This window comes from Pseudonocardia lutea, assembly GCF_042658055.1.
GTDB lineage: Bacteria > Actinomycetota > Actinomycetes > Mycobacteriales > Pseudonocardiaceae > Pseudonocardia > Pseudonocardia lutea.
Window position 1 is genome coordinate 91,366 of the sequence record NZ_JBHSQK010000008.1, and the last position, 57,671, is coordinate 149,036.

45 protein-coding genes, 3 tRNA genes and 1 pseudogene (1 of these 49 running past the window's edge) are annotated in these 57,671 nt (G+C 73.6%); 31 read left to right on the plus strand and 18 right to left on the minus strand.

Annotated elements, in window-relative coordinates:
- Positions 1–25: 25 nt before the first annotated feature.
- Positions 26–1,390 (minus strand): MFS transporter, encoded by a 1,365-nt coding sequence (locus ACFQH9_RS05140; RefSeq protein WP_379564720.1) that lies wholly within the window; start codon positions 1,388–1,390, stop codon positions 26–28.
- Between the two features lie 110 nt (positions 1,391–1,500).
- Positions 1,501–2,124, minus strand: a complete 624-nt coding sequence (locus ACFQH9_RS05145; RefSeq protein ID WP_379564721.1) for a TetR/AcrR family transcriptional regulator — start codon at positions 2,122–2,124, stop codon at positions 1,501–1,503.
- A 122-nt stretch (positions 2,125–2,246) separates the two neighbouring features.
- On the opposite strand from ACFQH9_RS05145, the gene ACFQH9_RS05150 reads away from it, so the two are divergent.
- From ACFQH9_RS05150 to ACFQH9_RS05180, 7 genes are all read left to right on the plus strand, one after another.
- A complete protein-coding gene (locus ACFQH9_RS05150; protein ID WP_379564722.1) occupies positions 2,247–3,083 on the plus strand; it encodes a MaoC/PaaZ C-terminal domain-containing protein in 837 nt (278 codons plus the stop codon).
- Positions 3,080–3,889: an alpha/beta fold hydrolase gene (locus ACFQH9_RS05155; protein WP_379564723.1), complete on the plus strand. Its 810-nt coding sequence runs from the start codon at positions 3,080–3,082 to the stop codon at positions 3,887–3,889. Before ACFQH9_RS05150 ends, ACFQH9_RS05155 begins: the two co-directional genes overlap by 4 nt.
- Entirely contained in the window at positions 3,886–5,571 is a 1,686-nt protein-coding gene (locus ACFQH9_RS05160) for an AMP-binding protein (RefSeq protein ID WP_379564724.1), read from the plus strand. The genes ACFQH9_RS05155 and ACFQH9_RS05160 overlap by 4 nt, the downstream gene beginning before the upstream one ends.
- Positions 5,572–5,613: 42 nt before the next feature.
- On the plus strand, positions 5,614–7,977 hold the full coding sequence (gene ligA, locus ACFQH9_RS05165) for an NAD-dependent DNA ligase LigA (protein WP_379564725.1): 2,364 nt from the start codon (positions 5,614–5,616) through the stop codon (positions 7,975–7,977).
- Positions 7,978–8,139: 162 nt separating this feature from the next.
- Complete coding sequence (locus ACFQH9_RS05170) at positions 8,140–8,862, plus strand: 3-keto-5-aminohexanoate cleavage protein (protein WP_379564726.1); 723 nt, start codon at positions 8,140–8,142, stop codon at positions 8,860–8,862.
- 166 nt (positions 8,863–9,028) lie between these two features.
- Positions 9,029–10,117, plus strand: a complete 1,089-nt coding sequence (locus ACFQH9_RS05175) for a ferredoxin reductase (RefSeq protein WP_379564727.1) — start codon at positions 9,029–9,031, stop codon at positions 10,115–10,117.
- A gap of 62 nt (positions 10,118–10,179) precedes the next feature.
- Positions 10,180–11,397, plus strand: a complete 1,218-nt coding sequence (locus ACFQH9_RS05180; RefSeq protein WP_379564728.1) for a fatty acid desaturase family protein — start codon at positions 10,180–10,182, stop codon at positions 11,395–11,397.
- Between the two features lie 189 nt (positions 11,398–11,586).
- Here the strand turns inward: ACFQH9_RS05180 and ACFQH9_RS05185 are convergent, their stop codons facing one another.
- A complete protein-coding gene (locus ACFQH9_RS05185; RefSeq protein WP_379564729.1) occupies positions 11,587–12,744 on the minus strand; it encodes a PucR family transcriptional regulator in 1,158 nt (385 codons plus the stop codon).
- Between the two features lie 5 nt (positions 12,745–12,749).
- Positions 12,750–13,409, minus strand: a complete 660-nt coding sequence (locus ACFQH9_RS05190) for an ACT domain-containing protein (RefSeq protein WP_379564730.1) — start codon at positions 13,407–13,409, stop codon at positions 12,750–12,752.
- Between the two features lie 279 nt (positions 13,410–13,688).
- Between ACFQH9_RS05190 and gatC the strand changes: the two genes are divergently transcribed.
- From gatC to gatB, 3 genes are read left to right on the plus strand one after another with little or no spacing between them, the layout of a single operon-like run.
- Complete coding sequence (gene gatC, locus ACFQH9_RS05195) at positions 13,689–14,000, plus strand: Asp-tRNA(Asn)/Glu-tRNA(Gln) amidotransferase subunit GatC (protein ID WP_379564731.1); 312 nt, start codon at positions 13,689–13,691, stop codon at positions 13,998–14,000.
- On the plus strand, positions 13,997–15,502 hold the full coding sequence (gene gatA / locus ACFQH9_RS05200) for an Asp-tRNA(Asn)/Glu-tRNA(Gln) amidotransferase subunit GatA (RefSeq protein ID WP_379564732.1): 1,506 nt from the start codon (positions 13,997–13,999) through the stop codon (positions 15,500–15,502). Before gatC ends, gatA begins: the two co-directional genes overlap by 4 nt.
- Positions 15,499–17,004 (plus strand): Asp-tRNA(Asn)/Glu-tRNA(Gln) amidotransferase subunit GatB, encoded by a 1,506-nt coding sequence (gene gatB, locus ACFQH9_RS05205; protein WP_379564733.1) that lies wholly within the window; start codon positions 15,499–15,501, stop codon positions 17,002–17,004. Before gatA ends, gatB begins: the two co-directional genes overlap by 4 nt.
- A 298-nt stretch (positions 17,005–17,302) precedes the next feature.
- Here gatB and ACFQH9_RS05210 read toward each other — a convergent pair whose 3' ends face one another.
- On the minus strand, positions 17,303–18,469 hold the full coding sequence (locus tag ACFQH9_RS05210; protein ID WP_379564734.1) for a PQQ-dependent sugar dehydrogenase: 1,167 nt from the start codon (positions 18,467–18,469) through the stop codon (positions 17,303–17,305).
- A 53-nt stretch (positions 18,470–18,522) separates the two neighbouring features.
- Here ACFQH9_RS05210 and ACFQH9_RS05215 point away from each other — a divergent pair, with 53 nt between their 5' ends.
- Positions 18,523–19,434: a 2-hydroxyacid dehydrogenase gene (locus ACFQH9_RS05215; protein ID WP_379564735.1), complete on the plus strand. Its 912-nt coding sequence runs from the start codon at positions 18,523–18,525 to the stop codon at positions 19,432–19,434.
- A gap of 16 nt (positions 19,435–19,450) precedes the next feature.
- Here ACFQH9_RS05215 and ACFQH9_RS05220 read toward each other — a convergent pair whose 3' ends face one another.
- On the minus strand, positions 19,451–19,891 hold the full coding sequence (locus tag ACFQH9_RS05220; protein WP_379564736.1) for a PPOX class F420-dependent oxidoreductase: 441 nt from the start codon (positions 19,889–19,891) through the stop codon (positions 19,451–19,453).
- 94 nt (positions 19,892–19,985) lie between these two features.
- Here ACFQH9_RS05220 and ACFQH9_RS05225 point away from each other — a divergent pair, with 94 nt between their 5' ends.
- A complete protein-coding gene (locus tag ACFQH9_RS05225) occupies positions 19,986–20,567 on the plus strand; it encodes a DoxX family protein (protein WP_379564737.1) in 582 nt (193 codons plus the stop codon).
- The gene (locus ACFQH9_RS05230; protein ID WP_379564738.1) at positions 20,564–21,439 is read left to right on the plus strand and encodes a phosphotransferase; all 876 of its coding nucleotides are present in this window, start codon (positions 20,564–20,566) and stop codon (positions 21,437–21,439) included. Before ACFQH9_RS05225 ends, ACFQH9_RS05230 begins: the two co-directional genes overlap by 4 nt.
- A gap of 119 nt (positions 21,440–21,558) precedes the next feature.
- Here ACFQH9_RS05230 and ACFQH9_RS05235 read toward each other — a convergent pair whose 3' ends face one another.
- From ACFQH9_RS05235 to ACFQH9_RS05245, 3 genes and pseudogenes are all read right to left on the minus strand, one after another.
- Positions 21,559–22,536 carry an aldo/keto reductase gene (locus ACFQH9_RS05235; RefSeq protein WP_379564739.1) on the minus strand — a complete coding sequence of 326 codons (978 nt, stop codon included), beginning with the start codon at positions 22,534–22,536 and terminating at the stop codon, positions 21,559–21,561.
- Positions 22,537–22,660: 124 nt separating this feature from the next.
- The gene (gene ilvD, locus ACFQH9_RS05240; protein ID WP_379564772.1) at positions 22,661–24,502 is read right to left on the minus strand and encodes a dihydroxy-acid dehydratase; all 1,842 of its coding nucleotides are present in this window, start codon (positions 24,500–24,502) and stop codon (positions 22,661–22,663) included.
- 72 nt (positions 24,503–24,574) lie between these two features.
- Positions 24,575–25,009, minus strand: a pseudogene (locus ACFQH9_RS05245) (PH domain-containing protein); the annotation flags it as partial.
- 300 nt (positions 25,010–25,309) lie between these two features.
- On the opposite strand from ACFQH9_RS05245, the gene ACFQH9_RS05250 reads away from it, so the two are divergent.
- From ACFQH9_RS05250 to ACFQH9_RS05280, 7 genes are all read left to right on the plus strand, one after another.
- The gene (locus ACFQH9_RS05250; protein ID WP_379564740.1) at positions 25,310–27,259 is read left to right on the plus strand and encodes an acetolactate synthase large subunit; all 1,950 of its coding nucleotides are present in this window, start codon (positions 25,310–25,312) and stop codon (positions 27,257–27,259) included.
- Positions 27,252–27,761: an acetolactate synthase small subunit gene (ilvN, locus tag ACFQH9_RS05255; protein ID WP_037044872.1), complete on the plus strand. Its 510-nt coding sequence runs from the start codon at positions 27,252–27,254 to the stop codon at positions 27,759–27,761. Before ACFQH9_RS05250 ends, ilvN begins: the two co-directional genes overlap by 8 nt.
- A gap of 74 nt (positions 27,762–27,835) precedes the next feature.
- Positions 27,836–28,840 (plus strand): ketol-acid reductoisomerase, encoded by a 1,005-nt coding sequence (ilvC, locus tag ACFQH9_RS05260; RefSeq protein WP_379564741.1) that lies wholly within the window; start codon positions 27,836–27,838, stop codon positions 28,838–28,840.
- A gap of 191 nt (positions 28,841–29,031) precedes the next feature.
- Complete coding sequence (locus ACFQH9_RS05265; RefSeq protein ID WP_379564742.1) at positions 29,032–30,027, plus strand: LLM class flavin-dependent oxidoreductase; 996 nt, start codon at positions 29,032–29,034, stop codon at positions 30,025–30,027.
- Positions 30,028–30,188: 161 nt separating this feature from the next.
- Complete coding sequence (serA, locus tag ACFQH9_RS05270; RefSeq protein WP_379564743.1) at positions 30,189–31,796, plus strand: phosphoglycerate dehydrogenase; 1,608 nt, start codon at positions 30,189–30,191, stop codon at positions 31,794–31,796.
- 222 nt (positions 31,797–32,018) lie between these two features.
- Entirely contained in the window at positions 32,019–35,180 is a 3,162-nt protein-coding gene (locus tag ACFQH9_RS05275; protein ID WP_379564744.1) for a S8 family peptidase, read from the plus strand.
- Between the two features lie 236 nt (positions 35,181–35,416).
- Positions 35,417–36,469 (plus strand): 3-isopropylmalate dehydrogenase, encoded by a 1,053-nt coding sequence (locus tag ACFQH9_RS05280; protein ID WP_379564745.1) that lies wholly within the window; start codon positions 35,417–35,419, stop codon positions 36,467–36,469.
- Positions 36,470–36,544: 75 nt separating this feature from the next.
- On the opposite strand, the gene ACFQH9_RS05285 is transcribed toward ACFQH9_RS05280, so the two are convergent.
- Entirely contained in the window at positions 36,545–36,859 is a 315-nt protein-coding gene (locus ACFQH9_RS05285) for an EthD family reductase (protein ID WP_379564746.1), read from the minus strand.
- A 273-nt stretch (positions 36,860–37,132) separates the two neighbouring features.
- On the opposite strand from ACFQH9_RS05285, the gene cimA reads away from it, so the two are divergent.
- Entirely contained in the window at positions 37,133–38,758 is a 1,626-nt protein-coding gene (gene cimA, locus ACFQH9_RS05290) for a citramalate synthase (protein WP_379564747.1), read from the plus strand.
- Between the two features lie 244 nt (positions 38,759–39,002).
- Here the strand turns inward: cimA and ACFQH9_RS05295 are convergent, their stop codons facing one another.
- Positions 39,003–40,280: an FAD-dependent oxidoreductase gene (locus ACFQH9_RS05295; RefSeq protein WP_379564748.1), complete on the minus strand. Its 1,278-nt coding sequence runs from the start codon at positions 40,278–40,280 to the stop codon at positions 39,003–39,005.
- Positions 40,281–40,335: 55 nt separating this feature from the next.
- On the opposite strand from ACFQH9_RS05295, the gene gltX reads away from it, so the two are divergent.
- From gltX to ACFQH9_RS05315, 4 genes are all read left to right on the plus strand, one after another.
- Positions 40,336–41,808, plus strand: a complete 1,473-nt coding sequence (gene gltX / locus ACFQH9_RS05300; protein ID WP_379564749.1) for a glutamate--tRNA ligase — start codon at positions 40,336–40,338, stop codon at positions 41,806–41,808.
- Positions 41,809–41,874: 66 nt separating this feature from the next.
- Positions 41,875–41,946, plus strand: a tRNA-Gln gene (locus tag ACFQH9_RS05305).
- 40 nt (positions 41,947–41,986) lie between these two features.
- Positions 41,987–42,059 (plus strand) — tRNA-Glu (locus tag ACFQH9_RS05310).
- Positions 42,060–42,132: 73 nt separating this feature from the next.
- Positions 42,133–42,205, plus strand: a tRNA-Glu gene (locus ACFQH9_RS05315).
- Positions 42,206–43,109: 904 nt separating this feature from the next.
- Here the strand turns inward: ACFQH9_RS05315 and ACFQH9_RS05320 are convergent.
- Together ACFQH9_RS05320 and ACFQH9_RS05325 are read right to left on the minus strand one after the other, a co-directional pair.
- On the minus strand, positions 43,110–45,038 hold the full coding sequence (locus ACFQH9_RS05320) for an Hsp70 family protein (protein WP_379564773.1): 1,929 nt from the start codon (positions 45,036–45,038) through the stop codon (positions 43,110–43,112).
- A 157-nt stretch (positions 45,039–45,195) separates the two neighbouring features.
- Positions 45,196–45,897 carry an IclR family transcriptional regulator gene (locus ACFQH9_RS05325; protein ID WP_379564750.1) on the minus strand — a complete coding sequence of 234 codons (702 nt, stop codon included), beginning with the start codon at positions 45,895–45,897 and terminating at the stop codon, positions 45,196–45,198.
- 76 nt (positions 45,898–45,973) lie between these two features.
- Here ACFQH9_RS05325 and leuC point away from each other — a divergent pair, with 76 nt between their 5' ends.
- The 3 genes from leuC to ACFQH9_RS05340 all read left to right on the plus strand — a co-directional run bounded on the left by leuC (position 45,974) and on the right by ACFQH9_RS05340 (position 48,740).
- Positions 45,974–47,398 carry a 3-isopropylmalate dehydratase large subunit gene (leuC, locus tag ACFQH9_RS05330; protein WP_379564751.1) on the plus strand — a complete coding sequence of 475 codons (1,425 nt, stop codon included), beginning with the start codon at positions 45,974–45,976 and terminating at the stop codon, positions 47,396–47,398.
- The gene (leuD, locus tag ACFQH9_RS05335) at positions 47,398–47,988 is read left to right on the plus strand and encodes a 3-isopropylmalate dehydratase small subunit (RefSeq protein ID WP_379564752.1); all 591 of its coding nucleotides are present in this window, start codon (positions 47,398–47,400) and stop codon (positions 47,986–47,988) included. Before leuC ends, leuD begins: the two co-directional genes overlap by 1 nt.
- A gap of 149 nt (positions 47,989–48,137) precedes the next feature.
- Complete coding sequence (locus ACFQH9_RS05340; RefSeq protein ID WP_379564753.1) at positions 48,138–48,740, plus strand: HU family DNA-binding protein; 603 nt, start codon at positions 48,138–48,140, stop codon at positions 48,738–48,740.
- 117 nt (positions 48,741–48,857) lie between these two features.
- On the opposite strand, the gene ACFQH9_RS05345 is transcribed toward ACFQH9_RS05340, so the two are convergent.
- Positions 48,858–49,778, minus strand: coding sequence for an NUDIX hydrolase (locus ACFQH9_RS05345; RefSeq protein WP_379564754.1), 921 nt, complete (start codon positions 49,776–49,778; stop codon positions 48,858–48,860).
- A gap of 15 nt (positions 49,779–49,793) precedes the next feature.
- Positions 49,794–52,154, minus strand: coding sequence for an RNA degradosome polyphosphate kinase (locus tag ACFQH9_RS05350; protein ID WP_379564774.1), 2,361 nt, complete (start codon positions 52,152–52,154; stop codon positions 49,794–49,796).
- A gap of 222 nt (positions 52,155–52,376) precedes the next feature.
- On the opposite strand from ACFQH9_RS05350, the gene ACFQH9_RS05355 reads away from it, so the two are divergent.
- Entirely contained in the window at positions 52,377–53,591 is a 1,215-nt protein-coding gene (locus ACFQH9_RS05355; protein WP_379564755.1) for an FAD-dependent monooxygenase, read from the plus strand.
- A 6-nt stretch (positions 53,592–53,597) separates the two neighbouring features.
- Here the strand turns inward: ACFQH9_RS05355 and ACFQH9_RS05360 are convergent, their stop codons facing one another.
- From ACFQH9_RS05360 to cofC, 3 genes are all read right to left on the minus strand, one after another.
- Positions 53,598–54,812: a GNAT family N-acetyltransferase gene (locus ACFQH9_RS05360; protein WP_379564756.1), complete on the minus strand. Its 1,215-nt coding sequence runs from the start codon at positions 54,810–54,812 to the stop codon at positions 53,598–53,600.
- Positions 54,813–54,979: 167 nt separating this feature from the next.
- Positions 54,980–56,017: a slipin family protein gene (locus tag ACFQH9_RS05365; protein ID WP_379564757.1), complete on the minus strand. Its 1,038-nt coding sequence runs from the start codon at positions 56,015–56,017 to the stop codon at positions 54,980–54,982.
- A gap of 56 nt (positions 56,018–56,073) precedes the next feature.
- Positions 56,074–56,703, minus strand: a complete 630-nt coding sequence (gene cofC, locus ACFQH9_RS05370) for a 2-phospho-L-lactate guanylyltransferase (RefSeq protein WP_379564758.1) — start codon at positions 56,701–56,703, stop codon at positions 56,074–56,076.
- Between the two features lie 95 nt (positions 56,704–56,798).
- Between cofC and ACFQH9_RS05375 the strand changes: the two genes are divergently transcribed.
- Together ACFQH9_RS05375 and ACFQH9_RS05380 are read left to right on the plus strand one after the other, a co-directional pair.
- Positions 56,799–57,557: a lysophospholipid acyltransferase family protein gene (locus ACFQH9_RS05375; RefSeq protein WP_379564759.1), complete on the plus strand. Its 759-nt coding sequence runs from the start codon at positions 56,799–56,801 to the stop codon at positions 57,555–57,557.
- Positions 57,554–57,671, plus strand: partial view of an NAD(P)H-dependent glycerol-3-phosphate dehydrogenase gene (locus ACFQH9_RS05380; RefSeq protein ID WP_379564760.1) — the 5' end (the start) only. The gene runs 890 nt beyond the window's last position; 118 of the gene's 1,008 nt are visible here — the first part of the coding sequence; its start codon is at positions 57,554–57,556; its stop codon lies off the right edge, out of view. The genes ACFQH9_RS05375 and ACFQH9_RS05380 overlap by 4 nt, the downstream gene beginning before the upstream one ends.

Genomic DNA, 57,671 nt, shown 5'->3' on the forward strand with positions numbered 1-57,671 from the left:
GGGAGCGCCGTTCGGGTGCCGGGGGTCAGGAGGCGTGCGCGGGCACCGGCGCGTCGGAGGTCTCGTAGAGGTCCCGGCGGAACCGCTCCTTGATCGTCGCGACGGCGACGAAGGTGACCGCCGCCCCCGCGACGATGTAGAGCGACACCGACCACGAGGACCCGGTCGCGGCCAGCAGCGCGGTCATGACGAACGGCGCGAGCCCACCGGCGAACACGGACGCGAACTGGTAGCCGAGCGAGGCGCCGGAGTAGCGGACGTCGGCCGGGAACATCTCGGCGTAGAGCGTGGCCTGCGGGCCGTACATCGTGGCGTGGATCGTGAAGCCGATCAGCAGCGCCAGGAAGACCAGCGGCACGGAGCCCGTGTTCACCATCCAGAACATCGGGAAGGCGAACAGCGCCATCAGCACGGTGCCGGTCAGGTACAGCTTCTTGCGGGTGCCCATCCGGTCGGTGAGCGCGCCGAAGAAGGGCATCGTGACGACCTGGGTCAGCCCGGCGGCCATCACGCACCACAGGATCGAGGTGCGGGACATGCCGACGGTCTTGGTCGCGTAGTCGAGCATGCCGCTGATCAGGATGTAGAAGGTCGCGTTGACCACGAAGAACGCGCCGGCGGCCTGCAGGATCTCCCGCCAGTAGCGGCGGATCGCCTCGAGCAGCGGCGCCTTGCGCAGCCCGGCCTCGCGCTTCGACTCCGCCGAGCGGTGCTGCAGCTCGCGGAACACCGGGGTGTCCTCGATCTTGAGCTGCACGTAGATGCCGATCAGCACGAGCAGCAGGCCGGACAGGAACGGGACCCGCCAGCCCCAGGCGTCGAACTGCTCCGGGGTGAGCGCGGCGGTGAGGACCAGGAAGAAGATGTTGCCGGCCACGGCGCCGAAGATCGCGCCGGTCTGCACCAGGCTGCCGTAGAAGCCGCGGCGCTCCACCGGCGCGTGCTCGGTGAGCAGCAGCGCGGCGCCGCCCCACTGCGCGCCGACGCCCAGGCCCTGCACCAGCCGGGCGACGACGAGCAGGATCGGCGCCCAGACGCCGATGGTCGCGTAGCCCGGCAGCACGCCGATCGCGGTGGTCGCGAGACCCATCACGAGCATGGCGACGACGAGCGGGGGCTTGCGGCCGAACCGGTCGCCCACGTGCCCGGCGATGATCCCGCCCAGCGGCCGCGCCACGAACCCGACGGCGAAGGTGGCGAACGAGGCGAGCGTGCCGGCGACCGGGCTGGCCGAGGGGAAGAACTGGTGGCCGAGCACCAGCGCGGCGGCCGTCGCGTAGATCAGGAAGTCGAACCACTCGAGGGTGGTCGCGAAGACCGCGGCCGCGGCGAGCCTTCCCATGCGCGGCGGAGCGGTGTGCTCCGTCCGGTCCTGCTTGTCGGGGGACATTGTCGGCAACCTCCGCCACGGTGCGGTGCGTCGTCCGCGGGAGTACGGACGCCGATACGAACGATCGTTCTTACCGTAGCCGCGGCGTCCTCGTGCGACAAGGGGAGGGGTCAGGCGCGGGGCAGGGGGGCCTCGAGCAGGGCCAGCGCGTAGCGGGCGTGCTGCTCGGCGAGCTGCCCGCGGGAGAGCCGGCCGTCCGGCCGGTACCAGGTGGCGACGGCGTTGACCATGGACAGGACGGCCCGCGCGGCGTCCGCGGCGTGCGGCGTGCGGAACTCCCCGCTCGCCACGCCCTGCTCCACGATGTCGGCGAAGATCGCCTGCGTGCGGTCGCGGTCGGCCACCAGCCGAGCCCGGTCCTCGCCCTGCAGGTAGCGCACCTCCGCGGTCGAGACCAGCATCGCGAGCTGCTGGTCCACCACGAACCCGACGTAGGCGCGCACCGCCTCGCGCATCCGGGAGGCGGCGTCGTCCCCCGCGTCGGCGACCGCCCGCCGCACCCGGGTCTCGAGCTCGGCGTTGGCCCGCCGCAGCACCTCGGCGAGCAGGTGGGACTTCGAGGGGAAGTAGTTGTAGAGGTTCGACAGGCTGGTGCCCGCGCCCTTCGCGACCTCGCGCATCGAGGCGCCGTTGAACCCCTGGGCGCCGAACGCGGCCAGTGCCGCATTGAGGATCGCGGCCTCGTTCCCGCGCCCCGTGTCGGCGACCAGGAGCGCCGGGGAACGATCGTTCATGCTGCCCAGGCTAGTGCAGCCCGCGCTCTTGACGACGGGTACGGACGGGTGGTTGTGTCGAGAACGCAAGAACGTTCGTTCGTGCAGTCGTTCGCACACCGTCGTCGACGAAGGGGGGCCGCGTGCCGACCGAGCAGGTCCTGCGACCCGACACCGACACCCGGACCGGGCCCGGCCGCCGGTTCGAGGAGTTCACGGTCGGGGAGCGCTTCACCAGCGCGCCCCGGACCGTCACGGCCACCGACCTGGCGGAGTTCACCCGGCTCTCCGGCGACGACCACCCGCTGCACGCGGGGCCGGACGGGATCCTGCAGGGCCCGTTCGGCCTCGCCGTCGCGATGGGCCTGCTGCAGGGCCTGGGCCTGCACGGCTCCGCGGTCCGCGGGCTGCTCGACACCCACTGGAGCTACCGGTTGCCGCTGCGGGTCGGCGACACGGTGCGCCTGCAGATGACGGTCGTGAGGTGCCGGCGCACCCGCAAGGGCGACGCCGGCGTGGTCACCCGGCACATGCGGCTGCTCGACGAGCAGGGCCGCACCGTGCAGGAGGGCACCACCTCCGCGCTGGTCGACGCCGCGGGCCCGGGCCCCGACCCGGTCGGGCGTGCCTTCGGGACCGTCGCGTGGGGCGAGGCGCTGGTCGCCGCGCTCGCCCCGGAGTTCGCCGAGTCCCTGGCCACCTGGGACGGCGCGATCGGGCTGCGCGCCGGCGAGCACGAGGTCAGCCTGCGGGTCTACCGCGGCAAGGTCATCGAGGTGGCCGGCCGCGCGGCGCTGGGCCCCACCTTCACCGTCGAGGCGGACGAGCTCACCTGGACCGAGCTCGTCACGGCCCCGGCCAACGAGTTCACCCGCTTCGCCATGTCCGGCCGGTTCGGCATGCGGGGCAACGGCTACGAGTACCTGCGTCTGACGAAGGCCCTGCACCTGATCGTCGACGCGGCCCGGGGGATCGCATGAGGTACATCGACATCGGCGGGGCGCTGGCGTTCGTCGAGGAGCACGGCCCGGGCGACGGAGTTCCGGTTCTCTGCCTGCACACCGCGGGGCAGAGCGGGGTGCAGTGGCGCCACGTCGCCCCGGCGCTGGCCGCGCGCGGCTTCCGGGTCGTGGTACCGGACCTGCCCGGGCACGGCCGCTCCGAGCCCGCCCCCGGCGGCCCGGTGACCGACCTGGGCGTCTACGCCGACTGGTGCCTCGAGCTGATCGACGCCCTCGGGCTGGCGCGCCCGTACGTCGTCGGCTGCTCGATCGGCGGGAAGATCACCCTGGATCTGGCCGCGCGGGCGTCGGACCGGGTGGCGGGGATCGTCGCGATGGCCGCGAACGCCTGGACCGGGGGCACGCCCTCCGAGCGGGGGCTGCGCCGCGAGCTGTCCGACGTGGCCGCCCCGAGCCGGACGGACCGGACGTACCTGGGGACGCTCGCCGTCGTCGGGCGGTCGGTGCCGGCGGAGCGGGCCGAGCTGATCGCGACCATGCACCGGCGCGAGGACCCGGCGATCTCGAACTCGGACCTGATCGGCTGGACGACCCACGACCTGCGCGATCAGCTGGGCGGGGTCACCTGCCCGGCGCACCTCGTCGTCGGCGCGGACGACCTGTGGGTCCCGGCCGCCGGCACACGCGCGGCGGCCGCCCTCATCCCGGGTGCGCGGTGCACCGTGCTCGAGGGGATCGGGCACTATCCGATGGAGGAGATCGAGGGCTTCGACGGCGTGCTCGCGGGCTGGCTGGCGGAGCTCGGGAGCGAGGTGGCGGCATGAGCGGGACCCCGTCCGACCAGGCGGAGGAGCGCGCGCCGCTCGTCGCCCCGCACGCCGTCTCCCCGCACCCGGCCTCCGGTCCGGTGCCGCACGACCTGCCCGACCTGCTCGGCCGGATCGCCGCGCGGGACCCCGGGGCCGTCGTCGTCCTGGACAAGGGCCCGGCCGGCGAGCGGATCGCGGTCACCCGCGGCGAGCTGTGGCGGCGCACCGGCGCGCTCGCCGAGGAGCTGCGCGCCCACGGGATCGGCGCCGGGGACTGCGTCGCGGTGTGGATGCCCAACTGGAGCGACGCGCTGGCCTGGCAGTTCGCCGTGGCGGCGCGCGGGGCGCACGTCATCGGGATCAACACCCGGTACAACGTCGAGGAGGTCCGGCACGTCCTCGACCGCGCCCGTCCGAAGCTGGTCGCCCTGGCCCACGACTTCCACGGCCTGGACCTGCTCGCCCGGCTGAAGGAGGCGGTCGGCGACGGGCCCGCCCCGCCGGTCGCGGTCGTCGCGGGGCCGGGCCGCGAGGCGCCGGACCCGGCGGTCGCGGACCTCGGCGGCGGCGCCTGGGTGCCCACCGCGACGGCGGGCCCGGCCGACGACACCGTGCCCCGCTCGGACCCCGCGGACCTCGCGGTGGCGTTCACGACCTCCGGCTCGACCGGCATGCCCAAGCTCGCGGCGCACTCCGCGGCGGGCGTGCTCGCGCACGCGGCCGCCGACGCCGCGACGATCGGGATCGCCGAGGGCGAGCACGTGCTGTGCGCCCTGCCGCTGTCCGGGGTGTTCGGCTACCAGACCGCGATGGCCGCGCTCGCCGCCGGCGGGGTCTGCGTTTTCGCCCCCGTCTTCTCGGCCGACGCCGTGCTCGCGGACATGGAGTCGCTCGGCGTCACCCACGTCGTCGGCGGGGACGACCTGGTCCTGCGGCTCGCCGAGGCGTGGCGCGAGCACCCGCGGGACCTGTCGGCCTGGCGCTGGTGGGGGGTGGCGGACTTCCAGGGCCGCTCCCGCGAGCTGGCCGCCTGGGCGCGCGACGAGTTCGGCACCCTCACCTCGGGGGTCTACGGCTCCTCCGAGCTGTTCGCGCTCACCGCCCACTGGCCGCACGACGAGCCGGAGCCGGCCCGCTGGGTCGGCGGCGGGCGCGTCGTGCACCCCAGCATCGAGGTGCGGGTGGCCGACCCGGTCACCGGCGAGGTGTTGGCCCCCGGACACGAGGGCGAGCTGCAGTTCCGCGGGCCCAACGTCGTCGACGCCTACCTGGGTGCCGAGGTCCCCGACGCGTTCACCCGGGACGGCTGGTTCCACTCCGGCGACCTGGGCACGATCGTCGACGACGGGGTGTTCGCCTACGTCTGCCGGATGGGCGACGCGCTGCGGCTGCACGGCTTCCTCGTCGACCCCGCGGAGATCGAGGTGCGGCTGGCCGCGCACCCGGACGTGCACACGGCGAAGGTCGTCGGCGTCCCGGACGCCTCCGGAGCCACGGTCGCGATCGGCTTCGTGGTGCCCGAGGAGGGGCGCGCGCCGGAGCCGGCCGCGCTGCGGGCCTGGTGCGCCGAGGGCCTGGCCAAGTTCAAGGTGCCCGAGACCGTGCACGTCATCGAGGCCATGCCGACCACCTCGGGCACCAACGGCACCAAGATCCGCGCCGCCGCGCTGCGGGAGTGGGCCGCCGCCGCACGCTGAGTTCCCCCGGGTCTGTCGGTGCGGGCCACTAACCTGCATCCCGTGAGCCCGGACAGCGTCCCCACCAGCACCGTTCCCGACGACGTGCGGGAGCGGCACGCCGCGCTCGCGACCGAGGTCGCGGACCACCAGTTCCGCTACTACGTGCTCGACGCGCCGGTGGTCTCGGACGGCCAGTTCGACGAGCTGTGGCGTGCGCTGATCGCGCTGGAGGAGGAGTACCCCGAGCTCCGCACCCCGGACTCGCCCACCCAGAAGGTCGGCGGGAGGTTCTCCACCGAGTTCACCGCGTACGACCACCTCGAGCGGATGCTCAGCCTGGACAACGCGTTCAGCGAGGAGGACCTGCGGGCCTGGGCGGAGCGCACCGTCCGGGAGGTCGGCGCGGACCTGCACTACCTGTGCGAGCTGAAGATCGACGGGCTCGCGGTGAACCTGCTCTACGAGAACGGGGTGCTCACCCGCGCGCTGACCCGGGGGGACGGGCGCACGGGCGAGGACATCACGCTCAACATGCGCACCCTCGAGGAGGTGCCCGAGAAGCTGACCGGCAGCGAGGAGTTCCCGGTGCCCGAGCTCGTCGAGGTGCGCGGCGAGGTGTACTTCCGGCTCGAGGACTTCCAGCGGCTCAACGCCGCGCTGGTCGAGGCGGGCAAGCCGCCCTTCGCCAACCCGCGCAACACCGCGGCCGGCTCGCTGCGCCAGAAGGACCCGCGGGTCACCGCGTCGCGCAACCTGCGGCTGATCTGCCACGGGCTGGGCAGGCGCAAGGGCTTCACCCCGGTCACCCAGTCGCACTCCTACGAGGCGCTGCAGGCGTGGGGGCTGCCGGTCTCCACCCGCACCGTCGTGTTCACCTCGATCGACGAGGTGGTGGCGCACGTCGCCTACTGGGGCGAGCACCGGCACGACATCGAGCACGAGATCGACGGCGTGGTCGTCAAGGTCGACGAGGTGGCCCTGCAGCGCCGCCTCGGCGCCACCTCGCGCGCGCCCCGCTGGGCGATCGCCTACAAGTACCCGCCGGAGGAGGCCACCACCACGCTGCTGGACATCCAGGTCAACGTGGGCCGGACCGGGCGGGTCACCCCGTTCGCGGTCATGGAGCCCGTGCTGGTCGCCGGGTCCACGGTGTCGATGGCCACCCTGCACAACGAGGACGAGGTGCGCCGCAAGGGCGTGCTGATCGGCGACCGGGTCGTCATCCGCAAGGCGGGCGACGTGATCCCCGAGGTGCTGGGCCCGGTCACGGACGTGCGCACGGGCGAGGAGCGGGCGTTCGTCATGCCCACGCACTGCCCCGAGTGCGGCACCGAGCTGGTGCGGCAGAAGGCGGGCGACGTCGACCAGCGCTGCCCCAACGCCCGCTCCTGCCCCGCGCAGCTGCGCGAGCGGCTGTTCCACGTGGCCGGCCGCGGGGCGTTCGACATCGAGGGCCTGGGCTACGAGGCCGCCACGGCGCTGCTGAGGTCCGGGGTGGTGCACGACGAGGGCGACGTCTTCGCCCTCACCGAGGAGGACCTGCTGCAGGTCGACCTCTTCCGCACCAAGGCGGGCGCGCTGTCGGCCAACGGCCGGAAGCTGCTGCAGAACCTGGAGGCGGCGAAGGACCGGCCGCTGTGGCGGGTGCTCGTCGGCCTGTCCATCCGGCACGTCGGGCCCACGGCGGCGCAGGCGCTGGCCCGCGAGTTCCACTCGCTCGAGGCGATCGAGGCCGCGGCCGCGCGCGCCCGGGAGGAGACCGAACGGGCCGGGGTGGAGATCACCTCGGACGGTTCGGCGGCCGAGGAGCCGGAGGGCGAGCCCACCGAGGAGCCGGAGGGCGAGCCCACCGCGGAGCCGGGTCCCGAGCCGACCGACGGGGCGGACGCGGCGGCGAGCGACGGGGCCGGGGACGCCGATCCCGAGGTCCTCGTCGCCGAGGCCGAGAAGGCGCAGAAGGCCGCCACCCGCGCCCAGGCCAAGGCGGTGGCCGCCGCGCTGGCGCCGATCGCCGGCGTCGAGGGCGTGGGCCCCACGATCGCCGCCGCGGTGCGGGACTGGTTCACGGTGGACTGGCACCGCGAGGTCGTCGCGAAGTGGCGGGCCGCGGGGGTGCGGATGGTCGACGAGGTCGACGAGTCCGTCCCGCGCACGCTGGAGGGCCTGTCGATCGTGATCACCGGCTCGATGGAGAACTTCTCCCGGGACGAGGCCAAGGAGGCGATCATGGCCCGGGGCGGCCGGGCCGCCGGCTCGGTCTCGAAGAAGACCGCGTTCCTGGTGGCGGGCGACGCGCCCGGGTCCAAGTACGACAAGGCCGTCGAGCTCGGCGTCCCGGTGCTCGACGAGGAGGGCTTCCGTGTCCTGCTGGACCGCGGCCCGGAGGAGGCCACCCGACACGCCGAGGCCGCATCGGGAGCGTGACACGCGTCAGCAGTTGGAGGGACCTCCCGGGCCGGTCGCGCGGCCCCGCGGTCCGGGCGCACTAGGCTCGCGGCTTCCGCTCCCCGCAGGGACCGGACCGGTGGTCGCGCCGGCCGGCCCCGCCGTGGGCGCGGCGCGGATCCTGGTGAAGGAGGAGGCACGGTGCTGCAGGCGGTTCTGAACGGTTCGCGTCCGGAGGACGCGCACCCGGCGCTGCCAGTCCTCGCCCGGCACCTCGCGCGGGACGCCCGCGCCGTCGCCCGCCTCGGCGTCCAGTCCGTCCACGTCCACCCGCGGGACCCGCTAGGGCACGAGACCATCGACCCGGTCCACGTCGGGGACGCGGTCGCGCTCATCCGGCAGGAGGCGCCGGGCGTCGAGATCGGCGTGACCACCGGGCGGTGGATCCAGCCGGACCCGAACCTGCGCATCGAGGCCGTGCTCAGCTGGGGCCGGCTCGGCGTGGGCAAGCCCGACGTGTGTTCGGTCAACGTGCACGAGAAGGGCTGGGTCGAGGTCTGCCGGGCGGCGGCGTCGGTGAACATCGGCGTCGAGCTCGGCGTCTGGACCAGCGGCGACGCCGTCACCCTCCGGCAGAGCGGTGTCCCGCCGCGGACCGTCCGCGTGCTGGCCGAGTCGACCGTGGTGTCGGACCCGGAGACCGCCGTCGCGGAGGCGGTCCGGATCGTGCGCGCGCTGGGCCAGCTGCCCGTGCCGGTGCTGCTGCACGGCGAGGAGGACGGCGCCTGGCCGGTGCTGGAGTACGCGCTGCGGATGGGCGTCGACACCCGGATCGGCTTCGAGGACGTGCTCGTCCGGCCGGACGGCTGGCTCGCCACGGGCAACGACGACCTCGTCCGCGCCGCCCTCGGCATCCGGGTCTGACCCACGCTCAGGACGACACCGGAACGACACCGAAACCCCCAGGGTTCCCGCTCCGACCGATCGTCACGCCCCGATCTCGAGCTTGTTGGTCCGGCAACAGAATGCGGCGGCAGCGCGTGGCCGTCGTCGTGGTCGTGACCGATCCGTGATCCCTACCGTGGGGTTCATGAGCTCCGCAAGCCGGTTCCGGGACAGCCGTACTGCCCGGCGTGTCCGGGCCGCCGCCGGGCTGCTGATCACGCCCCTGGTGCCCGACGACGTCCTCGGCACCCTGAACCCGATGTGGTCCCGGTCCGCGCCGCGGGCCCGCGTGGTGCGGGTGGTCCGCGAGACCCCCGACACCACCACGCTCGTGCTGCGGCCGGGGACGCGGTTCGCGCGGCACGTGCCGGGCCAGTACCTCGGGATCGGGCTGCAGGTCGACGGCGTCTGGCACTGGCGGACCTACTCGGTCACCTCGCGGCCGGGGGACCCGCTGCTGTCGGTCGCGGTCACCGCGGTCCCCGGCGGGATCCTCTCCGGGAGGCTCGCGCACGACACCCCCGTGGGCACCGTCGTCGGGCTCGGGCCGGCGGCGGGGGAGTTCACGCTCCCCGAGCCGACGCCGGAGAAGCTGCTCTTCGTCACCGCGGGCAGTGGTGTCACGCCGGTGATGGGGATGCTGCGCTCGCTCGACCCGGCCGCGCTGTCCGGCGCGGTCCTGGTCCACTGCGACCGCACCCCGGACGAGGTCGTGTTCGGGCCGGAGCTGCGCGCGCTCGCCGCGCGCACCGGCCTGCGGCTCGTCGAGCGGCACACCGCCGGGGAGGGCCGGCTCACGCCGGACGCCCTCGCCGACGCGGTGCCGGACTGGGCGGTCCGGGAGACGTGGGCCTGCGGGCCCGCCGGCCTGCTCGACACGCTCGCCGAGCACTGGGAGCGCGCGGGCGTTCCGGAGCTGCTGCACGTCGAGCGGTTCGCGCCGAAGCGCGCGGCGAGCGCGGCGGGCACCGGCGGCCGGATCACGTTCGCCGCCAGCGGCCTCGTCGCCGACGCCGCGCCCGACACCCCGGTCCTGCTCGCCGGCGAGGTGGCCGGTGCCCTGCTCCCCAACGGCTGCCGGATGGGCATCTGCCACACCTGCGTCGGGAAGCTGCAGGCCGGCGCGGTCCGCGACCTGCAGTCCGGCGAGCTGGTCGACGCCGCCGACCAGCCCGGCCGCCCCGTCCGCACCTGCGTCTCGGCCCCGGCCGGCGACATCACCCTCGACCTCTAGACCCCGTGAGCGGCCACCGCCCCCCGTCCCTCACGACCCCCACCGAGCTGGAGAGACACCGCATGTTCCGTCGCGACCCGCAGGCCCCCGCCAGGACCGCCCCCGAGACCGCTCCCGGGACCGTCCGCGAGGTGGTCTCCGCCGCCGCGCACCTCACCGACGAGCAGGTCGAGGCGCTCGGCGCGGAGCTCGACGCGATCCGCGAGGAGGTCGAGGCCTCCCGCGGCGAGCGGGACGCCCGCTACATCCACGCCGTGATCCGCGCCCAGCGCGGGCTGGAGTTCGGTGGCCGCGGGCTGCTGCTCCTCTCGAAGTTCCCGCCGGCCTGGATCCTCGGGACCGCGGCGCTGTCGGTCGCGAAGATCCTCGAGAACATGGAGCTCGGGCACAACATCCTGCACGGCCAGTGGGACTGGATGCGGGACCCGAAGATCCACTCGACGACCTGGGACTGGGACCACGTCGACCCGGCCGAGTTCTGGAAGCGCTCGCACAACTACGAGCACCACACCTTCACCAACATCCGGGGCAAGGACCGCGACCTCGGCTACACGGTCATGCGGATCATGCCCGAGGAGGAGTGGCGGCCGGCGCACCTGCTGCAGCCGCTCACGAACGTCGGCCTGTCGCTGATCTTCGAGTACGGCATCGCGCTGTACGACATCGAGACCGACAAGATCCGCAGCGGCGAGAAGTCCTGGGCCGAGGCGAAGCCGCAGATCGCCGCGACCCTGCGGAAGATCGGCAAGCAGGCGGCGAAGGACTACGTGCTGTTCCCGCTGCTGTCCGGCCCGTCGGCGCTCTCGACGCTGACCGCGAACCTCACCGCGAACCTCGTGCGCAACGTGTGGTCGCACGCGGTGATCTTCTGCGGGCACTTCCCCGACGGCACCGAGACCTTCGAGGAGGAGCGGCTCGACGGCGAGACCCAGGGTCAGTGGTACATCCGCCAGATGCTGGGCTCGGCCAACCTGACCGGCAGCAAGGCCATGCACCTCATGACCGGCAACCTGTCGCACCAGATCGAGCACCACCTCTTCCCCGACCTGCCCAGCAACCGCTACGCCGAGATCGCGCCGAAGGTGCGGGACATCTGCGAGCGCTACGGCCTGCCGTACAACGCCGGCCCGCTGCCGACGCAGTACGCGAAGGTCTGGCGCAAGATCCTCCGGCTGGCCTTCCCCGGCGGCCACGAGCGCTACGGCGCCCCGAAGCCCACGCCCCGCAGCAGGATCGGCCGCGCCGTCCGCCGCGCCGCCCCCGCCCGCCTCGCCGCGTAGGACCGCACCAGGGAACCATGACGCGAGTCTCGAGCCGCATTTCCCGCGTCATGGTTCCACAACGCGGCTCCGGAGCCTGGAATCGCGCGGTATGGTTCCACGCTGCGGGATTCGGGGGCTGAAACTCGCGTCATGGTTTCCTGACGCGGCTCCGACGGCCCTGATCGCGCAGTATGGTTCCAGAGTGCGTCACGGTTTCGCGTCGAGGGCGCGCAGGCCGACCGTCAGCTCGAGCCGCTGGGCAGGGTCGTCGAGGGCCTCGCCGTAGGTCTCCCGCAGGCTCGCCAGGCGGTAGCGCACCGTCTGCGGGTGCACGTGCAGGGCCGCGGCCGCGGTGCTGACGTCGCCGTGGGCGTCGAGCCAGGCCCGCAGCGTCTCCACTGCGCGGGCCGCCGCCCCGGAGGGCATGTCCTGCAGCGGCCCCGTGACCCGTTCCCGCAGGTCGGCAGCCAGGTCGGGGGCGCCGACCAGCAGCAGCTCGACGAGATGGGTGTCGGCCCGCAGCAGCGGGTCGCCGTCCCGGGCGAGCAGCCCCGCCGCGTGCGCCGGCCAGGCGGACCGCGCCCGCGCCGCCGACCGGTGCGCCTCCGCGGCGGGCACCACCGGGCCCAGGACCGCCGACCGGTCCTTGAGGGCGGCGCGCACCAGCTCGTCGAGCCCGTCGCGCACCGCGGGCACGAACGCGATCCCGGCCGGGTCGAGGTTCGCCGCGACCGCGCCGGGGATCCGCGCGGCGACCTCCACGGCGTCGTCGACGACCAGGGCGGCCAGCCGGGCGGGGACCGTCCAGCCCGCCGCCGACGCCAGCTTCTCGATCTCCGCCGGCTCGGTGGGCGGCCGCACGACCAGCGCCTCGACCAGGGCGTTGCGCCGGGTCTGCAGCGACCCGGCCTGCATCGCCTCCTCCTGAGCCCACCCGGCGACCGACGCCGCGGACAGCTGCTCCACGTAGGAGAACAGCGCCTCGGCCAGCGCGAAGATCACGTCGGGCGGCAGCGCCCGGGCGACGGGGCTCTCGCCGACCGCCCGCCAGACCGTGCGCGTGCCGACCTGGTAGGCGCTCTGCAGCGCGGCCAGCGTGCGGCCCTCGCGGTGCTCGACGCGGCCCAGCTCGGCGTAGATCCGGGTGTCCGGCAGCTCCGTGTCCGAGCCGAGCAGCCCGACGAACTGGTCGAGCGCGACCGTGACGCCCTGCGTGATCCGGTTGCCGAAGTTGCCCTTCAGCGGCCGTGAGTACTCCGCGACCTGCGCCCGGACCTCGGCGATGATCTCGTCCGTCGCACCCACGACGTACGGGCGCAGCGCCTTCCCGGCGGCGGCGGGGACGCGGACCCAGGGGCGGTCCACCGGGCTCAGGCCCCGAGGACCGCGGCCACGATCCCGGCCAGGTGGGTCAGCCGAGCCAGCTCCGAGGGCCGGAACGCCGGCCCGCCCGGCCGCCCGACGACCAGCGCCTTGGCCGGCAGCGAGGTGCCGAACGGCGCCGCGGCCAGCTCGGTGTCCAGCGCGCTCCACGGCTCGGGCACCCAGTGCACCTCGGGATCCACGATCAACGCCTTGTCCAGCGGCAGCCACGGCAGGTCGCCCGCCCGCGTCTCGGGCGCGGCCGAGGAGTCGGCCAGCCGGTAGGAGCGGCCCTCCTCCCGGGCGGCGACGATCGCCCAGCCCGCGCGGAACAGCCGCGGGACCTCCTCGGCGAGCCGCTTCAGCCCGTGCTCCGGGTCGGAGGCGATCGCGTCGACCAGCTCCAGCTCGCGGTGGGTGTCCAGACGGCCGCTGTAGGGCCGCACCGACTCCACCTGCACGCCGGGCACCGACTCGGCCGCCGTGATCAGGACGTCCGGCGGGCGGCCCGAGGGCAGCTCGACGGCCAGGTCGTCGACCGCCTGCCCGTCCGTGCGCTCGACGACGTCGACACCCAGGATGTCCGCCCCGGCGGCACCGAGGGCCGTGGCGACCGCGCCCAGGATGCCCGGTTTGTCCGGCAGGACCACCCGGAGCAGGAACGACACTCCGCCACGCCTCCTCGAACTCGCGGTAGGGACCGACCGCACGACACGACGACGCCCACCCGCCGAGGGCCGGGGGCGTCGTCGTCGATTACCTCGCCGATCCTGCCAAACCCGCGGCGGCCCGGGACAGCCGCAGGGGGTTGACAGCGCGGGCGAAACCCGTCGGCGGAGTGTCGGCCGGCGCGAATAGACTCGACGACGGCCCGGCCGCCCGTGCCCGCGAGGACGCGAGTGACCCGGTCGCGTCCGCCCCCAGAGCCCAACGCCGAAGGAACCCTCATGTCCCCCGACTCCGGGGCCATCTCCCGGGACGAGGTCGCGCACCTCGCCCGGCTGGCCCGGTTGGCCGTCACGGACGCCGAGCTCGACGTCTTCGCCGGCCAGCTCGACGTCATCCTCGGCGCCGTCGCCCGCGTGGGCGAGGTGGCCGCCGAGGACATCCCGCCGACGTCGCACGCGGTGCCGCTGCAGAACGTCTTCCGGCCGGACGTCCGGCGGCCCGGGCTGAGCCAGGAGCAGGCCCTCGCCGGCGCGCCCGCCGCCGAGGACGGCCGTTTCCGCGTGCCCCGGATCCTGGGGGAGGAGCAGTGAGCGACCTGATCCACCTCACCGCCGCCGAGCTGGCCGGGAGGATCCACTCGGGTGAGGTCTCGGCCGTCGAGGCCGCCCAGGCCCACCTGGACCGCATCGCCGAGGTCGACGGCGAGGTGCACGCCTTCCTGCACGTCGGGACCGAGGCCGCGCTGGCCAACGCCGCCCTCGTCGACGAGGCGGTCCGGGCCGGCACCGCGCCCGCCTCCCCGCTCGCCGGGGTGCCGCTGGCGCTCAAGGACGTGTTCACCACCGTGGACATGCCCACGACCTGCGGGTCGAAGATCCTCGAGGGCTGGCGCCCGCCGTACGACGCCACGCTCACCGCGCGGCTGCGCGCCGCGGGGATCACGATCCTGGGCAAGACCAACATGGACGAGTTCGCCATGGGCTCCTCCACCGAGCACTCGGCCTACGGACCCACCCGCAACCCGTGGGACCTCTCCCGGATCCCCGGCGGGTCCGGCGGCGGGTCCGCGGCCGCGCTCGCCGCGTTCGAGGCGCCGCTGGCGATCGGTACCGACACGGGCGGCTCGATCCGCCAGCCCGCCGCCGTCACCGGCACCGTGGGCGTCAAGCCGACCTACGGCGGGGTGTCCCGCTACGGCCTCGTGGCCTGCGCGTCCTCGCTCGACCAGGGCGGCCCGTGCGCCCGCACGGTGCTCGACGCCGCGCTGCTGCACGAGGTGATCGCCGGGCACGACCCGCTCGACTCCACCTCGATCGACGCGCCGGTGCCGGCCGTCGTCGAGGCCGCGCGGATCGGCGCACAGGGCGACCTGTCGGGTGTCCGGATCGGCGTGGTGCGCGAGCTGGGCGGCGAGGGCTACCAGCCCGGCGTGCGGGCCTCGTTCGACGGCGCGCTGCGCCGGCTGGAGAAGCTCGGCGCCGAGGTCGTCGAGGTGTCCTGCCCGCACTTCGAGTACGGGCTGGCGGCCTACTACCTGATCCTGCCGAGCGAGGTGTCGTCGAACCTCGCCCGGTTCGACGCGATGCGCTACGGCCTGCGCGTCGACAAGGGCGCGTCGGCCGAGGAGGTCATGGCGGCCACCCGCGAGGCCGGGTTCGGCCCCGAGGTCAAGCGCCGGATCATCCTGGGCACCTACGCGCTGTCGTCGGGCTACTACGACGCCTACTACGGGCAGGCGCAGAAGGTCCGCACGCTGATCAGCCGGGACTTCGCCGCCGCGTTCGAGCAGGCGGACGTGCTGGTCAGCCCGACCACGCCGACCACGGCCTTCCCGATCGGGGAGAAGGTCGACGACCCGCTGGCCATGTACCTCAACGACCTCGCCACCATCCCGACCAACCTGGCCGGTGTGGCCGGCATGTCGGTGCCGTCGGGCCTGGCGGAGGAGGACGGCCTGCCGGTCGGGCTGCAGATCATGGCGCCCGCGCTCGGCGAGGCCATGATGTACCGCGTCGGCGCGGCCTTCGAGGCCGCGCGCGACGCCGACGAGGGCGGGCCGCTGATCGCCCGCGTCCCGGAGGTCGCGCAGTGACAACCACCGCTCCCGCACTGGTCGACTTCGACGACGTCGTGGCCCGCTACGAGCCCACCCTCGGGCTCGAGGTGCACGTCGAGCTGTCGACCAGCACGAAGATGTTCTGCGGCTGCCCCACCGACTTCGGCGCCGAGCCGAACACCCAGGTCTGCCCGACCTGTCTGGGGCTGCCCGGCTCGCTGCCGGTGGTGAACCGGGCCGCGGTGGAGGCCGCGATCCGGATCGGGCTGGCGCTGAACTGCTCGATCGCGCCGTGGGGCCGGTTCGCGCGGAAGAACTACTTCTACCCGGACATGCCCAAGAACTTCCAGACCTCGCAGTACGACGAGCCGATCGCCGTCGACGGCTGGATGGACGTCACGCTGGAGGACGGCGAGGTCGTGCGCGTGGGCATCGAGCGCGCGCACATGGAGGAGGACACCGGCAAGTCGCTGCACGTCGGCGGCGCGGACGGGCGGATCCACGGCGCAGAGTACTCGCTGCTGGACTACAACCGGGCCGGCGTTCCGCTGATCGAGATCGTCACGAAGATGATCCCGGGCACCGGCGCCCGCGCACCGGAGGTGGCGCGGGCCTACGTCACGCAGCTGCGGGACCTGATCAAGTCGCTGGGCGTCTCGGACGTGCGGATGGACCAGGGCTCCATGCGGTGCGACGTGAACCTGTCGCTCTCGCCCGCGGGCTCCGGCGTGCTCGGCACCCGCACCGAGACCAAGAACGTCAACTCGCTGCGCTCGGTCGAGCGGGCCGTCCGGCACGAGATGCAGCGCCAGGCCGGCGTGCTCGACGGCGGCGGCGCGATCGTCCAGGAGACCCGGCACTTCGAGGAGCAGTCCGGCACCACCCGGCCGGGCCGGCGCAAGGAGACCTCGGAGGACTACCGGTACTTCCCGGAGCCCGACCTGGTGCCGATCGCGCCGAGCCCGGAGTGGGTCGAGGAGCTGCGCGGTACCCTGCCCGAGCTGCCCTGGGAGCACCGCAAGCGGATCCAGGAGGCCTGGGGCCTGTCGGACGAGGAGCTGCGCGACCTGGTCAACGCCGGGGCGCTCGAGCTCATCGAGGCCACGGTCGCCGAGGGCGCGCCGGCCGGTGAGGCCCGCTCGTGGTGGGTCGCCTACCTCGCTCAACAGGCCAACACGCGCGGCGTGGAGCTGGCCGAGCTGCCGATCACCCCGGCGCAGGTCGCCCGCGTCGTCGCGCTGGTGGCCTCCGGCGACCTCAACAACAAGCTGGCCCGCCAGGTGGTCGACGGTGTGCTGGCCGGCGAGGGCGAACCGGACGAGGTCGTCGGGAAGCGCGGCCTCGAGGTCGTGTCGGACGACTCGGCCCTCGTCGCCGCGGTCGACGAGGCCCTCGCGGCCCAGCCGGACGTCGTCGAGAAGATCAAGGGCGGCAAGGTCCAGGCCGCCGGCGCGATCGTCGGCGCGGTCATGAAGGCCACCAGGGGCCAGGCCGACGCCAAGCGGGTCCGGGAGCTGATCCTCGAACGCTGCAGCTGACGCTGCTTGTGTGCCGTCGGTGGTGCTCGAGCACCACCGACCGCTCACGACCCACAGCGTCGTCACACGGCCCCGTCCACCGGCCCGGTCGCCGGAGGGCGGGGCCGTGGCCGTCCCTCACCGACGTCCGACGACCATGATCGTCCGTCGTGGAGCGGAAGGGTCGGAAATCGACCCCTCGCGGCCACATGACGTGATCATGGGCCCGGGTGGTCCGTCGTGATCATGGACCCCGAGGGGTCCGTCGCCACGGTCCTCCACCGGCTCGGCCGGTGCGGTGAGCCCCATGGGCCGCCCGTCAGGCGCGGCTCGCACCGCCCCCGCTGGGCGGCTGGATGCGGATGACGCGGTCGTCGCTGGCGACCGGCTTGCCGCCGGAGGACTTGTTGACCGTGCCGAGCCAGAGCAGCCCGTCCGAGCCGAGGGTGGCGGCGGCGAGGCGGCCGTAGACGTTGGCGAGGAGGGTCTCGGGGGCGCCGGAGAAGCTGCCGTCGTCGGCGGGGCGCAGCACCGAGAGCGCCGCGCCGCCGGTCAACGCCACCGCCACCACGCCGGGCTGGGCCATGCAGCCCGCGACGCCGGGGCGGTCCGGCCAGGTCCACGCGGCGGGGCCGAGCGGGCCGGGGGCGACCCGGTAGAGCACGTCGCGCGAGACCGCGCGGTCGGTGACCCACACCGACTCGCTGGTCGGGTCCATGCAGATCCCCCCGGGCTGCGCCAGCCCCGTGCTCAGCACCGGCGAGCCCGGGTTCGGGTTGGCCGCGGCGGGCCGGCCGAGGGTGTCGATGCGCAGCACCTTGCCGTTGAGCGCGGTGGGGGCGGGGGCGGGATCGCCGGCGTTGCCGGTGGCGACGAGCAGGGTGTTGTCCGCGTCCGTGCCGAGGGCGCCGCCGTTGCCGGAGGGGCCCTTCGGGATCCCGGTCAGCACCGGCTTGGGCGGCTCGTTCGGCGCCAGCCGGAGCACCCGGTTGTCCTCGCGGGTGGTCGCGTAGGCGTAGACGAGCTGGTCCTCCTGATAGGTGGGGGAGAGCACCAGCCCGGTCAGGCCCCCGCCGCCCACCGCGTCGACCGGCACCGTGGTGATCAGCACGGGCTCCTTGCCGCGCTCCACGCGCAGCACCCGGCCGGTCGCGCGCTCGCCGACCAGCGCCGACACGCCGCTGGGCAGCACGGCGACGGCTCCGACGGGGTCCAGGCAGGTGGCGACGACCTGGGGGTCCGGGTCGTCGCAGCCGACCGGGGTCTGCGGGGCGCCCGGCGCCGGGGAACCGTCCCCGTCCTCGCCGGGCTCGCCGCCGGGTTCCTGCTGCACGGACGGGGGGCCGCCCAGCTCGCCCTGCCCCTCGGTCTTCTCCTGCCAGTCCCGCGGGCCCTCGTCGGGGAAGGTCGCGCAGCCCGCGAGCAGCGCGAGCAGGCCGACCAGGGCGACCAGCGCGAGCCGCAGACGGGGAGGGCGGTGGCGCACGGTGATCAGGCTAGGCGCGGTGAGGTGAGCGGCCGGTGAGTAGCGTCGGTCCCATGACCGTGGTCCTGGTCCCGCACCCGCGCGGTGCCGACGCCCTCGCCGACCTGCCGAACCTCCGCCCCCTGGTCTACGACCCGACGAAGCCGCTGCCCGCGGGCGCCGAGGAGGCCGAGGTCCTCGTCCCGCCCTTCCTCGCCACGGGCAAGGTCGTGGAGCTCGCCGAGGGCCTGCCGAACCTCAAGCTCGTGCAGCTGCTCACCGCGGGCGCGGAGGCGTGGATCGGGAAGCTGCCCGAGGGCGTGCTGCTCTCGGACGGCAAGGGCGCGCACGGCGGCGCGACGGCGGAGTGGATCGTCGCGGTGCTCCTCGCGGTGTACCGGGAGCTGCCGGGCTTCGTCCGGGCGCAGGAGCGCGGCGAGTGGTCCCAGCACGTCACCGACGAGCTCGGTGGCAAGCGGGTGCTGGTCGTCGGGGCGGGCGACGTCGCGGAGAACCTGGTGCGCCGGCTCGAGCCCTTCGAGGTGGAGATCACGCTGGTGGGCCGGCGCGGGCGCGAGGGCGTGCACGGCATCGACGAGGTGCACGACCTGCTGCCGCACCACGACGCCTGCGTGGTGATCGTCCCGTTGACCGACGAGACCCGCGGCCTGGTCGACAAGGACTTCCTGGCCGCGATGCCCGACGGCGCGCTGCTGGTCAACGGCGCGCGGGGCCCGGTCGCCGACACGGACGCCCTGCTCGCGGAGCTGCGCAGCGGTCGGCTCCGGGCGGCCGTCGACGTCACCGACCCCGAACCGCTGCCCGCCGGCCACCCGCTGTGGGAGGCGCCGGGCCTGCTGCTGACCCCGCACGTCGGCGGCAGCGTCCCCGCCGCGATGCGCCGCGCCTTCCGCGTGATGCGCGAGCAGCTCGCGTACTACGCGCGCGGCGAGGAGCCGCCCAACGTCGTGCGCGACGGCTACTGACCCGGAGCCGAGGGGCTCAGTCCTCGGTGCCGACGTCGTTGCGCTGGTCGATCAGCGTCTGCCGCTCCGGCGTGATCCAGAGGATCACCCGCTCGGACTTGATCATGTCCGGCGGGTAGTCCTCGCCGTTGTACTTCCGCGAGAGCTCGTCGATGTGGGTGCGGGCCTCGTCGCCGGTCGTCGTGTCGGTGACGCGCCCGCGGACCTCGGCGTAGCGGTACGGGTTGTCCTCGTCGCGGATCAGGACCGTGATCCGCGCGTCCCGCCCGACGTTGCGCGCCTTCGCCCGGTGCGTCTCGGTGTTGAGCACCAGCCTCCCGTCCTTGATCCCGCACCAGATCATGTGGTTCTGGATCCGCCCGCTGGGGAAGACGGTCGCGACCGCGGCGAAGTTCGCCCCCTCGGCCAGCTTGACGGTGTCGGGGTGCAGCTCGGGTCCGTCCAGGGTGTCGGCCATGGTCGTCGCATGCCCCGACCCCCCGGGGCGAAACCTGGTGAACACGCTGGTCGGGGAGCCCCCGGGCGGGTCGGGCACGGATAGTCTCGGCGCCATGACCGATCCCACCCGGCAGTTCGACATCGGCACGCTCGGCGGGACCCGGCCCCCGGCCGAGGACACCGACCGCCGACCGGTGGCGTGGAGCGGGGGTGCCGACGTCGGCATGCTGCTGCTGCGCCTCGGCGTCGGCGGGATCTTCGTGGCCCACGGCCTGCAGAAGGTCTTCGGGATGTGGGGCGGCCGGGGGATCGGCGAGACCACCACCATCCTGACCGATCTCGGCTTCCGGCAGGCCTCGACGCTGGCCTGGGCGCTCGGCTTCGGCGAGCTGATCCTCGGCGCGATGCTGGTCGTCGGGCTGTTCACCCCGCTCGCGGCGGCGGGGCTGCTCGCCGTCAAGATCTGCGCGGTCGTGGTGAAGTGGGGCAGCCCGTTCTTCGTCGCCGTCTCGCCGAACGCCCTCGAGCTCGACGTCGCGCTCGGCGCCGGGGTCGCCGCGCTGCTGTTCGTCGGGGCCGGGCGGATCTCGCTGGACAGCGGCCGGACCTGGCAGCGCCGGCCGGTGCCCTGGACGGTGCTGTTCCTGGTCCTCGGGGTCGCGGTCGCCGTGGCCGTGCTCTTCGGCCTGCGGTGACGAACTGGCCGGACGCCGTCGCCCGGCGGCTCGGCGGTCCCGTGGAGATCGTCTCCCGCCGGCCGCTGAGCGGCGGGTACGTGGCGGCCGGGGTCGAGCGCGTCGACCTGCGGCTGGACGACCGGGTGCTCCCGGTCGTGGTCAAGCCCACGGCGCCGGTGGAGGTCGCCGCGATGCGGGCGGTCGCCGTGGTCGAGGGTGTCCGGGCGCCGCGGATGCTGCACCCCGATCCGCTCGTGCTGAGCTGGGTCGAGGGCGAGCCGGCGCGGGAGGGCGATCCCGTGCCGGACGACGTCTGGCGGACCCTCGCGCGCGTGCACCGGCACTGGTTCCGCAAGCGGGCCCGCGGCGTCCCGGTCGTCGACGCCGCGTGGTGGGCCGCCCTGTGCGAGCGGACCCTCGTGGCGCTGCGGGGCGGCGCGGCCCGCACCGGCGAGCCCGCGTACTCCCGCGCCGCCGGCCTGGTGGCGCAGTGGGCCGGCGACCCGCGGATCCGCGCCGCGCTCGCCCTGCTGCCCCGCACGCTCTGCCACGGCGACCCGCACCGCGGCAACGTCCTGGGCCGCTCGCTGATCGACTGGGGCAACGCCCGGATGGCGCCGGCGGGCCTGGACCTCGCGGTGCTGCGCGCGCAGGGCGAGGTCGACGAGTCCGCCTACCGCGTCGAGGCCCCCGCCCTGCCCGGCCCGCTCGCCGCCGTCGAGCGGGAGTGGGCGCGGGCCCACGTGCACGTGCAGTACCTGGGCTTCGCCGCCGACCACCTCGGCGCGGCCCGCGTCACCGAGATGATCGACACCGCCGCGCAGGCCCTGGACCGCCTCGGCCCCGCCCTCAACGCATGCACGAACGGCACTCCCGCTCACCAGGTCTGAGCGAACGGCACTCCCGCTCACGAGGAACGAGCGAAGGTGCCGCACGTGCAACCCGGTTCCCGAGCGCGCCAACGGCGCTTTCGCTCACCAGGAATGAGCGAAATCGCCGTTCGTGCGGATCAGCGGCCGACGGTGCGCTGCAGGTGCTCCGGGTAGCGGGCGCCGGCCACACCTTCGCCGACGGCGTCGAGCTCGCTGATCTCCTCGGGCGTGAGCTCCAGGGTCGCCGCCCCGACGTTCTGCTCCAGGTAGGTGCGCCGCTTGGTGCCGGGGATCGGCACGACGTGCTCGCCCTTGGCCTGCACCCAGGCCAGCGCCAGCTGCCCGGCGGTCACGCCGCGCTTCTCCGCCAACGCCTTCACGGTGTCGACGATCGCGAGGTTGGCGGAGAGGTTCTCCTCGCTGAAGCGGGGCAGCCCGGCCCGCATGTCCTTCTCGCCGAGCTGCGACGCCGAGGTGATCGAGCCCGTCAGGAAGCCGCGGCCGAGCGGGGAGAACGGCACGATCCCGATGCCCAGCTCCGCGCACGTCGGCGCGATCTCCGCCTCGATGTCGCGGGTCCACAGCGACCACTCGCTCTGCAGCGCGGTGACCGGGTGCACGGCGTGCGCACGCCGGATGGTGGCCGCGCCCGCCTCGGAGAGGCCGGCGTACCGGATCTTGCCGGCCTCGACGAGCTCGGCGAGCGCGCCCCAGGTCTCCTCGATCGGGGTGTCCGGGTCGACCCGGTGCTGGTAGTAGAGGTCGATGTGGTCCACGCCGAGCCGGGCGAGGGACTCGTCGCAGCACTGCTTCACGTAGGCGGCGTCGCCGCGCGCGGCCTGGTGGCCCTCGGCGTCCCGGACGATCCCGAACTTGGTGGCGAGCACGACCTCCTCCCGCCGGTCCCGGATCGCCCGGCCGACGAGCTCCTCGTTGGCCCCGGCGCCGTAGACGTTCGCGGTGTCGAGCAGCGTGACGCCCAGGTCGAGCGCGCGGTGGATGGTCGCGACCGACTCGGTCTCGTCGCCGGTGCCGTAGCTCTGGCTCATGCCCATGCAACCGAGGCCCTGGGCGGAGACGGTCAGCGCACCGAGCGTGCGGGTGGGAAGGGTCATGCCCTCAACCTACGCCCGCATTATGGAACCATAACGCGCGCAGCCGGCCCGATTTCCGCACTATGGTTCCATAACGCGCTCGAAACGGGCCGGAATGCGCGTCATGGAACCATACTGCGAGCTGTTACGGCACGTGGCGGACGGCGCCGGTGTCGGCGCTGGTGGCCATGGCGGCGTAGGCGCGCAGGGCCTTGCTCACCGGGCGGTCGCGGTCCTTCGGGGTCCACGGCCGCTCGGAGGCCTCCGTCTTGGCGCGGCGCTCGGCGAGCACCTCGTCGTCGACGAGGACCTGCAGGGTGCGCTCGCGGACGTCGATGAGGATCCGGTCCCCGTCCTCGACCAGCCCGATCGCGCCGCCGGCCGCGGCCTCGGGGGCGACGTGCCCGACCGAGATGCCGCTCGAACCGCCGGAGAACCGGCCGTCCGTGACCAGCGCGCACTTCGCGCCCAGGCCCGCGCCCTTGAGGAACGCGGTCGGGTGCAGCATCTCCTGCATGCCCGGCCCGCCGGCGGGCCCCTCGTAGCGGACCACCAGGACGTCGCCGGGCTGGATCTGCTTGGTGAGGATGACCGACACGGCCTCCTCCTGGCTCTCGACGACCCGCGCCGGGCCCTCGAACCGCCAGATGTCCTCCGGGATCCCGGCGGTCTTGATCACCGCGCCGTTCTCCGCGAGGTTGCCGCGCAGCACGGCGAGCCCGCCGTCGGCGGTGTAGGCGTGCTCGCGGTCGCGGATGCAGCCGCCGGCGGCGTCGGTGTCGAGCGACGACCAGCGGTTCTCCGTGGAGAACGCCTCGGTCGTCCGGACCCCGCCGGGCGCGGCGTGGTAGAGCTCGACCGCCTTCGCCGACGGCGAGGCGGCCCGGATGTCCCACTCGGACAGCCACTGCGCCAGCGAGGGGGAGTGCACGGAGTGGACGCCCTCGTTGAGCAGCCCGGCCCGCCACAGCTCGCCGAGGATGGCGGGGATGCCACCGGCCCGGTGCACGTCCTCCATGTGGTAGTCCGAGTTCGGCGAGACCTTGGCCAGGCAGGGCACCCGCCGCGAGATCGCGTCGATGTCGGCCAGCGAGAAGTCGATCTCGCCCTCCTGCGCCGCGGCCAGGATGTGCAGCACCGTGTTGGTCGACCCGCCCATCGCGACGTCGAGCGCCATGGCGTTCTCGAACGCCTCGCGGGTGGCGATGTTGCGCGGGAGCGCGGACTCGTCGTCCTGCTCGTACCAGCGCTTCGCCAGCGCCATCACCGTGCGGCCGGCCTCGAGGAACAGCTCGCGGCGCGCGGCGTGGGTGGCCAGGGTGGAGCCGTTGCCGGGCAGCGACAGGCCGAGGGCCTCGGTGAGGCAGTTCATGGAGTTCGCGGTGAACATGCCGGAGCAGGAACCGCAGGTCGGGCAGGCCGAGCGCTCGACGATCGACAGCCCGTCCTCGTCCACGGCCGAGGACGCCGAGGCGGAGATCGCGGTGATCAGGTCGGTGGGGGCGTGCGCCACCCCGTCGACGACGACGGCCTTGCCGGCCTCCATCGGCCCGCCGGACACGAACACCGTGGGGATGTTGAGCCGCATGGCGGCGTTGAGCATGCCCGGGGTGATCTTGTCGCAGTTCGAGATGCAGACGAGCGCGTCGGCGGCGTGGCCGTTGACCATGTACTCGACGGCGTCGGAGATGATCTCGCGGGAGGGCAGCGAGTAGAGCATGCCGCCGTGTCCCATGGCGATGCCGTCGTCGACCGCGATGGTGTTGAACTCGCGCGGCACGCCCCCGGCCTCGCGGACCGCCGAGGCGACGAGGTCGCCGAGGTCCTTGAGGTGCACGTGCCCGGGCACGAACTGGGTGTAGGAGTTGGCGATCGCGACGATCGGCTTGCCGAAGTCCGCGTCGCCCATGCCGGTGGCGCGCCACAGGGAGCGGGCACCGGCGGCGTTGCGGCCGTGCGTGGTGACTCTCGAACGGAGGGCCGGCATCGGGTCAGGTCCTTTCGGGGGCCGACGGGGGCTCCGGCTCGGAGCCTCCGCCTGTGCCGGATCGGGCAGCCTGCCGCCGGAGACGGCGGCCAGTGCGGGGAGGTCGCGGACGTGGACGGTCGGCAGCGGTAGCTCGGTCCCGTCCGTCAGCACCGCGCTGACCCGGGATTTCTTGCCCAGTCGCAGCGAGCTGATCTCCGCCCACGGTACGCGCCGCGAGGAGAACGGACGACGAACGGTGACCGACTCCGCGTCGACGACGGTCCGCACGCGCAGGATCCAGTAGGAGAACGCCACCGGCAGCAGGTAGACCAGCCACAGCCACGGCGCCCCGAACGCGAACGGGATCGCCGTGACGAGGAAGAACGCGGCGGCGGCCAGGGCCAGCGGCGAGCGGCGGAAGGACAGCCGCGTCGGCAGGGTCCGCGGGGGCAGCTTGTCGGCCGAGGCGACGTGCCCCTCCGCGAGACCCGGCCTGCTGGTGTGCTCTGCGCTCACGTCTCCCATGGTCGCACCTCCACCGACGGTTCCCGCGCCGTACCCGGACCGCAGGCGCTCCCACGATCCGGGACCACCCGTCCCAGCCGGTTGACGCCCGCCGCCGCACGCGTGTTAACGTCGTCGCCATGTCCGCCCTCCGAATTCTCGTACTTCCCAGGCGCGTCCACGCCTGAGTAGCTCCCGAGTACTCGGACCACGACGCGCCACCCTCGTCACGCCTGGCCCAGGCGGCGGGGGTTTTTTCATGTCCAGGGCGCACCACCACCAGCACCGATCATCGGCATCGACAGCAGCGAGGCAGCGCAGATGACCACCGCCACGCCCCGTCCCGGCACCCCGGGACCCAGACCGGCACCGCCGCCGGGACGCGCAGGAGTGCCCGCGGGCCGCCAGAACGGCGCCCCCGGCCAGCGTCCCGACGTCGTGCCCGGGCCGCGATCCGGCCCGGAGCAGGTGACCGGGGCCCAGTCCCTCGTGCGGTCGCTCGAGTCGATCGGGTGCGACACCGTCTTCGGCATCCCCGGCGGGGCGATCCTGCCGGCCTACGACCCGCTGCTGGACTCGACGAGCGTGCGGCACGTCCTCGTCCGGCACGAGCAGGGCGCGGGGCACGCCGCCACCGGGTACGCACAGGCCACCGGGAAGGTCGGCGTCTGCATGGCGACCTCGGGTCCGGGCGCGACCAACCTCATCACCCCGCTCGCCGACGCGCACATGGACTCGGTCCCGGTCGTGGCGATCACGGGCCAGGTGGCCCGGCCGCTGATCGGCACCGACGCGTTCCAGGAGGCCGACATCACCGGCATCACCATGCCGGTGACCAAGCACAACATGCTGGTGACCGACGCCGCGGAGATCCCGCGGGCGATCGCCGAGGCGTTCCACCTGGCCGCCACGGGCCGACCCGGCCCGGTGCTGGTGGACATCTCCAAGGACGCGCTGCAGGCCCGGACGACGTTCTCCTGGCCGCCGGAGCTCAAGCTGCCGGGCTACCGCCCGACCACGCGCCCGCACGGCAAGCAGATCCGCGAGGCGGCCCGGTTGATCGCGGGCGCGCGCAAGCCGGTGCTCTACGTCGGTGGCGGCGTGATCAAGGCCGAGGCCTCGGCCGAGCTGCTCGAGCTCGCCGAGCTCACGAACATCCCGGTCGTCACCACCCTGATGGCGCGCGGGGCGTTCCCGGACAGCCACCCGCAGCACGTCGGCATGCCCGGCATGCACGGCACCGTCGCGGCCGTCGGCGCGATGCAGAAGGCCGACCTGCTGGTCGCGCTCGGCGCGCGGTTCGACGACCGGGTCACCGGTCAGCTGTCGACCTTCGCGCCCGACGCGAAGATCGTCCACGCCGACATCGACCCGGCGGAGATCAGCAAGAACCGGCGGGCGGACGTCCCGATCGTCGGAGACTGCAAGGAGATCCTCACCGAGCTGATCGAGGCGGTGCGCGCCGAGCGCGAGAGCACCGTCGCCGACCTCTCGGCCTGGTGGCGGCAGCTCGACCACTGGCGCGGCACCTTCCCGCTGGGCTACGACTGGCCGGACGACGGCTCGCTGTCGCCGCAGTACGTCATCGAGCGGATCGGCGCCATCGCCGGCCCGGAGGCGCTCTACGCGGCCGGCGTCGGCCAGCACCAGATGTGGGCGGCGCAGTTCGTCAAGTACGAGAACCCGCGGACCTGGCTCAACTCCGGCGGCCTCGGGACCATGGGCTACGCGGTCCCCGCGGCCATGGGCGCCAAGACCGGCGCGCCGGACAAGGTCGTGTGGGCCATCGACGGCGACGGCTGCTTCCAGATGACCAACCAGGAGCTCGCCACCTGCGCCATCGAGGGCATCCCGATCAAGGTGGCCGTGATCAACAACGGCAACCTGGGCATGGTCCGGCAGTGGCAGACGCTCTTCTACTCGGAGCGCTACTCCAACACCGACCTCGGCACGCACAAGCACCGCATCCCGGACTTCACGCTCCTCGCCGAGGCCATGGGCTGCGTCGGGCTGCGCGCGGAGTCGAAGGACGACGTCGACCGGGTCATCCGGCAGGCCATGGAGATCAACGACCAGCCCGTCGTCATCGACTTCACGGTCGGCGCGGACGCGCAGGTCTGGCCCATGGTCGCGGCCGGCACCGGCAACGACGAGGTCATGGCGGCCCGCAACATCCGCCCGCTGTTCGAGGGCGACGAGCTGTCCGCCGGCGTCGACGAGGTCAGCGAGGTCACCGAGCGGGCTCTGGAGGACGGGGCGTCCGATGACTGAGACCCACACGCTGTCGGTCCTCGTCGAGGACAAGCCCGGTGTCCTGGCCCGGGTGTCGGGCCTGTTCTCGCGCCGCGGCTTCAACATCATCTCGCTCGCGGTGGGGCAGACCGAGACGCCGGGGATCTCGCGGATGACGATCGTCGTCTCCGTCGAGGACTTCCCCCTCGAGCAGGTCACCAAGCAGCTGAACAAGCTGATCAACGTGATCAAGATCGTCGAGCTGGAGCCCACCGCCTCGGTGCAGCGCGAGCTCCTGCTCGTCAAGGTGCGCGCCGACGCGAGCGTGCGCAGCCAGGTCCTGGAGACCGTGCAGCTGTTCCGGGCGAAGGTGGTCGACGTGGCCCCCGAGGCCCTGACCGTCGAGGCCACCGGCACGATGGACAAGCTGAACGCGCTGCTCCGGATGCTGGAGCCCTACGGGATCCGCGAGATGGTGCAGTCCGGGATGGTGGCCGTCGGCCGCGGACCCCGGTCCATCACCGCCACGTCGGCCCGCTGAGGACCTGCTTGTCAGGGTCCGACCATCGGTACTGATACTTGCCAGACCCGCTTCGAGAGGACTTCCCACCCGTCATGAGTGTCAACATCTACTACGACGACGACGCCGACCTGTCGATCATCCAGGGCCGCAAGGTCGCCGTGATCGGTTACGGCTCCCAGGGCCACGCGCACGCGCTGTCGCTGCGTGACTCCGGCGTCGAGGTGAAGATCGGCCTCCCGGAGGGCTCGAAGAGCCGGCAGAAGGCGCAGGACGAGGGTCTGGAGGTGCTCACCCCGGCCGAGGCGTCCGCGTGGGCCGACCTGATCATGATCCTGGCGCCCGACACCAAGCAGCGCTTCATCTACGCCGACGACATCGCGCCGAACCTGAAGAGCGGCGACGTGCTGGCCTTCGGCCACGGCTTCAACATCCGCTACGACCTGATCAAGGCCCCGGCGGACGTCGACGTCGTCATGATCGCCCCGAAGGGCCCGGGCCACCTCGTCCGTCGCCAGTACGTCGACGGCAAGGGCGTGCCCGCGCTCATCGCCGTCGAGCAGGACGCCTCCGGGAACGCCAAGGCGATCGCCCTCTCCTACGCGGCCGGGATCGGCGGCGCCCGCGCGGGCGTCATCGAGACCACCTTCAAGGAGGAGACCGAGACCGACCTGTTCGGCGAGCAGGCGGTGCTCTGCGGTGGCGCGGCCGCGCTGGTGCAGACCGGGTTCGAGGTGCTCACCGAGGCGGGCTACGCCCCGGAGATCGCGTACTTCGAGTGCCTGCACGAGCTCAAGCTGATCGTCGACCTCATGTACGAGGGCGGCATCGCCAACGAGCGCTTCTCCATCTCCGACACCGCCGAGTACGGCGACCTCACCCGCGGCCCGCGCGTGGTCAACGCGGCGACCAAGGCGGAGATGAAGAAGATCCTGGGCGAGATCCAGGACGGCACCTTCGCCCGCGAGTGGGTGGCCGAGGACGAGAACGGCCGTCCGAACTTCTCCCGCCTGCAGAAGGAGGGTGCCGAGCACCCGATCGAGCAGGTCGGGGAGAAGCTCCGCGGCCTGATGAGCTGGGTGGGCGAGAAGGCCAAGTGACGCCGTGAGCGGCAACTGCCCCTGGAGGGGGCACCTGCCGCTCACGACCCCCCACCTGACCTGCGGTTCCGGCGGCGTCCCTGCGTGAGCGGGGGCGCCGCCGCCGTGTGTCGGCGGTCGCTCGCGGAAGAGGACGGGCCCCGGCGGCGTTGGAGCCTGAGTCTGTGCCCGCCGGACGAGAGGTGCCCGCCGTGTCCCTGCCCCTTCCGCTGTCGATCCTCGACCTCGCCACCGTCTCCGAGGGCGAGAGCGTCCGTGAGGGCCTGGAGGCGAGCGTCGCGCTGGCGCAGCGCGCGGAGCAGTGGGGCTTCCGGCGCATCTGGTACGCCGAGCACCACAACATGCGCTCGATCGCCTCGTCGGCGACCAGCGTGCTCATCGCGCACGTCGCCGCGCACACCGAGCGGATCACCCTCGGCGCCGGCGGCGTGATGCTGCCCAACCACTCGCCGCTGCAGGTCGCCGAGCAGTTCGGCACCCTCGCCGAGCTCCACCCCGGCCGCATCGAGCTGGGCCTCGGTCGCGCCCCCGGTACCGACCAGGAGACCTTCCGCGCCCTGCGCCGCGACCCCACGGCGTCGGAGCGCTTCCCGCAGGACGTCCAGGAGCTGCAGGCCTTCCTCGGCGACACCAGCCTGGTGCCCAACGTCGACGCCTACCCGGGCCGCGGCACCGGCGTCCCGCTGTCGATCCTCGGCTCGTCGCTCTACGGCGCGCAGGTCGCCGCGCTGCTCGGCCTGCCGTACGTGTTCGCCTCGCACTTCGCCCCCGAGGCCCTGCAGCAGGCCGTCGCCCTGTACCGCCGGGAGTTCCGCCCGTCGGCGCAGCTCGCCGAGCCGCACGTGATGGCGGGCGTCAACGTGATCGCCGCGGACTCGCAGGAGGAGGCCGAGACCCTGCGCCGCGCCGTGCAGCGCCAGCGGGTGCGGCTGTTCTACAGCCGGGGCGGCCGCTCGCTCACGGACGAGGAGGCCGAGGCCGTGCTCGACACCCACGCGGGCGAGCAGATCCGCACGATGACCCGCTACACCGCCGTCGGCACGCCGGACGTGGTCGCCCGCTACCTCGAGGAGTTCGCCTCCACCGCGGACGCCGACGAGCTGATCGTGGCCAACTCCGTCGCCGACCGCGAGAGCTGGTGGCGCAGCTGGGAACTGCTCGCGGACAAGGTGCAGAACGCCGGCTGAGCCTTGGCGGGGTGCCCTCCGGTTCGGCACACTTCACCTCCGTGCGACCCGGCGGTGGTATCAGCGGGACCACGCCGGGGGTCGTCCTGTCGGACCGTCCACCTAGAATCGACGGCGGTCCGAGTCCCGTCCGCCCTTGATCCGTGGAGCATCGCGTCGCCGTGAGTACCGCAGCCGCCACCCGTCCCGTCGTCCTGCTCGCGGAGAAGCTCGCGCCCTCCGCGGTGGAGATGCTGGGACCGGACGTCGATATCCGGCACGTCGACGGCACGGACCGTCCCGCGCTGCTCGAGGCCCTCGCCGACGCCGACGCCCTGCTCGTCCGCTCCGCCACCAAGGTGGACGCGGAGGCGCTGGCCGCGTCGACCCGGCTGAAGGTCGTCGCGCGCGCCGGGGTCGGCCTGGACAACGTCGACGTCCCCGCCGCCACGGCCCGCGGGGTCATGGTCGTCAACGCGCCGACCTCCAACATCGTCTCCGCCGCCGAGCACGCCATCGCGCTGCTGCTCGCCACCGCCCGGCACATCCCGGCGGCCGACGCGAGCCTGCGCCAGGGCCAGTGGAAGCGCAGCCAGTTCGGCGGCGTCGAGCTGCAGGGCAAGACGGTCGGCGTGGTCGGCCTCGGCAAGATCGGCCAGCTCGTGGCGCAGCGCCTCGCGGCGTTCGACGTCCGGCTCGTGGCCTACGACCCCTACGTCGCCCCGGCCCGCGCGGCCCAGCTGGGCATCGAGCTGCTGTCGCTCGAGGACGTGCTGCGGGTGTCGGACTTCATCACGATCCACCTGCCGAAGACCCCGGAGACGCTGGGCCTGATCGGCAAGGACCAGCTCGCGCTGACCAAGCCGGGCGTCATCATCGTCAACGCCGCACGCGGCGGCCTGATCGACGAGGACGCGCTGGCCGAGGCGGTCCGCTCCGGGCACGTCGGCGGCGCGGGGATCGACGTCTACGTCTCCGAGCCCACCACCTCCAGCCCGCTGTTCGAGCTGGAGAACGTCACGGTCACCCCGCACCTCGGGGCGTCGACGGCCGAGGCGCAGGACCGCGCGGGCACGGACGTCGCCAAGTCGGTCCAGCTCGCCCTGGCCGGCGAGTTCGTGCCCGACGCGGTGAACGTGCAGGTCAGTGGGGCGGTCGGCGAGGAGGTCCGGCCCTGGCTGCCGCTGGTGCAGAAGCTGGGCACGGTGCTCTACGCCGTCGCCGGGCGGGTGCCCACCTCGGTCACGGTCGACGTCGCGGGCGAGCTCGCCTCCGAGGACGTCTCGGTGCTGTCGCTGGCCGCGCTGCGCGGCGTGTTCACGCACGTCGTCGAGGACCAGGTCACGTTCGTGAACGTCCCGGCACTGGCCGCGGACCGGGGCGTGTCGGTCGAGCTGACCACCGCCCCGGAGAGCGAGAACCACCGCTCGGTCGTGCAGCTGCGCGCCGCGATGCCCGACGGCGAGGCCATCACCGTCTCCGGCACGCTCACCGGCCGCGCCCAGGTCGAGAAGCTGGTCGAGGTCAACGGCCGGCACTTCGACCTGCGCGCGGAGGGCGAGGTCCTGCTCCTCGAGTACGCCGACCGCCCGGGCGTGATGGGCCGCGTCGGCTCGCTGCTCGGCGAGGCCGCGGTGAACATCGAGGCCGCGCAGATCAGCCAGACCACGGACGGAGCGGACGCGATCATGCTGCTCCGCGTCGACCGCGCGGTCGACCCGGGTGTGCTCGAGCCGATCGGCGCCTCGGTCGGTGCCCGCACCACGCGCCTGATCAGCTTCGACGACTGAGCCGGTCCTGAAGGAACGGCACTTCCGCTCACGGCTGGTGAGCGGAGGTGCCGTTCGTGCGTTCCGGGGCCGTCAAGCGGGCCGTTCATGATCACACCCGCCCGGGTAGGAACTCCTCACCCGATGCGGTGGGCGCTCCGCGGATCGCCGATCACCCAGCGTCGGCCGATCTAGGTTCCTCCCCGCCGCACCGCGTCCGCCGGTCGGCGGAAGGAGTGGTCGGTGCACGGCGCGCGGTGGCGGAGGGTGACCTGTCTGGGCGTCGCGGGGTTGACCGCCTCGCTGCTCCTCCTCACCGCCGGGCCCGCCGCGGCACGGCCCGCGCCGACCCTGCAGAACGTCTTCGTCGAGTTCGACGACACCTCCGCCGTCGCCGACTACACCTCGGCCCTGCCGCGGGGCCGCGACGTCGCCGCGCAGGTCGCCACCGAGACCCGCGCCCGCATCGACTCGAAGATCGCGGACGTGCTGGGCGGTCTGGGCGGCACCGAGGGCGAGCGCGAGCTCTACCGCACCACCAACGCCGTCCCCGGCGTCGCGGTCCGGGCCGACGCCGCCACCGCCGCCCGGCTCGCGAGCCGCCCCGGCGTGCGCTCGGTCCGCCGGATCACCGACGCCCGGCCCAGCAACGCCTCCGCCGACCAGCTCGGCCGCACCCTGCAGACCTGGCAGGACACCGGCCGCCTCGGCCACGGTGTCCGTATCGGGATCGTCGACACCGGCGTCGACTACACCCACGCGGACTTCGGCGGCCCCGGCACCGTCGCGGCCTACGACGCGGCCCGCGCCGGTCGCGGCACCTTCCCGACCGACAAGGTCGTCGGCGGGATCGACCTCGCGGGCGACGACTACGACTCCTCGGCCGGCGACCCCGCCCGGACCGTGCCGAAGCCGGACGACGACCCGCTCGACTGCGAGGGCCACGGCACCCACGTCGCCGGGACCGCCGCCGGGTTCGGCGTGAACGCCGACGGCACCACCTTCCGCGGCGACTACGCCGGCCTCACCCCGAACGCACTGGACGCGATGCGGATCGGCCCCGGCGCCGCGCCGCTGGCCGAGCTGTACGCGATCCGCGTGTTCGGCTGCTCGGGCTCCACCGCGCTCACCCCGCTGGCCCTCGACCGGGCCCTCGACCCGGACGGCGACGGCGACTTCGCCGACCGCCTCGACGTCGTCAACCTCTCGCTCGGCTCGGACTTCGCCCCGGCCGACGACCCGGTCAACGACTTCGTGCAGCAGCTGATCGACAACGGGGTGACCGTGGTGGCCGCGGCGGGCAACGCGGGCGATGTCACGGACGCGGCGGGGGCCCCGGCGACCACGCCCGCCGCCATCGCCGTGGCCAACGTCCGCGACGCCGGCGTGCTGCTCGACGGCGCCGAGGTCCTGGCACCCGAACCGCGCCGGGTCACCGGCCAGTACAGCGTCGACTTCTCCGGCACGCCGGACGTCACCGGGGAGGTCGTCGCCCTCCCGGCTGCGAACGCCGAGGGCTGCGAACCCTTCTCCGGGGTCGCCGGCAAGATCGTCTGGCTGGAGTGGCCGGAGGGCGACGACGCCCGCACGTGCGGCTCCGCGGTGCGCGCCGACAACGCACGGGCCGCCGGCGCGGCCGGGGTGCTGCTGACCTCGACGGCGCCCGAGCCGGGCGGGGTCGGGATCGCGGGCAACGCCACCGTGCCGATGTTCCAGCTCGACGGGCCCTCGACCGCCGCGCTCCGCCCGGCCCTGCAGGCGGGCACCCTGCGCGTCCACCTCGACGGCCGGCTCGCCCAGAGCGCGTCCGTGCAGGTCCCCGGCATCGCCGACACGATCAGCGTGAGCTCCTCGCGGGGCGGGCGCGGCCCGGGCGTGAAGCCGGACGTCGCGGCGCCGGGGGAGTCGATCGTCTCCGCGGCGGTCGGCAGCGGGGCCGGCCGGGCGAGCAAGACCGGTACCTCGATGGCCAGCCCGTTCGTCGCCGGCGTCGCCGCGCTCGTGCGCGAGGCGCATCCGGAGTGGTCGCCGGAGGAGGTCAAGGTCGCGATCGTGACGACGGCCGCCGACGTCCGCAGCCCGGCCGGGGACCCGATGGCCCCGATGCGGGTCGGAGGGGGCCGGGTGGACGCCCGCGCGGCGCAGGACCCGCCCGTCCTCGCCGCCGACGCCGAGGAGCCCGGCGCGGTCGGCGTGGCCTTCGGCGTGGTCGAGGTCCCGGCGGGCCGGACGGTCACCGTGACGAGGACGCTGCGGGTCAGTGGGGCCGCGACGCTGCGGTACGAGCCCGTCACCGCGATGCCGGGCGTGACGATCGCCGTCAGCCCCGCGCGGATCGACGGGCCCGGGACGGTCACCGTGCGGCTCACCGCGCAGGCCGACGCGCTGCGGAAGACCCTCGACCCGACCATGGCCGCCACCCAGGCCGGCCGCCCCCGCCAGTTCGTCGCCGACGCGTCGGGCCGCATCGTGCTCACCGCGGGCGGGCGCGAGGTGCGGGTACCGGTGACCTCCGCGCCCAAGCCCGTCGCGAGCCTGGCCGCGACGCGGGCGGGCGGCGAGGTCGTGCTCACCGGCGCGGCCGTGGACCAGGGGAGCGGGTCGCAGGCCTACCGCTCGCGGGCCGGGGTGTTCCGGCTGCTCGCGACGAGTCCCCGGCTGCCGCGCTGCCGGTCCGGGCTGTCCGTCGGCTGCGTCGCCAACGACACCGGCCAGGGCGGGGACGTCCGGTGGGTCGGGGCGGCCCGCTCCGGCGACACGATCGGGATCGCGGTGTCGATGTGGGGCACCCTGCCGGACGTCGGCGCGACCACCGTCCCGACCGTCGGGTTCGACGTCGACGGCGACGGGTCCGTGGACCGCGCGGTCGGCCTGGTCAAGCGGCCGGGGACGGACGTGCTGCTCGCGCAGGTCCTGGACCTGCGGACCCGGACCCCGGACGGGTACGCCGAGGTCGACGCGCTGCCGGTGAACGGGTTCGAGGGCGACACCGACACGAACGTCTTCGACACCGACACCTGGGTGCTGCCGGTCCACCTGTCCGCGCTCGGTGTCGACCCGGCCGCCGCGTCCGCGCCGCTGCGCATGCAGGTCGTGGTCGAGGGCGACTACGGCCCGACGGACACGGCGAACCCGGGTGCCGAGCCCACGGCGCCGGTCGACGCCGTCGACGTCCCGGAGGCCTGGGACCCGCTCGCCGAGCCGGCGAGCGCCGAGCCGTTGCTGCGCCCCGCCGACGCGGGCACGCGCCTGCCCGCCCCGGCCGGCCCGCTGCTCGTCGTGCTGCCGCAGAACCCGGCCGGGGCGCACGCCGCGACGCTCGACGGGCCCGCGGCTCCCGCGGCCGCCCCGGCCGGTGATCTCGTCACCGCACCGCTCGCCCCCGCCGCTGCTCCGTCCGGGTGACGGCGGGCGTCCGGGTCGGGACCCCGCCGTCGGCCGGTCCCGGCCCGGGGCGCACAATCTGACCCGCTCGGGGGTGTGTCGGGCCGGATCGGGCTGCCGGCTGGCACGACTTCACCAGCCCGGGGGACCCCGATGGAGTGGACGGCGGCCGGTCGCCGCCGCTCCAGCGGGTAGCGTTCGGAAGCCGCCCGATCGCACGCCGTGGTGGGGCGTATCGAGAGAGGACATTTCGCAGCATGCGCCTTGCGGTCATTCCCGGCGACGGCATCGGGCCGGAGGTCATCGACGAGGCCCTGAAGGTCTTGCACGAGGTCTCCCCGGACGTCCAGACCACGACCTACGACCTCGGCGCGGCCCGCTGGCACTCCACCGGCGAGCTGCTGCCGGAGTCCGTCCTCACCGAGCTGCAGCAGCACGACGCGATCCTCCTCGGCGCGGTCGGCGACCCGTCGGTGCCGAGCGGCATCCTCGAGCGCGGACTGCTGCTGCGCCTGCGCTTCGAGCTCGACCACCACGTCAACCTGCGCCCGGCGCGGCTCTACCCGGGGGTCCGCGGCCCGCTCGCCGGCAACCCCGAGATCGACATGGTCGTGGTTCGCGAGGGCACCGAGGGCCCGTACGTCGGCACCGGCGGCCTGCTCCGCAAGGACACCCCGCACGAGGTCGCGACCGAGGTCAGCACCAACACCGCGTTCGGCGTCGAGCGCGTGGTGCGGGACGCGTTCGCCCGCGCCGAGCGCCGCCCGCGCAAGCACCTGACCCTGGTGCACAAGACGAACGTGCTGACCTTCGCCGGCGCGCTGTGGTCGCGGATCGTGGAGGAGGTGTCCCTGGAGCACCCGGAGGTCTCGGTCGCCTACCAGCACGTCGACGCCACCACGATCCACCTGGTCACCGACCCGAGCCGGTTCGACGTGATCGTCACCGACAACCTGTTCGGCGACATCCTCACCGACCTCGCGGCCGCCGTGACCGGTGGCATCGGCCTCGCGGCCAGCGGCAACCTCGATGCCAGCGGCCGCAACCCGAGCATGTTCGAGCCGGTGCACGGCTCGGCGCCGGACATCGCCGGCCAGGGCATCGCCGACCCGACCGCCGCGGTCCTGTCGGTGGCGCTGCTGCTCGACCACGTCGGCCAGCAGGACGCCGCGCGCCGCGTCGAGGCCGCGGTCGCGTTCGACCTGGCGACCCGCGACCACAGCGCGACCGGGCACACCCAGGCGATCGGCGACCGGCTCGCCGCGCTCGTGTCCAGCCGCACCGCGGAGCCGGCCTCCACCGAGGCCTGAGCCCCCTCGACACGAAACACGGCCCGGCACCCCACGCGGGGTGCCGGGCCGTCGTCCGTTCCGGGTGCGTCCGGGTCAGACGACCCGCTGGAGCTCACCGATCAGCATCGTGGCGCCGGCCTGCGCGAAGTTCGCCAGGTCCTCGTTGGCGGCCTTGCCCTCCGGGGTCCCCATCGCCTCCTGCATGACCTCGGCCGAGGCGAAGGTGAGGGTCGCGATGAGGTGGTACTGCGGGGCCGAGCCGTCGGGGCCGGGGCCCGGCCGGACGATCGTGAACGACTCCAGGTTCGGCAGCTTCGCCGCCAGCGGGGCGTGCACCTCGTCGTAGTGCTTGTCGAACGCGGCCGCGTCCGCGGGCGGGTTGTACAGGACGGTCAGGGAGATCGACACGAACGGTCCTCCGGGGAGTACGGGTCGCGGACTCCGGCGTCCGCGACGTCGTCCCCCATCTTCGAGGCGACTGCATCAGGACAACAGGGTCTCCCACGATGTGGGAAGCCTGTGTGACATCGCGGGACGCGCCGGGCAGACTGCCTGCGTGCGCCTCACCAGCGTGATCATTATCTGCTAGCGCGTCGCAGCTCATCGGAGCCGACGCGCAGACCTCTCGCATCCGCGGGGGGTCTTTTTTGTTGCCCGACCACCACCACACGGAGAACCCGGATGTCCCGCACCACGCCCGCCGGCACGCCCCTCGGCGACGCCTTCCACGTCTACGACACCACGCTGCGGGACGGGGCCCAGCGCGAGGGCATCTCGTACTCGGTCGCCGACAAGCTCGCCGTCGCCCGGCACCTCGACGCGCTCGGCGTCGGGTTCGTCGAGGGCGGGTGGCCCGGGGCGCTGCCCAAGGACACCGAGTTCTTCGCCCGGGCCGCGGCCGGCGAGCTCCCGCTGCGGCACGCCGTGCTCGTCGCGTTCGGCTCCACGCGGAAGGCCGGGGTCCGGGCCGAGGCGGACCCGCAGGTCCGCGCACTGCTGGATTCCCGGGCGCCCGTCGTGACGCTGGTGGCGAAGTCGGACCGCCGGCACGTCGAGCGGGCGCTGCGCACGGACGTCGCCGAGAACTGCGCGATGGTGGCCGACACCGTGTCCTTCCTGCGCCGCGAGGGCCGGCGGGTGTTCGTCGACGCCGAGCACTTCTTCGACGGCTACCGCTTCGACCCGGACACCTCGCTGCGGGTGCTCGACGCGGCCATGACCGCGGGCGCCGACGTCGCGGTGCTGTGCGACACCAACGGCGGGATGCTCCCGCTCGGGCTCGCCGAGGTGGTGCGCGAGGTCGCCGAACGGACCGGCTTCCGGCTGGGCATCCACTGCCAGGACGACACCGGCTGCGCGGTCGCCAACTCCGTCGCCGCGGTCCAGGCCGGGGCGACGCACGTGCAGTGCACGGCCAACGGCTACGGCGAGCGGACGGGCAACGCCGACCTGTTCGCCGTCGTCGGGAACCTGGCGACGAAGCTGGACATGCCGGTCCTGCCGGCGGCCGGCCTCGTCGACCTGACCCGGACCTCGCACGCCCTCGCCGAGATCGCCAACCTCGCCCCGGACACGCACCAGCCCTACGTCGGGGCGTCGGCGTTCGCGCACAAGGCGGGGCTGCACGCGAGCGCGATCAAGGTCGACCCGGAGCTGTACAACCACATGGACCCGGCCGAGGTCGGCAACACCCAACGGGTCCTGGTCACCGAGATGGCCGGGCGAGCGTCGGTCGAGCTCAAGGGCGCGGAGCTGGGCCTGGACATGGCCGCCAGCCCGGAGGCCGTGTCGGCGGTCGTCGGGACGGTGAAGGAGCGGGAGGCGCAGGGCTGGTCCTTCGAGGCCGCCGACGCCTCCCTCGAGCTGCTGATGCGCGGGGCGCTGGGGGAGGAGTCGCCGGTGCCGTTCGCCCTCGAGTCCTACCGCGTGATCATCGAGAAGCGCGCGGGCGCCGACGCGGTCGCCGAGGCCACGGTGAAGCTGCTGGTCGACGGCGAGCGGCGGATCGCCACGCGGGAGGGCAACGGCCCGGTCCACGCCCTCGACGCTGCCCTGCGCGCCGCGCTGGAGCCCTCCTGCCCGTGGCTCGCCGACGTGGAGCTGTCCGACTACAAGGTGCGCATCCTGACGCCCGGCGGCTCGGCGGGCACGCACGCGGTCACGCGGGTGCTGGTGGGGACGAGCGACCACCACGGGGAGTGGACGACGGTCGGGGTCCACACCAACGTCGTCGAGGCCAGCTGGTTGGCGCTGGTCGACGCGCTGGCCTTCGCCGCCCTCCGCACCCGCACCCCGGTGGCGGTCTGAGTCCGTGCCGGCCTGATCCCGTCGCCGCGGGTCGCGCCGTGGCGTGATCACCGAACGTGGACGCACAGGGCTGTCCAACGAGCCCGGCTCCGCCGTCCATGATCACCTGTTGTGGACGGCGCGGGTCGGATTTCGACCCTTGCCGTCCACGGTCGGTGATCTTGCTACGGGACGGCCGGTCCGCGGGGCAGGGCAGCCCTCCCGACCCGCCGACCGTCACCGCGTCCGCGGATCCGACCGCCGCTCACACGGGCGCCGGCTCCTTCACCGGGGCCTGCGGCCGCCGGGCCCAGCCCGGGGCGTGCTCGGGCAGCAGTCCCAGCCCGAACAGCCGCGCGGGCACGATCTGCAGCTTCGGGTGCCGCTTCACGAACCGGACCGTCGGCGGCAGCTCGGTGGCCGGCGCCACCGGGGCGTCGGGGTCGAAGTCGAGCGCCGCGCCCAGGATCACCCGGTGCGCCCCGCGCTGGACGGCCTGGATCACCGCCGCCGGCAGCCACCGCCGCGCCTGCACCGCCGCCAGCCGCAGTGGGGACACCGGCCCCGAGCGCAGGCCCGGGCCGAGGATGCGGGCCGCGGCGACGGCGTCGGCCACCGCGAGGTTGATCCCGACCCCGCCGACGGGCGACATCGCGTGCGCGGCGTCCCCGATCAGCAGCAGGCCCGGCTTCGACCAGCGGCGGAGCCGGTCGAGCCGGACGTCGAGGAGCGAGACGTCCTCCCAGCTCCGCAGCGCCCCCACCCGGTCGGTGGTCCACGGGATGAGCCGCGACATCCGCGTCCGCAGCGTGTCGATGCCCTTCGCGCGCAGCTCGGCGTCCCCGCCCTTGCGGATCAGGTAGCCGCACTGCCAGTAGTCGCCGTGGTCGATCATGACCGCGAAGTGCCCCCGGGTGAACCGCCCGACGCCGCCCTCGGGGTCACCCTCGAGGCGGGGCAGCCGGAACCACTCGACGTCGAGCGGGACGCCGAACGCCCGGCTCCGCAACCCGGAGGCCGCCCGGACGGTCGAGCGCCGGCCGTCGGCGCCGACGGTGAGCGTGGCGTGCAGCGAGTGCTCCTCGCCGCTCACCCGGTCCCTCCAGCGCACGCCGGTGACCCGGTCGCCCTCGGTGAGCAGGCCGGTGACCTCGGCGTTGCGCACCAGGGTGAAGGTCGGCTCCTCCTCGGCGGCCGCTGCGAGGAGGTCGAGGAAGTCCCACTGCGGCGCGAGCGCGATGTAGGGCCGCGGATGGTGGAGCAGCGAGAAGTCCCCGATCTTCACGGTGCCGCCGTCCAGCATCGCCCGGACGCTGTCGATCCGGCGGTGCGGCATCGCGTCGAACCGCGCGCCGAGGCCCAGCTCGTCGAGCAGCTCGAGGGTCGAGGGATGAACGGTGTCGCCGCGGAAGTCCCGCAGGAAGTCGGCGTGCTTCTCCAGCACGGTGACCTCGACGCCCGCCCGGGCCAGCAACAGCCCGAGGACCATCCCCGCGGGGCCGCCACCGACGACGCAGGCGGTGGTGCGGTCGTTATTCATCATGCGTTGAAATGTACGCGCGATCGGGCTGCGGCGCCAGGGATACGCTGGCCCCACCATGAGTACAGTTCGCGTCCGCTTCTGCCCGTCGCCCACCGGGACCCCGCACGTGGGGCTCGTCCGCACCGCCCTGTTCAACTGGGCGCACGCGCGGCACCACCAGGGCACCTTCGTGTTCCGGATCGAGGACACGGACGCGCAACGCGACAGCATCGAGTCCTACGAGGCGATCCTCGACGCGCTGCGCTGGCTCGGCCTCGACTGGGACGAGGGTCCGGAGAAGGGCGGCCCGCACGGCCCGTACCGGCAGAGCGAGCGGCGCGACCTCTACCGGGACGCCCTCGGCCGGCTCGTCCGGGCCGGCGAGGTCTACGAGTCGTACTCCAGTGCCGAGGAGATCGAGGCGCGGCACCGGGCGGCCGGACGCGACCCCAAGCTCGGCTACGACAACGCCGACCGCGACCTCACCGAGGAGCAGAAGCAGGCCTTCCGCGCCGAGGGCCGCAAGCCGGTCTTCCGGCTGCGGATGCCGGACCGCGACATCACCTTCACGGACATGATCCGCGGCGAGATCACGTTCAAACGGGGCCAGGTGCCGGACTTCGTGCTCGCCCGCGGCGACGGCACCCCGCTCTACCCGCTCACCAACCCGCTCGACGACGCGCTCATGGACATCACGCACGTCCTGCGCGGCGAGGACCTCCTCTCCTCCACCCCCCGGCAGATCGCGCTGCTCGAGGCGCTGCAGCGCGTCGGGATTGGCAACGGCCCGTTCGTCTACGCACACCTGCCGCTGGTGACCGGCGAGGGCAACCGCAAGCTGTCGAAGCGCGACCCCGAGTCGAACCTCTTCCACTACCGCGACCGCGGTTTCGTGCCGGAGGGCCTGCTCAACTACCTCGCCCTGCTGGGCTGGTCGATCGCCGAGGACCGGGACGTCTTCTCCCTCGACGAGATGGTCGCCTCCTTCGACGTCTCCCGGGTGTCGTCCAACACCGCCCGTTTCGACCTGAAGAAGGCCGAGGCCATCAACGCCGCGCACCTGCGGGCGCTGGAGCCGGCCGACTTCGCCCGACGCCTGGTCCCGTACCTGGCGCGCGAGGGCGTCACCGTCTCCGCCGACGACGCCGTCCTCGCCGCCGCCGCGCCGCTCGTCCAGGAGCGCAGCCAGGTGCTCTCGGACGCCGCGCGGATGCTGAAGTTCCTGTTCGTCGCGGACGAGGACTTCGAGCTCGACGCCGACGCCGCCGCCAAGACCCTGGGCGCCGACGCCGTCCCGGTCCTCGACGCCGCGGTGAAGGGCCTCGAGCAGGTCGCGGACTGGACGGCCGTGGCCATCGAGGAGTCGCTCAAGGCCTCGCTGGTCGACGGGCTGGGCCTCAAGCCGCGGAAGGCCTTCGGTCCGGTGCGCGTTGCGATCAGCGGCCGGACCGTGTCGCCGCCCCTGTACGAGTCCATGGAGCTGCTCGGGCGCGAGCGCTCGATGCGCAGGCTGGGGGGTGCCGTACAGGCCTCGGAGGGCGTGGTCTAGAGTCTTCTCTGCAAGGGACGCGGACACCGGAACTGCTCCGGCAGCCCGCCGGTGGGCGTGTCTCCTTGGGGTATGGTGTAATTGGCAGCACGACTGATTCTGGTTCAGTTAGTCTAGGTTCGAGTCCTGGTACCCCAGCGGAAACACACCCGTTTCCATCGGTTGTACGGCCAGCCGCGGCCCCGTCGTCTAGCGGCCTAGGACGCCGCCCTCTCAAGGCGGTAGCGCGGGTTCAAATCCCGTCGGGGCTACTCGAAGGTCCTCATCCCGGTTCGCCGGGATGGGCATCTTCGCAGGTGGAAGCAGTACGAGGTGTTGTCCCAGGGCCCCGTCGTCTAGCGGCCTAGGACGCCGCCCTCTCAAGGCGGTAGCGCGGGTTCAAATCCCGTCGGGGCTACTCGATGATCCCCATTCCGGTTCTCCGGGGTGGGGATCATCGCATTTCCGGAACATTCTCCCGGTCGCGCTCTCACGGCGCCGGCGCGATTCTTCCGGTGCGCGGGAAGGCAGTGACGACTCGGCTCGACGCGGACGCATCGCACAGTGAGAGGAGCACCACGGTCGTCCGGAGGGCGTCGAAGAACGGTGGTGCTCATCGCAGTTCTGCGCTCACCATCGGCATCGTCGAGAGGGACCTCAGGGCTGTCGGGAGGGCTCACGGACAGCCGTGACGTCCCTCTCGGCGTGCCGACGACGGGCGCGCTCGGACGGCCCGTGGACCGTGTCACGCAGGTCCTGCCCGAGTCGGGAGCGCGTCGAGCACACCGTGATCGGCGGTGTTGTGCAGTGTGGGTTGTACGGGGCGCTGCAAGTCCACGCAGCCGCCGATCATCGACGTTGGCGGCCGGTCGACGGCGGCACGAGCCGGGATGGGGCCGTGCGCGCCGCCGTGAGCGCGCGCACCCGGTGATTACCAACTCGAACGGCCGGTCGACGGCGAGTGGCGCTGCCACAAGCGCACCCCGACGCCGATTGTGGACACGAACAACGGGCCCGACGGCCGTAGGGAGCTGGACCTGCGGGCGAGTTGCGCCGCCGCGAGGGCGCGTAGCCGGATGATCACCGCGGACGGCCGGTCGACGAGCGCACGCGCAGGAACTGAGGGCAACGCGCGGCGCCGCGAGCGCACCTAGCCGACGATCATCGACGCTGGCCGCCTGGCGAGCGCCGCTGTCAGCCGGTCGCTAGGCGCTCATCCGGTGCCCACTCCGAAGACTCAGCTCTAGGCCGAAACCATCGCCGGGCTCGTTGGGCGACGACTACCGATGTCGTATCGGTCGTCAACGTCGGCCGAATGCTGACTACGGCGGCGTCGTCGTCGTAGTCGGGGCCGGAGGCTGTGTCGTCGTCGTCGGTGGCGGAGAGGGCGTAGTGGTCGGAGGAGGTGACGGTTTCGTCGTGGGCGGAGGAGGAGCCTCGGTTGTCGGTTGCAGCGTGGGAGGCGGAGGCAGGACCGGCGGCGGGTTCTGTACCGGCGCTTGGGGTCGCGGGCCCGCAGGCTTGTTGTTGCCCGGCTCCGCTGCCGGCGCCGGCTCCTCGGGCGGAGGGGGGAGGGTGGTGGTGGGGGCCGGGGAGGCGGGCTCGGGGGTGGGGACCGGGGCGATGGCGCTGCTGTCGATCCGGGTGTTGGCGTTGCTCACGGGGCTGCTGTCCGGCCACAGCGCGACCCCCGCGACCAGCGCGACCGCGGCGACCAGACCGCCCGCGCCGATCATGATGAAGGGGGAGCGGGCCTTGCTCGACGACGTGTCGTCGTACTCGGCGTAGGAGTCGAAGAGCCCGCCGCCGACCGCGGGGCGGGCCGGCGGCCCGTCGAGCCGGGTGGCGCCGGCGCTGGTCGGCAGGGCCTCGGTGACCGCCTCCGAGTTGTCGCCGGAGTAGGGGTCGTAGGTGGGGTCGGCGTACGCGCCGCCGCCCGGCAGCGGACCGCCCTGACCAGGGTGTCCGGGCTGCCCGCCCCACATCTCGGTGGCCCCCGGTGCCCACTGCCCGGTGGCCCCCGGCGCCCACTGCTCCGTGGCGCCCGGCGGCGCCCAGGCCCCGGTCGCCGCGAGCTGGGTGGGCGGCCCGCCGTCCGCGCCGACGACGCCCTGGACGCCGGTGTACGCCCCACCGGCCGCGAGCGCGCCACCCACCGCCGGGTGTGCGCCCGTGGCACCGAGGAGCGCCTGCGGGAGGAAGGCCAGCACCGCGCCCTTGGCGATGGCGTTCTTCGGGTCCGTGTCGACCGCGACCGGCCGCCCGAGCTGCTCGGACACCAGCTGCGCGACGAGCGGGATCCGGGAGGACCCGCCCACCAGCAGCACCGCGCTGAGCCGCTCCGGCTCGGTGCCGGCGGACTCGACGGCCCGGCGCAGCGCGTCGACCGTCTCGCCGATCGAGGGCCGGATGGCCTCCTCGAACTCGCTGCGGTGCAGCCGGACCGACCCGCGGTGCGCGGGCATCAGCACCGGAATGGTGACCTCGGTGTCCGCCGAGAGCGCCTCCTTGGCCTCGGTGCACTCGCGCCGCAGCCGGGCGACGGCGGCGAGCACGGCCGGGTCGGTCTCGTCGATGCCGTCGAACGCCTCGGGCGCGCCCTCGGCGACGTGGTCGAACACGACCTGGTCGAAGTCGACGCCGCCGAGGTGCTCCAGGCCCTCGGGCCGCCCGAGCAGGCCGAACCCGCCGTCCTTGCGGACCACGGCCGCGTCGAACGTGCCGCCCCCGAGGTCGTAGACGGCGATCGTCGAGCCGGTGGGGACCCGTTCGCCGGCCGCGTAGTGCAGCGCGGCGGCCTGCGGCTCCGCCAGGAACGTCACGGTGAGGCCCTGCGCGTGCGCGGCGGCCGCCATGAGGTCCCGCTTGTGCGTGCCCCACGAGGCCGGGTGCGTGACGGCGATGCGGTCGGCCGGGCCGCCCTCCTGCATCGCGACCTTGTCGACCACCCAGCGCAGGAGCCGGGCGCAGAGCTCTTCGGCGGCCCAGGCGCGGCCGCCGACCACGATCGGGGTCGGGTCGCCCACGCGCCGCTTGAACTCGCGCACCACACGGTCGGGGTTCGTCACCGCCCGGCGCTCGGCGGCCTCGCCGACGAGCACCTCCCCGTCGGGACCCAGGAAGAGCACGGAGGGGACGTCGGTGGAGCGGTCGCCGAGCGACACCATCTCGGGCGACCCGGGCCGGTCGGCACGCGAGACCGCCGCGGCGGTCCTGGTCGTGCCCACGTCGACACCGAGCAGGTAGGTCATCGTCACCGTCTTCGGTCGGTCCTCGGCGCGCCGACGTGCCTGGGGAGCGGGCGCCCGTCCTCTCTGTCCATCGACAGCGTGGTGGATCACGTTAGCGTCACGGACCGCCCGATCCGGGCATCGGGCACCGCGCCTGCGCCACGCGGTGTCACCGGAGCTACAGACGGTGCTGCAGTGCCTCCGCGGCCGCCAGCAGGTCCGCCGCCCACCGCACGCCCGGCCGCCGCCCGATCCGGTCGACCGGGCCCGACACCGAGACGGCCGCGACGACCTGGCCCTGCGCGTCCCGTACCGGCGCCGAGACACTGGCCACCCCGGACTCCCGCTCGGCGACGCTCTGCGCCCAGCCCCGGCGCCGGACGTCGACCAGCACCCGCTCGGTGAAGGTCGCGGTGGCGAGCACGGCACGCTGCGTGGCGGGATCGGCCCAGGCGGCGAGCACCTTCGCCCCGGAGCCGGCGTTCATCGGCAGCCGGGTGCCGATGGGCACGGTGTCCCGCAGTCCGGACGCGGGCTCGGCCGCCGCGATGCAGACCCGGTGCATGCCGTCCCGCCGGTAGAGCTGCACACTTTCCCCGGTGATGTCGCGCAGCCGCGGCAGCACCACGCCCGCGGCCTCGAGCAGCGGGTCCGAGTGGCCGCCCGCGAGCTCGGCGAGGGTGGGGCCGGGGCGCCAGCGCCCGTCCGACCCCCGCTGCAGCAGGCCGTGCACCTCCAGGCCGACGGCCAGCCGGTGCGCGGTGGCACGGGGCAGGCCGGTGGCCTCGCAGAGCTCGGAGAGCCCCATCGGCTCGTCCGCCGCCGCACGTAACACCCCCACGGCCTTGTCGAGCACGCCGATGCCGCTAGACTGTCTCACGTCTCGATATTAGCTTCCCACGATCTGGGAAACCACCACCGGGACGCACAGCTCACACGCGAAGGAGGCGGCAGCGGTGGGACGCACGCTGGCCGAGAAGGTCTGGGACCAGCACCTGGTCCGCAAGGGCGCGGAAAACGGTGCAGGGCAGGAGCCCGACCTGCTCTACATCGACCTGCACCTCGTGCACGAGGTCACGAGCCCGCAGGCGTTCGACGGGCTCCGCCTCGCCGGCCGGAAGGTCCGCCGCCCGGACCTCACGCTCGCCACCGAGGACCACAACGTCCCGACGCTCGACGTCCTCGCCCCGATCGCCGACCCCGTCTCGCGCACGCAGGTGGAGACCCTGCGGCGCAACTGCGAGGAGTTCGGCGTCCGGCTCTACCCGATGAACCACGCCGAGCAGGGCATCGTGCACGTCGTCGGGCCGCAGCTGGGGCTGACCCAGCCGGGCACCACGGTCGTCTGCGGCGACTCGCACACCTCCACGCACGGCGCGTTCGGCGCGATGGCCTTCGGCATCGGCACCTCCGAGGTGGAGCACGTGCTGGCCACCCAGACGCTGCCGCTCAAGCCGTTCAAGACCATGGCGATCAACGTCCACTCGAAGGACGGTCGGCTGCGCCCGGGCGTCACGAGCAAGGACGTCGTGCTGGCGATCATCGCGCAGATCGGCACCGGCGGCGGCCAGGGCTACGTGCTCGAGTACCGGGGCAACGTCATCGAGAACCTCTCGATGGAGGCCCGGATGACGATCTGCAACATGTCGATCGAGGCCGGCGCCCGGGCGGGCATGATCGCCCCGGACGAGACCACCTTCACCTACCTGAAGGGCCGCGACCACGCGCCGAAGGGCGCGCTGTGGGACGAGGCGGTCGAGGCCTGGCGCGAGCTGCGCACGGACGCGGACGCGGTGTTCGACGCCGAGGTGGACATCGACGCGGACGCGCTGACCCCGTTCGTCACCTGGGGCACCAACCCCGGCCAGGGCCTGCCGCTGGGCGAGACGGTGCCGGACCCGGAGAGCATCGTCGACGAGAACGAGCGCGTGGCCGCGGAGAAGGCGCTGGCCTACATGGGCCTCGAGGCGGGCCAGCCGCTGCGCTCGATCAAGGTCGACACCGTGTTCGTCGGCTCCTGCACCAACGGGCGGATCGAGGACCTGCGGGCCGCCGCGGAGATCCTCGACGGGCGGCAGATCGCCGAGGGCGTCCGGATGCTGGTCGTGCCCGGCTCGATGCGGGTGCGCTTCCAGGCCGAGGAGGAGGGCCTGGACAAGGTCTTCACCGCCGCCGGCGCCGAGTGGCGCTCCGCCGGCTGCTCGATGTGCCTGGGCATGAACCCGGACCAGCTCGCGCCGGGGGAGCGCAGCGCGTCGACCTCCAACCGCAACTTCGAGGGCCGCCAGGGCAAGGGCGGCCGCACCCACCTGGTCTCCCCGTTGGTCGCCGCCGCGACCGCGGTGCGCGGGACCCTGAGCTCGCCGGAGGACCTGAGCTGATGGACAAGTTCTCGACCCACACCGGGATCGGCGTCCCGCTGCGCCGGTCCAACGTGGACACCGACCAGATCATCCCGGCCGTCTACCTCAAGCGCGTCACGCGCACCGGGTTCGAGGACGGGCTGTTCTCGGCCTGGCGCAACGACGAGTCGTTCATCCTCAACCAGGAGCCCTTCTCCCGCGGGTCGGTGCTGGTGGCGGGGCCGGACTTCGGCACCGGCTCCTCGCGCGAGCACGCCGTCTGGGCCCTGATGGACTACGGCTTCCGCGTGGTGATCTCGGCGCGCTTCGCCGACATCTTCCGCGGCAACTCGGCCAAGGCCGGGCTGGTCGCGGCGCAGGTCGAGCAGCCGGACGTCGAGCTGCTGTGGAAGCTGCTGGAGAACGAGCCGGGCACCGAGGTGACCGTCGACCTGCAGGAGAAGACGGTGCAGGCCAAGGACCTGACCGTGCCCTTCGAGATCGACGACTACATCCGCTGGCGCCTGCTGGAGGGGCTCGACGACATCGGGCTGACCCTGCGCCACGAGGACGCCATCGACGCCTTCGAGCGCTCGCGGCCCGCGCACAAGCCGGTCACCACGGCCTGAGCGACACCCCGACGGAGCACCGCCGTCGGCACTGCGCGTGACCACAGTGGTCACGCACGGTGCCGACGGCGGTTTTTCGTTGTGCCCCAACGTCTCTTCGGCGCTCAGGCCCTTGGCGAATGGAGGAGGAGGCTCTACCGTGCGGGGCCATGAACAAGACCCAGCTGGTGGACGCGCTGGCGGCGCGCCTCGGTGACCGGCGCACCGCGGCGTCCGCAGTGGACGGAGTGCTGGACATCATCGTGGACACGGTCGGCTCCGGCGGCTCGGTGACACTCACCGGCTTCGGGGTGTTCGAGGCGCGGGCGCGGGCCGCGCGCGTGGCACGCAACCCGCGCACGGGCGAGACGGTCCCGGTGCCGCCGACCACGGTGCCGTCGTTCCGCCCGGGCACGGCCTTCCGCACCACGGTGGCCGGCAACGACGGTGCCGCCGCCGGCGCGAAGCGGGCCCCGGCCCGGGCGCCGCGCCCTGCCGCGGCTCGCGCGGCCCGGTCCTCCGGCCCCGTCGCCGCGGAGGAGGCCGTCGAGACGCCCGCGGTGCCGAGGAAGACGGCCCGCTCCACGGCCGCCAAGGCGACCGCGGCCAAGGCCAGGACGACCGAGAAGGCGCCCGCGAAGACGACGGAGAAGACGACCGACAAGCCGGCCGCGAGGAAGTCCGCCAAGGAGCCGGCGGTCAGGGTCACCAAGGAGCCGGCGGCCAAGGTCACCAAGGACAAGCCCGCCAAGAAGGCCAAGGCGAAGAAGTAGCGCTCGACCGCGTCATGGTTCCACAACGGACCCCGAGACCGCTGACCAGCGCGTTATGGTTGCACAACGCGCCCGGAAGCCGGTCTCGGGAGCGCTATGGCTCCGGAGTGCGTGGAGTCAGGTGGGGCTGGGGTAGTAGTCCGCGGTGCGGAGGGCGCCCGTGCTGTCCGTCGTGAGCACCCAGGTGCTGCCCTTGCGGGAGGGCACGGGGGTCTTCTCCGGGTCCGGCACGCCCGTGATCGCGGCGTCCGACTCGTCGAGCAGCGTCTCGACCACGTCCGGGATCACCCCGCCCTGGCTGCACAGCACCGTGACGCCGGGCCGGGCGAGCAGGGCGCGGAAGCGGGCGAGCCCGGCGGTCGGGTCCACCCAGTAGCCCTCCTCGCCGAGCAGCGGCTCGCGCTCGATCTTCAGGCCGTGCAGCGAGGCGTACGGGGCGATCGTGTCCACGCAGCGCACCGGCGTCGCCGAGTGCAGGCGCTCCGGCGCGAACCCGTCGAGGAACCCGACCAGGTGCTCGGCCTGGCTGCGGCCGACCCCGGAGAGCGGGCGCAGGTCGTCGTCGCCGTCCCAGTCCTTGCGGCTGCCGGCCTTCGCGTGCCGGACCAGGAGCAGCACCGTGGCCGGGGGCGTGAACCGCCGGAGGACCTCGACGTCGTGGGCGTAGCTCAGCCGCGCGGCGGCGTCGGCGGGCGTGACCCAGACCAGCTCGTCGATCTCGGTGTTCGAGCTGAACTCCGGCGCCTCGAGCGCCTCGGCCGCCCAGTACCGCACGAGCTTGCTGCCCTCGGGGACGAGGTAGCGGACGTCGCCGAGCCGGGCGCCCAGCCGGGCCCGCACGCCCGTCTCCTCCCAGGTCTCCCGCAACGCGCAGGCGGCGAGGGTCTCGCCGTTGTCGAGCTTGCCCTTGGGCAGGCCCCAGTCGTCGTACTTCGGCCGGTGCACCAGTGCGACCAGCGGGCCGGCGTTCCCGGCGCGCCAGAGCACCGTGCCCGCGGCGAGCACGTCGGCCCCGAGCGCGGCGTAGAGGTCAGACATCCGCGCCGCCGACCGTCACTCGTCGACCTGGGACCGCGACGCGTGCGCGATCATGAGCTCCGCCTGGTGGTCGCGCACCTTCTCCAGATCCGTGCCCTTGGGCGGCGAGGGCTCCCAGGAGCCGTCGCCCTCCAGGGTCCAGCAGCGCGTGGCGGGGTCGAGGCAGGAGTCGAAGACCTCGCCGAGCTGCGCGGCGAGCTTCGGGTCCGCCACCCGCAGCAGCACCTCGACGCGGCGATCGAGGTTGCGGTGCATCATGTCGGCGCTGCCGATCCAGTACTCGTCCGCCGAGCCGAAGTGGAAGATCCGCGAGTGCTCCAGGAAGCGCCCGAGGATGGAGCGGACCTGGATGTTCTCCGACAGCCCCGGCACGCCCGGGCGGATCGCGCAGATCCCGCGGACCACGACGTCGACGGGCACCCCGGCCTGCGAGGCCCGGTACAGGGCGTCGATCACCTGCTCGTCGACCAGCGAGTTGACCTTGATCCGGACCCGGGCCGCGGCGTCGCCGGCCCGGTGCGCCTCGATCTCGTCCTCGATGCGGCGCACGATCCCGCGCCGCACGCCGTAGGGCGCCACGAGCAGGCTCCGGTAGGAGGTCTGCCGCGAGTAGCCGGTGAGCGAGTTGAACAGGTCCGTGAGGTCGGCGCCGATCGTCGGGTCGGCGGTGAGCACGCCGATGTCCTCGTAGAGCCGGGCGGTCTTCGGGTTGTAGTTGCCGGTGCCGATGTGGCAGTAGCGGCGGATCGTCGAGCCCTCCTGGCGCACGACCAGCGCGGTCTTGCAGTGCGTCTTCAGGCCGACCAGCCCGTAGACGACGTGCACGCCCGCCTTCTCCAGCTCGCGCGCCCAGCGGATGTTGGCCTGCTCGTCGAACCGCGCCTTGATCTCCACCAGTGCGACGACCTGCTTGCCGGCCGCCGCCGCGTCGATCAGGGCGTCGACGATCGGGGAGTCGCCCGAGGTCCGGTAGAGCGTCTGCTTGATCGCCAGCACGTTCGGGTCCGCCGCGGCCTGCTCGACGAAGCGCTGCACGCTCGTCGAGAAGGAGTCGTACGGGTGGTGGACCAGCACGTCCCCGTCCCGCAGGGTGGCGAAGACGCTGCGCGGGGTCTCCCGCTCGCCGAACGCGGGGTGCGTGGCGGGGCGGAAGGGCTCGTCCTTGAGGTCCGGCCGGTCGGCGCCGTAGACCTCCCAGAGGCAGGTGAGGTCGAGCAGCCCGGGCACGGTGACGACGTCGCCCGGATCCACGTCCAGCTCGCGCAGCAGCAGCTCCAGCACGTGCTCGGACATGGTGTCGACGACCTCGAGCCGCACGGGCGGGCCGAAGCGTCGGCGCGCGAGCTCGCGCTCGAGGGCCTGCAGCAGGTCCTCGTCGCGGTCCTCCTCGACCTCCAGGTCGGCGTTGCGGGTCACGCGGAAGGCGTGCACCTCGGCGACCTCGAGGCCCGGGAACAGCTCGCCGAGGTGGGCGGCGATGAGGTCCTCGATGGGCAGGAACGTGACATCCCGGCCGGGCCTGCCCTCGTCGTCCTGCACCCGGACCAGGCGGGGGACGTTGTTGGGCACCTTGACCCGCGCGAAGCGCTCCGTGCGGCTGTCGGTGTCCCGCACCGTGACGGCCAGGTTCAGCGACAGGCCCGAGATGTACGGGAAGGGGTGCGCGGGGTCGACGGCCAGCGGTGTGAGCACCGGGAAGACCTGCGCGGCGAAGTAGTCCGACAGCCGCAGACGCTGGGTGTCCGACAGGTCGCTCCAGCGGCGGATGTGGATGCCGTTCTGGTCGAGCTCGGGGCGGACCTCGTCGAGGAACACCCGCGCGTGCGCCTCGGACAGCTGCTGGCTGCGCTCGGCGATCTTCACCAGCTGCTCGCGCGGGGAGAGGCCGTCGGCGCTGCGCACGGCCAGGCCGGTCTCGTCGCGACGCTTCAACCCGGCGACCCGGACCATGTAGAACTCGTCGAGGTTGCTGGCGAAGATCGCGAGGAACTTCGCGCGCTCGAGCAGCGGCTGGCTGGTGTCCTCGGCCAGCGCGAGCACCCGGGCGTTGAAGTCCAGCCAGGAGAGCTCGCGGTTGAGGTAGCGGTCGTCGGGCAGCCCGCTGGGCGCGGCGACCGTGGTCGGTGCGGGCGGCCCGATCGGGGCGGCGCCGGCGCCGTTGGCCGGGGAGGCGGCGGCCGGGGCGGTGGCGGTGCTCGCGCTCGTGGGGACCGGCGCCGGTCCGGGCGCCACGGTCTCGACCCGGGCGCCGGACCGCGAGGCACGCACCGGGGTGGCGCGGCGCGGGGCCGGCTTCTTCGCGGTCGTCCGGCGGCGGCCGTTGCTCCCGGCGGCTCCGGTCTCGGTGTTCTCGGGGCCCGTGCTCACCGGCGGGATTCTTCCGCACCCACCGCCCCTCCGACCCGTCGGAGCGACCGACATCCGGGTGAACTCTCGGTCACGGGCGGGTCTCGAATGGCGGTTGACCTGCGGAGGCGGGGTGGGTTGTGCCGGACATCGCAGGCCTCGACGGCGGTCGACGGCATGACCGGCTCCCCCGGACCCCGTGCTCGGCGGGCGAAGCCCGGCGGGGAATGCGTGACTGGCACGATGACCACCATGCGCATCGCGTGCGTCGGCGCCGGGCCCGGCGGACTGTTCCTCGCCATTCTCGCGCGAAAGCTCCCCGGGGCTCCTGAGGTCACGGTGTACGAACAGGCCGCGGAAGGCGCGCCGCGCGGCTGGGGCGTGGTGTTCTGGCCGGACCTGATGGAACAGGTCGAGGCCGTCGACCCGCCGTTCGCCGAGTCGCTCCGGGAGTTCCGCTACACCTGGCACGACCAGGTCGTCGAGGTCGACGGTTCCGAGGTCCGGTTCACCGCGTCGGGTTTCGCCATGGGGCGGCACCTCATGCAGAAACTGCTCGTCGACCGGGCGCGGGAGGTCGGCGTGCGGATCGAGTTCGACCGGCGGATCGAGCGCGCGGCCGACCTCGAGGGGTACGACCTGGTCGTGGCGGCCGACGGCGTGCGCAGCGGCCTGCGGGAGCAGGCGCCGGGCATCCGGACGGTGGTCACGGAGGGGCACAACCGTTACATCTGGCTCGGCACGGAGAAGCAGTTCTCCTCGTTCACCTTCCCGTTCGTGAGGAGCCGGGCCGGCTGGCTGTGGGCGCACGCCTACGCGTTCGGCGAGGCCGGCAGTACCTTCATCGTGGAGACCACGGAGGAGACCTGGCGCGCCCTCGGGCTGGACGCGCTCGGGCCGGACGAGACGCTCCGCCTCCTCGAGTCGACCTTCGCCGACCAGCTGGCGGGCCACAAGCTCGTCCTGCAGGAGGAGGCACGCGAGACCGCGCCCTGGCGGCGGTTCGCGACGGTCCGGAACTCGGCCTGGACGGACGGGACGCTCGCGCTGGTGGGCGACGCCGCCCACACGACCCACTTCAGTGTCGGCTCGGGCACCCGGCTGGCCCTGGAGGACGCGATCGCCCTGGCGCGGCACCTGGAACGGGCCCCGTCCGTCGCCGCCGCCCTGGCCGGCTACGGGGCCGAGCGTGCCGAGGCCCTGGAGGTGACGGCGCGGCAGGCCCGGTCGAGCGCGGCCTGGTTCGAGGCCGTCCCGCAGTACGTCGAGCGCCCGGTCCGGGACTTCGCCCGCCTGCTGATGGAGCGGCGGCGCCTCGTCGCGCGCCGGGCGCCAGGGCTCTACCTCGCGCTGCACCGGTTGACGACCGTTCCCGTCGTCGGCGGGCTGATCAACCGGGGGCTCGCGGTCAGCCGGGCCGTGGCGCCGCGCGTGGTCGGCCCGCTCCGCCGTCGCTTCGCGAGCTGACCGCGATCAGGACGCGCGGCGGGGTACCAGCGCGCGTACGTCCTGGACCAGCGCGGCCGCGATCTGCGTGGGCGGTTCGCGGTGGGCCCGCGCCCGCAGCACCCCGGGCAGGTACCGGGTGAGCAGGGGCGTCGAGACCACCTTCAGTCGGCCGTAGGCGTGGGTGGCGTGCCGCGCGGCCACCGGGACCAGCCCGCGGACCGTGCACGGCACGAACCGGGTGTGCCGGGTCGTCTCCCGGTCGGACCAGCGCATCTTGTAGTCGAACGCGTCGATGCGGAAGTCGAAGTCGAGGCCGAGGTCGAACGCCAGCCGCACGCACTCCTCGATCAGGACGTTGCCCGCGCCCAGCGCCGCGCGCGACTCGTCGAAGGCCATGACGAAGCCCTCCACCGTACGCGCCGAGCGGTAGCAGACCGACGCCGAGACCAGCTCGTCGTCGACGGTCACGCCGACCACCAGTGGGCGTACCTGCGCCGGTGCGGGCATGCGGTCGAGCAACTCGTGGAAGAAGACCTCGCCCGATCCCTCGCTGATCCACGGCGCGGTCTTGTGCCGGCGGACGAGCCACTCCCGCTTGCGCGCGAAGATCCAGTCGAGGGCCCGGTGGCCGAAGGCCGGATCGTCGTCGGAGGTGCGGAAGGCGACCGCGCCGGCCTTCTGGAGGCGCTTGCGGTTGCGCCGCATCTCCCACCGCAGCTTCTGGGGACGGGTGGCCATCCACGCGTCGAACCCGTCGCCGGGACGCAGGGCGACCGGGGACGTCGTCGTGGAGGCGAAGGCGAGCGCGGCGAAGCGACCACCGACCGGGAGCGGGGCGTTCGGCTGATGGTGGACGGCGAGCACGTCGGCGAGCCGGGTCGCCTCCGCGGTCGCGAGCGCGAGGGCCTCCTCGGCATCCTCGCCGGGACGGACGACGGGGACGGCGTACTCCTGCGTGCTCCGGTTGCCCAGGTGGGTGGCCACCGTGTGGCCGCGCCCGCGTTCGACGTGCAGGGGCCAGACGAGCAGGAGCTCGTCCCCCCGACGGACGGTGACGACGGTCAGCCGGGAACCGCGGGGCTCCGCGAGTCGGGTCCACGCGACCCGGGAGTAGAGGAAGGTCTGGCTCAGCGAATGATCGGGAATGGTGCTGAGCAGTTCGGCCCATTCGTTCTCGAGGGCATCGAGTTCGGCCGTCGAGCGCAGGACCTCGACGGCAGGACGACTCCGGGAAACCATGCCAGGGGACTCCGACCTCGGGGCGGGCTCGAATCACGGGCGGCCGCGGCGTCGTCTTCACCTCGTCGGCTACCGGAGAAGCGAGCCTAAAGCAGGGCCGGAGGTGCCGCGATTCGGGTCGGAGCGCCCGAATTGCCCGGCAACGGCGGCCGCGCTTCCTCCGGGTCTCACATCGGCCCCGGCACGATGACCCGATGCTCGCCTCCCTCGTGCTGGTCGCCCTCGTCGTGCTCGCTGCGGTCAGCGGGGAGACCGGGCTGGGCGGGGCGGTCGCGCTCGCCGCCGTCGCGGTGCTGTGGTTCCTCGTCAACGGTCGTATGGAGGGACCGGTCCTGGTCGTCGTCGCCCCGACCCACGGGGTCACCGGCGGGGATCTCGCCGGGATCGCCGCGCTGCTCGTCGCCGGCTGGCGGGCGGCTGCCGTTCTGCGCCGGAGACGGTCCGTCTGAGGGCGTCCACCGCTCCAGGAACCGCAGCAGCTCCACGGGGAAGGGCAGGACCACGGTGGAGTTCTTCTCCGCCGCCACCTCGACGACGGTCTGCAGCAGCCGCAGCTGCAGGGCGGCGGGATGGCTGGTCATCACCTCGGCCGCCTGCGCCAACTGCTGCGAGGCCTGCAGTTCGCCCTCGGCGGTGATCACCCGGGACCGCCGCTCGCGCTCGGCCTCGGCCTGGCGCGACATCGACCGCTTCATCGACTCCGGCAGCACCACGTCCTTGATCTCCACGCGGTCGATGTGCACGCCCCAGCCGACCGCCGGATTGTCCAGCATCAGCTCGAGGCCCTGGTTGAGCCGCTCGCGGTTGGACAGCAGGTCGTCGAGCTCGCTCTTGCCGATGATCGAGCGCAGCGAGGCCTGCGCGACCTGCAGGATCGCCGAGCCGTAGTCCTGCACGTCCACCGCCACCCGCACGGGGTCGACCACGCGGTAGTAGACGACGGCGTCGACCCGGACGGTGACGTTGTCGCTGGTGATCCCGTCCTGGGCGGGGACCGGCAGGGTGATCACCTGCATGTTGACCTTCTGCATGCGGTCGGCCACCGGGACCAGCAGCGCGAGCCCCGGACCTCTCGTCTGCGGCTGCAGCCGGCCGAACCGGAACACCACGCCCCGCTCGAACTGCTGCACCACCCGGACACTGGTCGCGGCACCGATCAGCACGGTCAGGGCCACGGCGAAGAGGACGATCCAGAGAACGGTCATGACACGCCTCCCTGCAGGCCCGGATTATCGACCCGCGTCCGGCGCTTGACCAGGGGTTACCGGCAGACGAACAGCCCGGCCGTCCGCGGCCCGACGCCCAGCGCGCAGGCCTCCCGGAGATCGGCCTCCGTGTCGACGTCCCGGCGCAGGCCGGGCAGCTCGCCGTCGAGCGGGACGGCGCCCGACGCTCGGTGCGCGGCCGCCGAACCGGGTCCGAAGCGCGGGTCCAGCGGGGCACCGGTGGGGGCGAGGAGCAGGGTGGTGCCGTCGCCCCGGGCATCGGCGCAGAAGGCCCTGTCCGACGCGTGCGCGAGCGCCTCGTCGAGCTCCTCGGGCCTGAGCGCGGGGAGGTCGGCCTGGAGCGCACCGTGCGGCAGGTCGCGCGGGAGCAGCGCGGCGCCGTGCACCAGGGCGGCGTTGAGCCCGGCCGCCGGCTCGTCCCGGACGATCCGCACCCCCGTCCCGGCCAGCTCCCGCCCGACGGTCTCGTCGCTCGTCACGACGACGACGGCGGCCACCCGGTCGGCGGCCAGCACGGCGTCCAGGGTGTCCAGGGCTAGCGCGAGAGCGAGCTCGGCGTGCCGGGCCGGGTCGCCCACCCCGCCGTCGGCCGCTCCGCGCAGCCGGGACTTGGCCGCGTCGAGCCCCTTGACGGGCACGACCAGACCCACTTCGCGGCTGCTCACCCCACCATCGTTCCACCCGCCCGAGGGTGTCGGTGGACCGCGCCCGGGCGGGCAGGGAAGGATCGGCGTCGATCCACGACGGGAGAGGGGCAGCGGTGGCGCGCGAGAAGGGTGGGTTCTGGGTCGGGCTCGCGGCGGCGGTCTTCTACCCGCTGTCGTACCTGGCGGGACGCCCGGACTACCAGGGCCGTGAGCACCTGCCCGCGGAGGGCGGCGCGCTGGTCGTGGCGAACCACATCTCGTACCTGGACCCGGTGTACACGGCGCTGTGGGTGCACACCGCCCGCCGGGTGCCACGGTTCCTGGCCAAGGCGAGCCTGTGGAAGATCCCGGTGTTCGGGAAGGTGCTGATCGGCAGCGGGCAGATCCCGGTCTACCGCGACTCCGCCGACGCGCAGCAGAGCCTCTCCGCCGGCGTCGAGGGCCTGGCGAACGGCAAGGTCGTGGTGATCTACCCGGAGGGCACGATCACCCGGGACCCCGAGGGCTGGCCGATGCACTCGCGCACGGGCGCGGCGCGGCTCGCGCTGTCCTCGGACGTGCCGGTGTTGCCCATGGTCCACTGGGGAACCCGGGAGGTGTACGACCACTACAACAAGAAGGTCCGGCCCCTCCCGCGCAGGCGGATCACGGTGCGGGCCGGCGAGCCGATCGACCTGTCCGCCTACCGCGGCCGGCCGATCGACGCCACGATCCTCCGCGAGGTGACCGAGCTGTTCATGACCCGCTGCAAGGAGCTGCTGGCCGAGGTCCGGGACGAGACGCCGCCGCCGGGCTTCTACCGCCGGGCCGCCGAGGGCCGCACGGCGGAGGCCGCAACCCCCGAGGCCGAGCGGAACGGCGGGCCGGCGTGACGGCGCTCGCGAAGATCGCGGTCCTCGGCGCCGGGTCGTGGGGCACGGCGTTCGCCAAGGTCGTCGGCGACGCCGGCCGCCAGGTCGTGCTCTGGGCGCGGCGGCCCGAGGTCG

Bases quoted from the DNA above. Each gene is read 5' to 3' on its own strand.
- ACFQH9_RS05140 (WP_379564720.1), bottom strand. From the start codon at position 1,390: ATGTCCCCCGACAAGCAGGACCGGACGGAGCACACCGCTCCGCCGCGC.
- ACFQH9_RS05145 (WP_379564721.1), bottom strand. From the start codon at position 2,124: ATGAACGATCGTTCCCCGGCGCTCCTGGTCGCCGACACGGGGCGCGGG.
- ACFQH9_RS05155 (WP_379564723.1), top strand. From the start codon at position 3,080: ATGAGGTACATCGACATCGGCGGGGCGCTGGCGTTCGTCGAGGAGCAC.
- ACFQH9_RS05160 (WP_379564724.1), top strand. From the start codon at position 3,886: ATGAGCGGGACCCCGTCCGACCAGGCGGAGGAGCGCGCGCCGCTCGTC.
- ACFQH9_RS05175 (WP_379564727.1), top strand. From the start codon at position 9,029: ATGAGCTCCGCAAGCCGGTTCCGGGACAGCCGTACTGCCCGGCGTGTC.
- ACFQH9_RS05180 (WP_379564728.1), top strand. From the start codon at position 10,180: ATGTTCCGTCGCGACCCGCAGGCCCCCGCCAGGACCGCCCCCGAGACC.
- gatC (WP_379564731.1), top strand. From the start codon at position 13,689: ATGTCCCCCGACTCCGGGGCCATCTCCCGGGACGAGGTCGCGCACCTC.
- ACFQH9_RS05215 (WP_379564735.1), top strand. From the start codon at position 18,523: ATGACCGTGGTCCTGGTCCCGCACCCGCGCGGTGCCGACGCCCTCGCC.
- ACFQH9_RS05220 (WP_379564736.1), bottom strand. From the start codon at position 19,891: ATGGCCGACACCCTGGACGGACCCGAGCTGCACCCCGACACCGTCAAG.
- ACFQH9_RS05225 (WP_379564737.1), top strand. From the start codon at position 19,986: ATGACCGATCCCACCCGGCAGTTCGACATCGGCACGCTCGGCGGGACC.
- ACFQH9_RS05235 (WP_379564739.1), bottom strand. From the start codon at position 22,536: ATGACCCTTCCCACCCGCACGCTCGGTGCGCTGACCGTCTCCGCCCAG.
- ilvD (WP_379564772.1), bottom strand. From the start codon at position 24,502: ATGCCGGCCCTCCGTTCGAGAGTCACCACGCACGGCCGCAACGCCGCC.
- ACFQH9_RS05250 (WP_379564740.1), top strand. From the start codon at position 25,310: ATGACCACCGCCACGCCCCGTCCCGGCACCCCGGGACCCAGACCGGCA.
- ilvN (WP_037044872.1), top strand. From the start codon at position 27,252: ATGACTGAGACCCACACGCTGTCGGTCCTCGTCGAGGACAAGCCCGGT.
- ilvC (WP_379564741.1), top strand. From the start codon at position 27,836: ATGAGTGTCAACATCTACTACGACGACGACGCCGACCTGTCGATCATC.
- ACFQH9_RS05280 (WP_379564745.1), top strand. From the start codon at position 35,417: ATGCGCCTTGCGGTCATTCCCGGCGACGGCATCGGGCCGGAGGTCATC.
- cimA (WP_379564747.1), top strand. From the start codon at position 37,133: ATGTCCCGCACCACGCCCGCCGGCACGCCCCTCGGCGACGCCTTCCAC.
- ACFQH9_RS05295 (WP_379564748.1), bottom strand. From the start codon at position 40,280: ATGATGAATAACGACCGCACCACCGCCTGCGTCGTCGGTGGCGGCCCC.
- gltX (WP_379564749.1), top strand. From the start codon at position 40,336: ATGAGTACAGTTCGCGTCCGCTTCTGCCCGTCGCCCACCGGGACCCCG.
- ACFQH9_RS05320 (WP_379564773.1), bottom strand. From the start codon at position 45,038: ATGACCTACCTGCTCGGTGTCGACGTGGGCACGACCAGGACCGCCGCG.
- leuD (WP_379564752.1), top strand. From the start codon at position 47,398: ATGGACAAGTTCTCGACCCACACCGGGATCGGCGTCCCGCTGCGCCGG.
- ACFQH9_RS05340 (WP_379564753.1), top strand. From the start codon at position 48,138: ATGAACAAGACCCAGCTGGTGGACGCGCTGGCGGCGCGCCTCGGTGAC.
- ACFQH9_RS05345 (WP_379564754.1), bottom strand. From the start codon at position 49,778: ATGTCTGACCTCTACGCCGCGCTCGGGGCCGACGTGCTCGCCGCGGGC.
- ACFQH9_RS05355 (WP_379564755.1), top strand. From the start codon at position 52,377: ATGCGCATCGCGTGCGTCGGCGCCGGGCCCGGCGGACTGTTCCTCGCC.
- ACFQH9_RS05360 (WP_379564756.1), bottom strand. From the start codon at position 54,812: ATGGTTTCCCGGAGTCGTCCTGCCGTCGAGGTCCTGCGCTCGACGGCC.
- ACFQH9_RS05365 (WP_379564757.1), bottom strand. From the start codon at position 56,017: ATGACCGTTCTCTGGATCGTCCTCTTCGCCGTGGCCCTGACCGTGCTG.